The following is a 57671-nucleotide window of genomic DNA, read 5'->3' on the forward strand; positions in this document are numbered from 1 at the left end:
CCGCACCCATGCCGGGAAGCTGGCCTCGGGGACGAACCCGGTCGACATCATCCCGAAGATCAGGATCGGGAGCGTGAGGGCCTGACTGAGCGCCTCCGGGTTCTTGGTGAGGCTGCCGAGCGCGTCGGCGCCCAGGGTGAGCACCACGCCGACGGTCAACGCGAATCCGCAGAACGCGAGCGCCTGCAACCAGCCGCCGGTGAACCGGAACCCGATCACATAGCCGTAGCCGACGGTCGCGATCAGCGAGACCACCGAGCGCACCAGACCCGCGCAGATGCGCGACATCAGCGGAACCAGTGAACCGATCGGCATGGTCTGTAGCCGGGTACTCAGCCCGGTGAGCGCTTCGAAGGCCGCGAGCTGCGCGTTCGACATCATCGTCATGGCCATCGTCTGCAGTACCACGATCGGCATCACGTACTGCGCGTAGTCGATGCCCTGGACCTTCATCACGTACCGCAACGGCAGATAGAAGGCCACGGTGACCACGAGCGGGGTGAGCACCGCGACGATCAGCTCGCCCTTGGTGGCCATGGTGTGCACGATGCGCCCGGTCAGCGCGCGCCACTGCGCGAAACTGCTCGGACGCACCGCGGGAAGCTCGGCGAACAGGCTGTTCGCCGCGGGGGTGGACACGCTCACTAGTGGCCGCCCGCGTGGCCGGTGATCGATAGGAACACGTCGTCGAGCGAGGGCCTGCGCAGCGCGATGTCAGCCAGGTCGATGCCGGCGGTGTCGAGCCTGCGCAGCGCCTCGGCGAGAGTGGCGGCGCCGTCGGGCGCGGGAATCGACACCTTGTCGGCGCCGTCGGTCTCGGCGGCGACAGCGGCCGGGACCAGGTCGCCGAGTGCCTTGACGGTCTGCGGGACGCGGCTCGGATCGAGCGGAACGATCTCGCAGAAGCTGCCGCCGGTCTTGGCCTTGAGCTCGTCGGCGGTGCCCTCGGCGATGACGGTGCCCTTGTCGATGACAATGATGTTGTCGCTGAGCACGTCGGCCTCTTCGAGGTACTGCGTGGTCAGCAGCACGGTGATGCCCTGGTTCTTGAGCGCGGTCACCAGATCCCACACGCCCTGGCGGCTGCGCGGGTCGAGGCCGGTGGTCGGTTCGTCGAGGAACACCACCTCGGGCCGAACCACCAGCCCGCAGGCGATGTCGACGCGACGGCGCATGCCGCCGGAGTAATTACGCACGGCCCGCTTACCGGCACTGACCAGGTCGAACTCCTCGAGCAGCACCTCGGCGCGCTTGCGGGCGGCCGACTTGGTCAGCCCCATCAGGCGGCCGAACAGCTCGAGGTTCTCCCGGCCGGTCAGGTTCTCGTCGAGCGCGGCGTACTGGCCGGTCATCATGATCGAGCGGCGCACGCCCGCGGAATCGGTGAGCACGTCGTGCCCGGCGACGACGGCGGTGCCGGAGTCGGGTCGGAGCAGGGTCGACAACACCTTGACCATGGTGGTCTTGCCCGCGCCGTTGGGTCCCAGAATGCCCAGCACACTGGCCTTGTCGGCCTGGAAACTGATGCCCTGCAAAGCGTGCACATCGCCGAACGACTTGCGCACGTCGGACACCAGCACCGCGGGTTCACTGTCGCTCGACGCGACGCCACCTGCGGGCGAATCCACTGAGATCGAACTCGGCATCAACTCTCCACCATCGGCCGGTGCCCACGGCCTCGTAGAAGACGAGCCGAGACGCACGCGGAAAAATTCTTCCCGGTAAGTGATCCATACCGTTCGGCGCGATGTTACCGGTCCGGAGGTTTTCCCGGCCCGGTCTGCGTCGATGCGCCCGGTTTGCCGGGGCACTGCCGAGGGCTCGCTGTGCTTTTCCTCACCTGGGCAGTGCAAGGGCAGTGCGCGAACCTTGTCGGCCGGGCCGCGCGCCCATACGCTGACAGCCGGGGAAACACTCGTCTCACCGGCCCGCACGCGGGCGTGTTCGATCTTGGGGAGGTGACCATGGTCGAGTCGGCTGCTACCGCCGCCGCGCCCGCAGGTCGTTCCGATGTGCTCACGGCGTTCGATCCGCGCACCGGTGAACGGCTCGCGCAGTATCCCGTGCACGGCACCGGCGAGGTCACCCGCGCCGTACGCACCGCGCGCGCCACCCAGAACTGGTGGGGGGAACTGGAATTCAGCGAGCGCAAGCGTCTGCTCCTGGACTGGCGTCGTCAGATCGCGAGGAACGCCGGTGAACTGGTGGAACTGCTGCGCAGCGAGACCGGTAAGCCCGAGGCCGACGCCACGCTGGAAGTGATGCTGGCGGTGGAGAATCTGGACTGGGCCGCCCGCAACGCCGAGCGCACGCTGGGTCGAAAGCGCCTGTCCACCGGCTGGTTCACCCGAAATCAGCACGCCTCCGTCGGCTACCTGCCACTGGGCGTGATCGGCGTGCTCGGCGCGTGGAACAACCCGGTGTTCACGCCGATGGGTTCGATCGCCTACGCCATGGCCGCAGGCAATACCGTGGTGTTCAATCCGCACGAACTCACCACCGGCGTCGGCACCTGGCTGGCCGACAGCTGGGCTGCGGTATCGCCCGAACAACCTGTGCTGCAGGCGGTTACCGGGAATTCGCGGACCGCCACCGCTCTGTGCAAGGCCGGGGTGGACAAGATCGCCTACGCCGGGCCGGAGGCGGGCGGCCACGAGGTGATCGCATTGTGCGCCCGGACGCTCACGCCGGTGGTGGTGGAGAACAGCGGCAAGGGCAGCATGATCGTGCACGTCGACGCGGTGCTCGACGCGGCCGCGGAGGCGGCGGTGTTCGGCGCGATGGCCAACGCCGGGCAGAACTCCTCGGGTATCCAGCGCTGTTATGTCGCCGATTCGGTGTTCGACGACTTCCTGGCCAGAGTGGCCGAGCGCGCGGCGAAACTGCGTCCCGGCGCCGACAACCGCGCCTCCTACGGACCGATGATCAATGCCGCCCAGGTCGATGTGGCGCGCAGACAGGTCCGCGACGCGCTCGCCCACGGCGGCCACGCGGTGCTCGGCGGGCTCGATTCGTTCCGCGATCCGTATGTGGAGCCGATCGTGCTGGCCGAGGTGCCGGAGGAGAGCATCGCGATCACCGGCGAGGGGATCGGCCCGGTCCTCGTGGTGAATCGGGTCGCCGACCTGGCCGACGCGGTCACCCGGGTGAACGCGGCGGGCAACGGCATCGCCGTCACCATTTTCACCCTCGATATCCCCAGTGCCGAACTCGTCGCCGAACAGCTGAAAGTCGGTGTGGTAACGGTGAATTCGTCGACCGCGTTCACCGGAATTCCGGCCCTGCCGTTCGGCGGTGTCGGCGAGTACGGGCAGGGACACAGCCATGGTCAGCAGGGTCTGTACGAGTACAGCCGCACGATGTCGATCGCGCGCAGGCGCTACCGGGCGCCGGTCCGACTATCGACCTTCGACCGTCGACCAGGGCACCTGCAGGCGGCGAAAGCCCTGTTCCGCCTACGCCACGGCCGCGGCTGACCGGCTAGTTCTCGTCCGCCGAGCCGCTGCCGAGCAGCACCGCTCCGGTCAGCGCGGCGAGGCGGGCGAGCTGTTCGGGACGCGAGTCGAAGCGCAGCAGCCGACCGACATCGATGATCTGGCCGACGGCGGCGTGCACACGGAAGCGGGCTTCGATCGGGTCGCCGTCGAGCAGGTTGGCCCATTCCAGGATGTTCTGCCGCTGGATGGCGCGCAGCCGGTGCTGCTCGGCCTGCGGGAGGTTGCTGAACTCCGCGTAGTAGACCGGCGCGATCTCCGGGGTCGCGAAGGTGAGGCGCGCGTGCTGGTCGGCGATGCGACGGGCGGCATCGGCCCGGGTCTCGCTCTCGGCCAGCGCCTCGCCGATCGCGACCGCGAGCCGGTCGGCGGTGCGATGGAAGGCCGCCGCGAGCAGGTCGGCCTTGCTGTCGAAGTGGCGGTACACGCTGGAGGCGTTGATGCCGACAGCGGCGCCGATCTCCTCGATGCCGGATTCGTGATATCCGTTGCGACCGAAGATGCGGATCGCCTCGGTGAGCAGCTGTTCACGTTTCGAGGTGACCGGCAGACCACGCGGCTGCCTGTCCGGCTCGGCCGCCGCCGGGGTCGGCGGCAGCTCGGCGCGCACGATCGCCCAGGCCATCTCGAGTTGCACCGCGAGCATGCGACCGTGCGAGAGGGTGGTGCGATGGGCGGCGATGCTGGCCAGCGAACTCAGCGCGCCGACCGCGAGCAGGACGGCGTCCTCAGCGCTCGCGTCGGGACGGACCTCACGGATCCGCGCGGCGACGTTCGCCTCGAGTTCGCGATAGAACGCGCGAATGCGCAGCCGGTCGTCGGGTTCGAGATAGCGGCGTTCCCAGCGGTAGAGCCCGGCTTCGCGGCGGATGTCGATATTGCGTTCGGCGACGGCGGTGAGCAGTGCGTCGAGCCTGGCCTCCGGGCTCAGCGACGGGTCGTCGGCCGCGGCGGCGACATCGCGCAAACCCCGAGCGCCTTCCTCGGCCGCGGCGACGAGCAGTGCGTATTTGTTGGCGAAGTGGCGATACAGCGCGGGTCCGGAGATGCCGACCTCGGCGGCGATCTCGTCCACCCCGACCGGGTAGTAGCCGCGCGCGCTGAACGCACGGGCGGCGGCCCGCATGATCTGCATCTTGCGGTCCTTCGGCCTGCGGCGCACGACGCGGGTGGGTGCGGTCGTCGGCTCGCCGGCCTGTTCGGCCTCACTGCGATCGGCGACCATGCACTCACTTTCCGTTACGCGAACCAGGTTGGACCAGTCAACCTAAGTTAACCACAATTCGCAAACGTCGAGGGCAGGTCGGGAAAATGGAACCGCCCCGGTAGCGGCGTACTCGCTATCGGGACGGTTCGGGAGGAATTCGGCTATAGACCGAGACCGCGGGCCAGGGTCGGCCACGACAACTTCAGCTCGTCCTGCCAGTAGCCCCAGGAGTGGGTGCCGTTGGGGCGGAAGTTGAAGGTCGCCGGGATGCCGAGCTCGTTGAGCCGGTTGGCCAGGTTGTGCGTGCAGTAGTTGGTGCCCGCCTCGATCACGCCGCCGATGACGATCTGGTTGGCCAGACCGTAGGCGCCGGGCAGCGCGTACGGACCGTTGAGGGTGTCGTACGGGCCGGGCAGGCCGTTGCCGGTGGAGATGTAGAGATCGAGCCCGCGCAAACCCTCGGCGTTCACGTACGGGTCGTTCTTGACCCATTCCTCCGAGCCCTGCGGGCCCCACATGTTCATGGTGTCGCCGCCGCCCCAGGTCTCGACCGTGACCTTCACGAACTCCGACCCGACCGCGTCGGAGGTCTGCGCGCAACCGCTGTAGGCCGCGACCGCCTTGTACAGGCCGGGCTTGGCGATCGGCAGTGCGAGCACGGTGGTGCCGGAGGTGGACAGACCCGCGATGGCGTTCACGCCGTTGGTGCCGAGCGCGCCGTCGACCAGCGGAGGCAGTTCCTCGGTGAAGAAGGTCTTCCACTTGTTGCGGCCTACGACCGGGTCGTCGTGGATCCAGTCGGTGTAGTAGCTCCAGGCCCCACCGATCGGCTGGATGACGTTGACGTTCTTGTCGCTGAGGAATTGGAGCGCGTCGGTTTTGGCCACCCACGATGCCGAATCCTCGCCGCCGCCGGCACCGTTGAGCAGGTACAGGGTGGGGCGCGGGACCGAGGCGTCGGCGGGGCGCTGCACGTCGACGATGATGTTCTGATCCATGGCCGCGGAGTACACGTGCAGTCGCAGACTGCGCGAGTCCTTCACTTCGGCCTTGACGATCTTGGAGCCGTCCTCGGAGACCGGGTTGGCGAGCAGGCTCTTGGAATCGATGATGGGGTCAGCGGATGCCGTGCTCGTGCCGATGCCGGACATCAGTCCCGCCGCCACTGCCGTTGCCGCGATCATCGCCGCGGCCCGGGAGCCACGACGCCGGGTGTGCCGACGCATCAATTTCGCACCTTCGCTTCGTCTCGAAATCCGATTCGGGTCCGTGCTCCCAACAACAGCGCGGTCACATCATGCCTCACCGGCACCACGAATGCCATCGCGCCCCCGGATGTTGTGTCACCGCGCCCCGGCCGCGCGGTCGCCCGCGTCGAGCAGTTCGGCCAGTCGCGGCCCGATCTCGGCCAGTGCCTGCGGCGAGGTCATCTGATCATGCACCACCGCGACCGGCCGATCACGCACCGCGCCGTCGACATACGGGGCCCAATTGGCCGCCGCCGCCTCATGTCCGAGCGCGCTGAAGTACTCGAGCCTGCCGCGGAACACCGCGGGCCGGTGTTCGGCGATCAACTCGGCCGAGCGCACCGCGCTGCGATAGATCCGGCGCACCCGTTCGGGGGTGAGGACGGCCATGTTGGCCGGGATGATCGCGTGCAGCGCGGCCAGCGCGTCCTCGCTGAGTTCGCGCACCCCCGCGGCGGGTAGCGCCGCGCTGATGTCGACGCCGAGTTCGGCGAGCGCGTCCCTGACCGCGGTATGGAAATCGGGGACATCGATATCGGGATGCGAATCCAGCATCGCCAACAGCGACACCTGCTCCCCCGCTGCCTGGAGCTCGGTGGCGACGGCGTGGGCGAGCACGCCGCCGAGCGACCAGCCCATCAGCCGGTACGGGCCGTGTGGCTGCTGGGTTCTGATCTCGGCGGCGTAGCGGCGTGCCATCTCGGCGAGCGTGCCGGGCAGGTAGCCCGCCTCGCTGAGCGCGGGCGACTGGAGGCCGAAGATCGGCCGTCGCGCCGGAATGTATTGCGCCAGACCGGCGTAGCACCAGGACAGCCCGTACATCGGATGGATGCAGAACAGCGCCCCGCCCGCCTCGGTGCCGTGCGGCACCCGGTTGCGGATGGTCAGCAGAACGCCCAGGGCGTCGTCGGATTCCAGGTCGGAGGCGAGGTCGTGGTCGCCGGCCGCGGACTGGGTGGCATCGATCCGCTCGGCCAGCGCGGCGACCGTGGCATCGGTGAAGAACCACTGCACTCGCACCTCGGCGCCGACTCTGGTGCGCAGGCGGCTGATCGCCTTGGTGGCGACCAGCGAGTTGCCGCCCAGTTCGAAGAAGTCGTCGTCGAGGCCGACCTTGCCCGCGCCGAGCACCTCGGCGTAGACCTCGGCGACGGCGCGCTGCAACGGCGTGGTCGGCGGACGGTAGGCGCGGGTGGTGAAGGCAGGGACGGGCAGCGCGTTGCGGTCGAGCTTGCCGCTGGCGTTGAGCGGCAGGGACTGCATGATCACCACGGTCGCCGGCACCATGTAGGACGGCAGCGCCGCCCTGGCATGGGCGAGCAGCGCCACCTGATCGAAAACGTCAGCGGTGGAGCCGGTTTCGATCGAATAGCCCTCCGGCCGAGTCGACGGGCGGGCCGGCGCGACCGGCGTCTCGGTCGGCACGATGTAGCCGACCAGGCGGTCTCCGGTCGGGCCGTGGACGAGCGCGACAGCGGCATGGCGGACGCTGTGATGATCGCGCAGGACCGCTTCGACCTCACCGAGCTCGATGCGCTGACCGCGCAGCTTCACCTGGAAGTCGCTGCGGCCCAGATACTCCAGGGTCTCGTCGGTGGTCCAGCGAACGACGTCGCCGGTGCGATAGAGCCTGCCGCCGCCGGGGTGGGCGACGAACCGTTCGGCGGTGAGGGTGGGCGCGCCGAGGTAGCCGCGGGCCAGCTGCACACCTTCCAGGTACAGCTCCCCCGCGGTGCCGGGCGGAACGGGTCGCAGTTGTCGATCCAGCACGTGCACGCGGGTATTGGCGACCGGTATGCCGATCGGAATACTCACGGCGGAACCGGCTTCGACCTGTGCCGCTGTCACCACGGTGGCTTCGGCGGGCCCGTACCAGTTGACCAGCGCCGCCGCGGGCAGCACCTGCGCGAATCGGCGGGCGGTCGCCGACGACAGCGCCTCACCCGCCGCGAAGACCCTTCGCAGCGAGCCGAACTCGCCCGGGTCGCGATCGGCGAGGAAGGCGTCGAGCATCGACGGAACGAAATGCACGGTGGTGACCGCGTGTTCGGTGATCACCTCGGCCAGGTAGGCGGGGTCACGGTGACCGTCGGGCGCGGCGATCACCACGGTGGCGCCGGTCTGCAACGGCCACAGCAACTCCCAGGTGGAGATGTCGAAGGTGGCCGGGGTCTTGTGCAGAACCACCTCGCCGGGGCCGTGTGGGTAGGTGCGCTGGGCCCAGCGGAACTGGTTCACCAGCTGCCGGTGTGTCAGCATCACGCCCTTGGGCGTACCGGTGGATCCGGAGGTGTGGATGACGTAGGCGAGATTGTCGGCCTTCGGCAGGTCGAGATCCGCCACTTCGCCGCTGACAGTGGCGATGTCGACGACCGGGATATCGGAGGTGGTGGTGAAATCGGCGGCGGCGAGCACACAGATCGGCGCGGCCGAGGCCAGCACCCGTTCGGTCCGTTCGGCCGGATGGTCGGGGTCGACCGGCACGTACGCCGCGCCCGTCCGCAACACCGCGTAGATCGCGGTCACCAGGTCGATTCCACGCCGCATGGCGACCGCGACGAGCGTCTCGGGCGCCGCGCCTCGCGCGCGAAGGGCGGCGGCGAGTCCGCGCGCCCGTTCGTCGAATTGCGCGTAGGTGTAGGTGGTTTCACCGTCGATCAGGGCAATGGCCTGTGGCGTCCGCCCGACCTGCGCGTCGAACAGCGACAGCAGCGTCGCCTCGTCGAGCAGTTCGGGCGCGTCGGTGGCGTTGACCGCCGCCAGGGTCGCGCGCTCCTCGGCCAGCAACACATCGATCTCGGCGATCCTGGCCTGTGGATCGGCGACGAATCTGGCCAGTAGCATCGAGAAGCGTTGCGCCAGTGCGTTGGCGGTGTCCTCGCCGAAGACGTCGCGCAGGTACTTCACCGATACTCGGAGCTGCTCGTCGGCGACCACCTGCACGGTGAGCGGGTAGTGGGTGCCGTTGGCGGCGTCCATCCCGGTGACGGCTGCCGATCCGGACGCGGCCTGTGCCAGCCCTTCGCGGTCGACCGGGAACGACTCGAACACGACGAGCGAATCGAACAGCGCGTCGATGCCCGCGATCTCCTGGATCTCTCCCAGCCCGAGGTAGTGATGATCGAGCAGGGCGGCCTGCCCGTCCTGCAGCTCGCGCAGCAACTCGGCGACGGTATCGCCGGGACGCAACCGCACGCGGACCGGAATGGCGTTGAGGAACAGCCCGACCATGTGTTCCACACCGTCGAGCTCGGCGGGCCTGCCGGAGACGGTGGCGCCGAACACCACGTCGTCGCGATCCACCAGCCGGGCGATGAGCAGACCCCATGCCGCCTGGACCACGGTGTTCACCGTGACGCCGAGGCTCGCGGCGAGCCGGCTCAGCGCGGCGGTGTCGGCCGGTGCGAGCGCGAAACCGGTTTCGCCTGTGCCCGTGGCGATCTCGCGACCCTGATCGACCGGCGCGAGCGGCGTGGGCTCGGCCAAGCCGGTGAGCGCGGTGCGCCACGCCGTCCTGGCGGCTTCGAGATCCTGGCCGACGAGCCAGGCCAGGTAGTCGCGATAGGGCGCGACCTTGGGCAGGTGCCTGCTCCGGCCGCCGACCACGTACGCGGTGAGCAGTTCCTGCAGCAGCAGCGGGGTCGACCAGCCGTCGATCAGGATGTGGTGGCTGGTGACGAGCAGATGCGCGGTCTCGGCGGTGCGCACCAGGGTGAACCGCAGCAGCGGCGCGGTGGCCATGTCGAAGTGCGCGACCAGATCGGCGGCACGAATGCGCTGGTAGGCGGCATCGGACACCGCGTCGACGACCCGCCACGGCACGTCGATGTCGTCGAGCACCACCTGCAGCGGGGTGCCCGCGGCGTCGGAGGCGAAGGCCACGCGCAGGTTGTCGTGGCGGTCGAGCACGGTCTGTGCCGCCTGGTGCAGTCGCTCGGCGTCCACGGACAGATCGAGGTCGAGGACGAACTGGGTGATGTAGGGGTCCACCGAGTTCTCCGCGAGCAGCGCGTGGAACAGCATGCCCGACTGCAGCGGCGTCACCGGCCACACGTCGCTGAGTTGCGGATAGCGACGGACCAGCCGGGTCAGTTCGGTCTGGCCGAGGCGAACGAGTGGAAAGTCCGACGGCGTGAATCCGCCCGCGCCGGGGCGCAATCCGTGTTCGGCGAGACCGCCGAGCGCGCGGATCCAGTGTTCGGCGAAGGTCTTGACCGCGTCCGCGGTGAGGACGGCGGTGGCGTAGTCGAATCGGGCGACCAGGCCGTCATCGGTCACGTCGACCGTGAGGACGAGGGCGAGGTCGTCGGCGGCCACATCGGTGTGCACGCGCGCCGGGCGCAGGTCGCGCATGCGGACAGCGAACCGGCCGCGATCCAGCGTGCGGACGCTGTCGGCGGAGTCGGCGTCGAGGTAGCGCAGCAGCCCGAAACCGGCGCCGTGGGCGGGGACCGCGCGGCGCAGTTCCTTGATCTGGGCCAGGGCCGTTCCCGCGGCGGGTCCGCCGACGAGCGCGTCGGCGACGTCGATGCCGTCCAGGCGCAGCGCCAGCGGGTAGTCGGTGGTGAACCCGCCGACGACGTTGTCGACGTCGGGCCCGCCGAGCAGGCGCTGGTCGGCGCGCAGCCGTACCACGGTGCCGATCGCCCGTGCCACGGCGGTCTCCGCCCCCGTGTGCAGGGCCAGCGCGGCGGCGGTGAGCAGCACCTCGTCGAGGGTGGCGCGGTAGGCATCGGCGACGGTGCGCACCGCGGTGGTGCCTTCGCCGGTGATGCTCAGCGAGACCCGGTTGCGCAGGTGCAGGTCGGTGGATTCGTCTGCCCTGGAACGGATCGCGCGATGCCAGTACGCGCGTTCGGCCCGCGCGGCGGCGGTGGACGGGTACGCGGCGAGGTGGCGTACCAGCTCGCCGAGCCCGGCATCGGGCGCGGCGGGCGCGGCGTGGCGACCGCGGCTCCATGCCGTGGTCAGCTGGTCGACGACCGCGCGCCACGAGTTCTCGTCGAGGACAAGGGCATTCGCGACGACGATCAGGGTGGTCGCACTGCCCGCGTCGCCGGTGAGGACGAAGTGGATATTGCGTCCCTCGTCCGGATCGAGCGCCGCGGCTGCCGCGGCCACGATGTCGTCGACGGGCAGCGAGGACTCGCCGTCTTCGCTGTCGAGCCTGCGGAAGGCGTCGCCGATGCGCTCGTCGGGCGGCGGGATGCGCAGCACCGGGGTGTCGCCGGTGCGGTCGAGCAGCGCCCACAGCATCGGATGCTGGCTCATCACCGCGGCCACGGTGGCGGCCACAGCGTCGTCGGGGCAGTCCGCGGGCACCTCGAGCAGCACCGCACGGGGTTCGACCGCGGCCTCGCCCGCTTCGGTGAGCTGGGCGGCGGTAGCGGTGAGCGGGAGCGTGGCCGACGCAACGCTCGGCATGGCGGCGACTTCGGCGCGTTCGGCGAGCGCGGCGACGGTGCGCGCGTCGAACAGGTCGCGCGGTCGTAGGATCACGCCGGCGGTGGTGGCCCGCGACACCACCTGGATGGCGGTGATGCTGTCCCCGCCGAGGGCGAAGAAGTCGTCGTCGAGGCCGACCCGCTCGTGCGCGAGGACATCGGCGATGACCCGGGCGATGGTCTTCTCCACGCTGGTGCGGGGCGGGCGATACTCGCCGCGAACGGCGATCGGGTCCGGCAGCGCGCGCCGGTCCAGCTTGCCGACGGGGGTCAGCGGGATCTCGTCGAGGACGACGATCGCGGCGGGCACCATGTAGTCGGGCAGCACCCGCGCGGCGAGCGCGGTGAGTTCGGCGGTATCGAGTCGGCTGCCCTGCTCGGCCAGGACATAGGACACCAGCATCGTCGAGCCGGCGCCGTTGTCGCGGCCGAGGGTGGCGACCCAGGAGACTCCGGGCGCGTCGGCCAGCACGGCGTCGATCTCGCCGAGCTCGATGCGCAGACCACGGATCTTGACCTGGAAGTCGTTGCGGCCGACGAACTCCAGCACCTCACCGCGTCGGCGAACCAGGTCACCGGTGCGGTAGAGGCGCGCGCCGGTCGCGCTGTGCGCGGACGGCGATTCGGCGCCGTCTTCGACAGCGAAGGGGTCGGCGATGAAGCGCGCGGCGGTGAGGGCGGGACGCTGGTGGTAGCCGCGGGCGAGTTGGATGCCACCGAGATAGAGCTCGCCGGTGACGCCCTCGGGGACCGGGCGAAGGCGCTCGTCGAGGATCAGTGCGCGGACGCCGCGGATCGGGCCGCCCATGTGGACGGGCTCGTCCGGCTGCAACGCGTCACTGATGGCGGTCATGACGGTGGTCTCGGTGGGACCGTAGCCGTTGTGGAAGCGCCGCTGCGGCAGCGTGTTCCAGCGTGCGGCCAGGTCGGCGGGTACGTGCTCACCGCCGACGATGAGGGCGCGCAGCCCGGGGATGCCGTCGGGGTCGAGGGTGGCCAGGACCGACGGGGTCAGGAAGGTGTGGGTGACGCCCTCGGTACGGATCAATTCGGCCAGCTCGGTGCCGCCGACGGATCCGGCGGGCGCGACCACCAGGGTGCCCCCGCCGCCGAGGGCGAGCAGCAGCTCCAGCATCGACGCGTCGAACGACGGGGAAGCGAAAGCCAGTGCGCGCGTCGATGAGTCGAGGCGATAGCGCTGCTTCTGCTCGGCACAGAAGTTGGCGAGCCCGGCATGGGTCACGACGACGCCCTTGGGCAGCCCGGTCGAGCCGGAGGTGTAGATCATGTACGCGGCGTTGCCGGTGCGCGGCGGGGCGAGCAGTTCGATCTCACGCAGGGTGACGGTGGCGTAGCCGCCGATCTCGGCGGCGAAGGCCCGATCGTCGAGCACGACCCAGCCGCCTTCACCGTCCAGCGCGGGCAATTCGGCGACTTCGGCGGCGAGGGTGATGCCGAAGACGGCGCCGGAGTCGGTGACCATGTGGCTGATCCGCTCGGCCGGGTAGCCCGGGTCGACCGGCACGATCACCGCGCCGGTGCGCGCGATCGCCCAGACCGCGAGCACCGATTCGACCGAGCGTCGGATTGCCACGGCGACAGCGACTTCCGGCCCGGCGCCGCGGGCGATCAGGCCGCGCGCCAGCTGGTTGGCGGCGGCATCGAGTGCGGTGTAGGTGAATCCGCGCCCGCCGCCGCGCAGGGCGATGCCGGTCGGATCGGCGCGCACCGCGTCGTCCATCAACTGCGCGAGGGTGCGTTCCGGCTCGGCGGCCGGGCCCGCGAACGTGATGCTCGCGCGGAATTCGGCGGGGTCGAGCAGGTCGATGTCACCGACGGCCAGCTCGGGCTCGGCGGCGACAGCGGTGAGCAGACGGACGAAGCGCTCGCCGAAACCGCGCACTGTCTCGTCATCGAACAGGTCTGTCGCGTAGGCGAATTCGGCGTGCATGCCGCCGTTGTCCTGCTGCTCGCGCACGGTGAGCAGCAGGTCGAACTTGGCCTCGGCGGTGCGCGCGTCCAGAGCGCCCACCGTGATTCCCGGCAGCTCGAAGGCGACCGGAGCGAGGTTCTCGAACGACAGCGCCACCTGGAACAGCGGATGCCTGCCCGCCGACCGCGCGGGTTGGATCGCGTCGACCACCCGCTCGAACGGGACGTCGGCATGGGCGAAGGCGCGCAGATCGGTGTCGCGGGTCCGCGTCAGCAGCGCGGTGAACGGATCGCTCTCGGTGATCCGGCTGCGCAGCACCAGGGTGTTGACGAACATGCCGACCAGATCGTCGAGCTCACGGGCGCCGCGGCCCGCGATCGGGGTCCCGATGGCGACGTCGTCGGTGCCGGACAGGCGGGCGAGCAGCACCGCGAGTGCGGCCTGCACGACCATGAACACCGTCACGCCCTGCGCGCGGGCCAGCCCGGCGAGCTCGGCGTGCAGTGCGGCGTCGATCTCGAAGGAGCTGGTGGCGCCCGCGAAGGACTGCACCGCCGGACGCGCACGATCGGCGGGGAGCGCGATCTCCTCGGGCAGACCGGCGAGCTCCTGCTGCCAGTAGGCCAGCTGGGCGGCGGCTACGGAGGCGGGGTCGGCTTCGTCGCCGAGCGAATCTCGCTGCCACACCGCGTAATCGGCGTATTGCAGCGGCAGCGGCGACCACGCGGGCTGTGAGCCGGCCGTGCGCGCGGTGTAGGCGAGGACGAGGTCGCGGGTGAGCGGACCCATGGAGAAACCGTCGGCGCTGATGTGGTGGGCGACGAACACCAGGACGTGGTCGTCGGCGCCCAGCCGCAGCAGCCGCAACCGGACGGGCGGTTCGGCCGTGACGTCGAACCCGGTGGCGACGATGTCGCGCACCGCGGCGACGAGGTCGGCCGTGGCGACCTCGACGGGCGTCAGGTCGACGCGCATCCCATCGGGGGCGAGCACATCCTGGAACGGCATATCCGCGCGAACTTCCGCGGAACCCGACTCGTTCGAGCCCGTGAGCTCGCCCGAGGCGGAAGAGCTCGCGCGCGACACCGGGTAACGGGTTCGCAGGACCTCGTGCCGGGCGAACAGGTCGGCCACGGCCAGGCGCAGAGCGGACAGATCGAGGTCGCCGGTGAGGCGGATCGCGGCCGGGATGTTGTAGACGGTCGCGTCGGGATCGAGCCGGTTGAGCAGCCACATGCGCTGCTGTGCCAGCGACAACGGCACCCGTCGCGGACGCGGTCCGGCGAGTAGCCGCGGTGCGGCGGCCTCGTCCGAGCGGTGCACGCGCAGCGCGAGATCGGCCACCGTCGGCGCTTCGAACAGCAACCGAACGCCGACCGTACGATCGAGCGCCGTCCCGATCCGGGCCGCCGCCCTGGTGGCGAGCAGCGAGTTGCCGCCGAGGGCGAAGAAGTCGTCGTCGGCGCCCACGGAGGCGACGCCGAGTATCTCGCCGTAGACCTGCGCGACCACCTGTTCGGTGGGGGTGGCCGGGGCGCGGAAGGCGGCGGCCTCGAAGACCGGCGCGGGCAATGCCTTTCGATCCAGCTTGCCGTTGACGGTGTAGGGCAACTCGTCGAGGACCACGAAGGCGTCGGGCACAAGGTAGGTCGGCAGCTTGTCGCCCAGCGCGGACTTCAACTGCGCGACATCGAGATCCGCGCCGACCACGTAGGCCACGAGCCGATCACCGAAATGGGCATCGGAACGAGCGAGGACCGCGGCCCGAGCCACCCCGGCCAGCCCGAGCAGCACGGCTTCCACCTCGCCTGGCTCCACCCGGAAGCCGCGAATCTTCACCTGGAAGTCACTGCGGCCCAGGTAGATCAGCCCACCGCCGGACAGCCCGGTCGTGCGCGGGGTGCGCGCGACCAGGTCGCCGGTGCGGTACATCCGGGCGCCGGGTTCGAAGGGATCGGCGACGAAGCGATCGGCAGTCTGGGCCGCCCTGCGCAGGTAACCGCGCGCCAACTGGATGCCGCCGAGATACAGCTCTCCCCTGATGCCGGGGGCGACCGGCCGCAGACGCTCGTCGAGCACGTAGACGCGGCTGTTCCATTCGGGGGTGCCGATCGGCACGGTCAGCACGTCGGCGGCGGTGACCCGGTGGTCGGTGATCGAGACGGCGGCCTCGGTGGGACCGTACAGATTGTCGATCCTGGTGTCGGGCAGCACCGTCAGCAGGCGCTGCGCGAGCGCCGCGGGCAGGGCTTCGCCGATCGCGAGGATTCGGGTCAAGGGCACGATATTGCGCTGGTCGTGCGCGGCGGACTCCCAGTATCCCGACAGCGCGTCGAGCAGCGAGGGCACCGCCGTCAGGGTGGTGACCCCGGCATCGGTGATCAGGGCGTCCAGGTAGGCGGGGTCGCGGTGGCCGTCGGGGGCGGCGATCACCAGTCGGCCACCGCAGACGGCGGCGGACCAGAACTCCCAGACCGACAGGTCGAACGTGGCGGGAGTCTTCAGCAGGAACACATCGGCGGCATCGGTACCGAATTCACCGCGTAGCCACTGCAATTGGTTGATCACCGCGGCGTGCGGCACCGCCACGCCCTTGGGGCGGCCGGTGGAACCGGAGGTGAAGATGACGTAGGCGGTGTTGTCCGGGTGCAGCGGCGCACGACGGTCGGCGTCGGTGATCGGACCGGGGTCGGCGGCGGCGATCACCGGGTGGTCGACTCGCACCAGCGGCGCGGCGTCGGTCCGGAAACCGTTGGTGAGCACGCAGATCGGGGCCGCCGTGTGCAGGATGTAGTCGGTGCGATCGGCGGGCTGATCGGGGTCGATCGGCACGTAGGCCCCGCCCGACCTGGTCACCGCGTACATGGCGACCACAAGATCGATCGACCGTGGCAGCGCGAGCGCGACCAGCGATTCCGGCCCGACCCCGATCGAGATCAGGTGCCGCGCCAGCCTGTTCACCCGTGCGTCGAATTCGGCGTAGGTGAGTTCCAGACGCCCCTCCGGCAGATCGGCGACGAGCGCGACCGCCGCGGGACGCGCCACCGACGGCAGATCGGCGAGCGTTGCGCCGGGGACAGCGAGATCGGCTGCGCCACTGACAATTTCGGCCGAGATTTCCTCGGAAGTGCGCAGTTCGACCGTGCCGACCCGCACGCCGGGCTCGCGCACCACCGCGTCGAGCAGCAGCGTCAGCCGGTCGGCGAAGGCCGCCACGGTCGCGGCGTCGAAGAGATCGGTGGCGTAGGTGAAGAACCCCTCGATGCCGGTGGGTGAGCCGTCGGCGTCGTATCCGTCGCCGACGATCAGATGCAGATCGAATTGCGACACAGCCAGTTCCGCCGATACCGGCGCGATCCGCAGGCCGGGCAGTTCCAGGGTGGCGCGGTCCACGTTCTGGAAGGAAAGACCCACCTGGAACAGCGGATGGCGGGCGGTGGAGCGCGGCGGATCGAGGACCTCGACGAGGCGCTCGAACGGCACATCGGCGGCGGCGAACGCGGCCAGGTCGCTCGCACGCTGAGCGGCGAGCAACTCGGCGAAGGTGGCGCCACCGTCATAACGGGTGCGCAGCACGACGGTGTTGACGAACATGCCGATCAGATCGTCGAGTTCGCGCTCACCGCGCCCGGCCACGGGTGTACCCACCGCCACGTCCGCGGCGCCGGACAGCCGGGCCAGCAACACGGCGAAAGCGGTATGCAACACCATGAACACGGTGGCGCCGTGCTCGCGCGCGAGCCGCGCGAGCGCGATGTGGGTCGCGGCGTCGATGCGCACCGGCACGCGCCCACCCGTCAGGGAGGCGACGGCGGGACGTGGGTAGTCGGTGGGCAGTTCGAGCACATCCGGCAGATCGGCGAGTTCGGAGCGCCAGAACGCGAGCTGGCGGGCGGCCACCGAGTCCGTCTCGTCCTCGGCGCCGAGGCGGTCCACCTGCCACAGCGCGTAGTCGGCGTACTGCACCGGCAGCGCCGCCCATTCCGGCGCGTGTCCGGCCGCCCGTGCGAGGTAGGCGGTGGTCACATCGCGCACCAGCGGCGCCATCGAGGAGGCGTCGGCGGCGATGTGGTGCACCACCACGGCGAGCACGTATTCCGTTGGCGCGTCCGGCTCGAGCCCGGTGACATCGAGCAGCTGGACGCGCAGCGGCACCTCGGTCGTCACGTCGAACGCGGTCGACGCGAGCGCCGTGACCTGCTCGATCAGCCGGGTCATCAGCTCCGACGGCTCGACCGTCTCGGGCTGGTCCGAGTCCGCGGGTCGGCTCGGGCCGACCCTACGCACCACGACGTCGAGGTCGACATCCTCGACCGGCAGAATCCGCTGGATCGGACCGGTGGCGGTGTCGGGGTAGATCGTGCGCAGCACCTCGTGGCGGGCCAGGACGTCGCGCAGGGCGATCGTGAGCGCGGCGACATCGAGGGCACCGGTCAGCCGGAGCGCGAAAGGCAGGTTGTAGGCGGCGGCTCCGTCGTCGACGCCCTGGTCGAAGCGGTTGAGGAACCACATGCGGCGCTGGGCGGGCGAAAGCGGCAGCTCGTCGGGGCGGGGCAGGGTACCGAGGCCACTGGTCGGCTCGGGGACCGCGGCGGGATCGAGCATCGCGGCGAGTCCGGCGACGGTGGGAGTTTCGAAGAGGGCGCGCACGGCGACCCGCCCACCGGTCGCGGCGCCGAGCCGGGCGACCAGCCGGGTGGCGACCAGGGAGTTGCCACCGAGTGCGAAGAAGTCGTCGTCGGCGCCGATGTCGGTGCGGCCGAGCACTTCACCGAACAGCCCGGCGACGAGCCGCTCCTGCGTGGTGCTCGGCGCGCGGAACGCCCGGGTGGTGAAACTCGGCGCGGGCAGTGCCTTGCGATCGAGCTTGCCGCTGGGGTTGAGCGGCAGTTCGTCGAGCACGGTGATCGAGGCGGGCACCATGTAGACCGGCAGGGTCTTCGCGGCAACGGCCTGCAACCGGTCCGGCTCGGCGGCCTGACCGGGAACCGGCACCACATAGGCGACCAGCTGGTCACCGAGCTCGGTCGCCGCGACCAATGCCACTGCCTGGCTGACGGATTCGTGCGCCAGCAGGGCCGTCTCGATCTCCCCGAGTTCGATCCGCTGGCCGCGGAACTTCACCTGGAAATCGATCCGCCCCAGGTAGTCCAGTCGGTGCGGGGCGTTCGCGGTGGGCCGACGCCACACCACCAGGTCGCCGGTGCGGTACATGCGCGCGCCCGTCGAGGCGGCCTCCGATGCCGAGGCGAAGGGGTCGGCGATGAATCGATCGGCGGTGAGACCGGGTCGCGCGACATAGCCGCGCGCCAGCTGATCGCCGGCGAGATAGAGCTCTCCCGCGATACCGGGCGGTACCGGCCGCAGTCGCTCGTCGAGGACGTACACCCGAGAGTTCCACTGCGGCAGACCGATCGGCACCGAACGCTCACCCGGACGGGCGGGCCAGTAGGTCACCGAGACAGCGGCCTCGGTCGGGCCGTACAGATTGTGCAGCCGGGCGGAGGTGACCGCGGCCATGGCATCGACGGTCTCGGCGGGCAGCGCCTCGCCGATGACGAAGATCTCGCGCAGCGACTCCAGGTCGGCATGGCCTTCGGTCGTCGAGCTCGGGTCGACAGCCGCCTGGGCGGCGAACATCGTGAGCATCGACGGGACGAAGTCGGTGACGGTGACCTTGTGCTTGCCGATCAGGTCGATCAGATAGGCGGGGTCGCGGTGGCCGTCCGGGGTGGTGAGCACCAGTTTCGCGCCGACCCGCAGCGGCATGAAATAGCCCCACAGCGACACGTCGAACGTGGTCGCCGTCTTCTGCAGGTACACATCTCCCAGTGCCAGCGGGTACTTCGCCAGCATCCACACCAGCTGGTTGTGGATGGCGGCGTGCGAGATGGCGACGCCCTTGGGCTTGCCCGTGGAACCCGAGGTGAAGATGACGTAGGCCGGGTGGTCGGGGTGCAGCGGTGCGCGCAATTCCGACGCGAGGACCGGATCACCGGGCAGGCCGGAGACATCGAGCTCGTCGAGCAGCAGCAGCGAGGTGCCGGGCGCGACAGCGACGGCGTCGGCGCGGGTGCTCAGCACGCAGGCCGGGCGGGCGGTGTCGAGAATGTAGGCGATGCGCTCGGCCGGATGGTCGGGATCCAGCGGCACGTAGGCGCCACCGGCGGTGAGCACCGCGTACATCCCGATCACCAGGTCGGGCGAGCGCCGCAGAGCCAGGCCGACCAGGCTCTCGGGACCGACGCCCTGCTCGATCAGCAGCCGGGCGAGGGCATTCACGCGCTCGTCGAACTGCCGGTAGGTCAGCTCGGTGTCCGCGTACACCAGCGCGGTGGCGTCCGGATGTGTCTGCACCGCACGGCGATACGCGTCGAGCATCGATTCCGGTGGTACCGGATGACGGGTGTCGTTCCAGCTCACCAGGCTCAGCTCGCGCTCGGCCTCGGTGAGCAGGTCGACCTCGGCGATCGCGAGATCGGCGTCGGTCGCGACCGCGTCGAGCAGGCGGGTGAACCGGGCCGCCAGGATCTCGATGGTGTCGGCGTCGAACAGATCGGTGGCGTAGTTGAACGACGCGGCCATCGGTTCGGTCGGATCGGCGCCGGGCACGATCGTGAGCTGTAGATCGAAACGCGCTACCGCACCGCCGAATTCGACAGGGGTGGCGTCGAGGCCGGGCAGGCGCAGGTTCGGCAGGTCCAGGTTCTGGAAGAACAGGGCAACCTGGAACAGCGGGTGATGGGCCTGCGAGCGCACCGGATCGAGCAGTTCGACCAGGCGCTCGAACGGTAGGTCGGCATGGGCGAACGCGGCGAGATCGGCGCGCTTGGTCGCGCGCAGCAACTCGGCGAAGCTGGTGCTCGGGTCGAGGTGCGTGCGCAGGACCAGCGTGTTGACGAACATGCCGATCAGGTCGTCGAGTTCCCTGGCGCCGCGCCCGGCCACCGGGGTACCGATGGCGATGTCGTCGGTGTGCGCGACCCGACCGAGCAGCACCGCGAAAGCCGCGTGCACGACCATGAATTCGGAGGTGCCGCTGCGCTGGGCGAGCTCGGCGAGCGCCGTGTGGACCGCCGCCGGGATCTGGAAGCCGAATTCGGCGCCACGACCGGTGAATACGGGCGGTCGAGGACGATCGGTGGGCAGGTCGAGCCGGTCGGGCAGCCCCGCGAGCGTGGTCCGCCAGTGCGAGATCTGCGCGGCGGCAACCGAATCCGGGTCGCCCTCGGCACCGAGGAGTTCGCGATGCCACAGCGTGTAGTCCACGTACTGCACCGGCAGCGGCTGCCACCGGGGTCGCGAGCGGTTGCGCCGGGCGAGGTAGGCGCCGAGCAGGTCACGCAGCAGCGGAGCCACCGAGGCGCCGTCGGCGGTGATGTGGTGCAGGGCGATGGCGAGCACGTGCTCGTTCGGCCCGAGCTCGGCCAGCGCCACCCGGAACGGCACACCGGCGGCCACATCGAACCCGGTACCGGCGAATTCGGCCAGCCACAGCGGCAATTCGTCCTCGGCGAGCGAGTCGATCAGCACATCGGGGACGGCTTGGGCCATCGGCAGGACGACCTGGTGACCGACGCCGTCGACCACCGCGCCGTCGCCACCGCGCTCGTACTCGTCGGCCTGATGGACCGGGTACAGCGTGCGCAGGGATTCGTGGCGAGCCACCAGGTCCGACAGCGCCGCGTGCAGTGCGCGCGCGTCGAACGGTCCGGACAGGCGCAGCGCGAACGGGATCGTCTCGGCCGTCGAATTCGGATCGAACTGGTTGAGGAACCACATCCGCTGTTGCGCGGCGGAGAGCGGGATCAGGCCGGGGCGTTCGCGAGGCGCCAGCGGCGCATGGCCGCCCGCGCCCTTCAGCGGCTCCAGCAGCGCGGCGAGCCCGGCGACAGTGGGACTCTCGAAGACGTGGCCCGCGGGCACCCGCGCCGACAGCTCCGCCCCGAGGCGCGCGGCGGCCCGGGTGGCGAGCAGCGAATTGCCGCCGAGGGCGAAGAAGTCGTCGTCGGCGCCCAGCGGGTTCGCCGGCGCGAGCAGCTCGGTGAAGACGTAGGCCACCAGCTCTTCCATCGCACCGGAGGGCGCCCGGAACTCCTCGGCGCGCAGGGTGGGCGCGGGCAGCGCGGCCCGATCGAGTTTGCCGACCGGAGTCAGCGGAATGGTGTCGAGCACAGTCAGCGCGGTCGGCACCATGTGCGCGGGCAACCCGGTCCTGGCGTGCTCGAACAGCTGGTCGGTGTCGATGCGCGCGCCGGGCGCGGCATGCACGTAGGCGGCGAGAATCGTGGTGCCGTTGTCGAGTTCATGACCGACGGTCACCGCGAAGTCGACGGTGTCGTGCGCGGTGAGCGCGGTGTCGATCTCGCCCAGCTCGATCCGGAACCCGCGCACCTTCACCTGGAAGTCGTTGCGGCCGACGAATTCGACGGCACCGTCCACCCGCCTGCGCACCAGGTCACCGGTGCGGTACATCCGCCCATCGCCCCCGGCGAAGGGATCGACGACGAAGCGCGACGCCGTCAGCCCCGGCTGACGGTGATAGCCGCGCGCCAACCCGGCCCCGGCGATGTAGAGCTCACCGATCATCCCGTCGGGCACCCGGACCAGCCGCTCATCGAGCACGTACTCGGTCACACCGCGCAGCGGCGCCCCGATGTTCATCGTGTCGCCGACCACCAGCGGCGCGCTGATATTGGTCACGATGGTGGTCTCGGTCGGTCCGTAACAGTCGTGGAACCGGCGCGAATCCGTGGCCCAGCGCCGGATCAGGTCCGGCGGGCACGCCTCGCCACCGGTGGTGACCACGGCCAGCGCGTCGAGCCCGGCCGGATCCAGCGATGCCAGCGCGGCGGTGGTGATGAACATGTGCGTGACGGCTTCTCGGCGCAGCACATCGGCCAGCTCCGCACCGCCGAGAATGCCCGCGGGCACGAGCACCATGGCAGCGCCGGCACCCACCGCCATCAGGAGTTCGAGCACGGCCGCGTCGAACGAGGGCGACGCGAAATGCAGCGTGCGCGAGTTCGGCTCGATCGCGTAGTGCGCGCGCTGCTCGGCGCAGTATCCGGCCAGCCCGGCATGGGTCACCACCACGCCCTTGGGCAGGCCCGTCGAACCGGAGGTGTACACCACGTAGGCGGGGTGCTGCAGCCGCAGCGGACGCACCCGGTCGGCGAAGGTCACCGGATCGCCGGACTGGTCATCGGTGGCGCGCCGGACGCGGTCGTCGTCGAGACACAGCCACTCGAGCGTGCCGGGCAGCCGGTCCATCGCCGTGCCCACCGCGACCCCGAGCACCGCCGCGGAGTCGCCGAGCATGTGACTCACCCGGGCGGGCGGATAGTTCGGGTCGACCGGCAGGAACGCGGCGCCGGTCTTGGTCACCGCCCACATCGCCAGCACCGATTCCGGGGACCGCGGAATGCCGACGGCCACCACGTCCTCGGGACCGACACCGCGCGCGATCAGCAACCGCGCCAGCCGGTTGGAACGCTCGTCGAGCTCGGCATAGGTCCAGCGCACCGGCGCGGACACCCCGTCGTCCCACGACAGCGCGAGACCACCGGGGTTGGATTCCACCGCCACCGACAGCAGCTGCGGCAGTGACTTCCCGCGCTGCCGGGCACGGGCGCCGGTCGCCCGGTTCGCTCGGGTCACGACAGTGCCGTCCGATCGACGGAGTCGACTTGCCGTTGCCCGGTCATGCACACCTCATACCGATATCGACGCGCACTGTCACTCATCCGCGCCGCGCGCGGACGGGCCAGTGTTCGTTCCACCTATCCATCCATCCCGACCACCGCGCGCCGCTCGTGCGGCTGCCCGGCGTTGCCGATCATCTCACTGAGCGCGACAATCGTCGCACCAGTCCCGTCGCCTGGCTCGGCAACGGCCACCGCGGACTCGGTGAACACATGACTCACCTCGTCCGCGCCCCCCTGGTCTACCCCCATCACCAGCGTCGCGCCCGCGATCGCGGCCGCGACGATCTCGAGCACACCGGCCACCGAATCCGGTCGGCCCGCCGCTCGTGTGCGTGATTCGAAATTGAGTCCGGTGCGCTCGGCGACCCGCTCGGCCGCGGTCGCCAACTCGTCGAAGCTCAGCGTGCGGCCACCGCCGACGAACGCCACGTCGTCGCCGCGCAGGGCGCGGGTGCGGTGCGCGTAGCCGATCGGGCGCGGTGATTCCGCCGCCAGCTCGGCGCGCAGCGCGGGGTCGGCCAGGTCGTACCAGTCGAGGCCGTCGGGGGCGTCGAAGATGTCGATGGTCAGGCCGAGCTTGACCTCGAGGTTACTGCCGGGCAGGCCCGCGTCCATCGTCATCAGCGGCACCACGGCGGCGCCCGCCTTGAGCACCGCCCAGGTCGCGATCGCCGCGTCCACCCCGCGGTCGAGCCGGACCGCGACCCCCGTGCCGGGTCCGGCGCCTCGGGCGATCAGCGAACGCGCCAATTGCGAGGAGCGGGCATCGAATTCGGCGTAGGCGATCGCGGTGTGGCCGACTTCGAGCGCGGGTGCGTCGGGGTCTTCCTCCACGGCCGAGGCCAGTTCCTGCGCCAGCGCCGCGCCGTTGGCCGACGGTGCCGGGGCATAGGCCGCGGCGGTCAGTTCGCGTTCGCGTTCTCGGGCGTCACGCAGATCGATATCGCCGACGCGCACCGTGGGATCGGCGGCGACCGCGGTGACGATCTCGGCGAGCCCGCGCGCGAACGCCGCGACGGTGTGCTCCTCGAAAAGGTCGGTGGCGTAGGTGAACACCACGCCGATCTCATCGGGTTCGCCGGTCGCGGACAGGCGCGGTTCGATATTGACCTGCAGGTCGAACTTGGCAGGCCGGGCCGCGAGATCCATCGCCTCGATGGTGAGCCCGGGTAGGCGCAGCACGGGGCTCTCGTTGTTGTGGAAGGAGAGCACCACCTGGAACAGCGGGTTGTGCGACACGGTGCCGGTCGGGGCCACCTCCTCGACCACGCGCTCGAACGGCAGGTCGGCGTTGGCGAAGGCGGCCAAGCCCACTTCGCGTGCGGTGCTGACCAATTCGTCGAAGCCGTGGCGCGGGTCGACCTGGGTGCGCAGGGTCAGGGTGTTGACGAACATGCCGACCAGGTCGTCGAGCTCGGGTTCACCCCGTCCGGCGATCGGGGTGCCGATCGCGATATCGGTGCTGCCGGAGATCCGGGCGAGCAACACGGCCAGTGCCGCGTGCACGACCATGAACAGCGACGCGTTGTGCCTGCGGGCGATCTCGCCGAGGCGCGCGTGCACGTCGGCGGTCAGGGTGGTGCTCACATCGGCGCCGCGCAACGAGGCATGCGAGGGTCGCGGATGGTCGTGTGGCAACTCGACCGTCCCGGCCTGACCCGCCAGGGTGTGCCGCCAGAACTCCAGTTGCCTTGCGGCGGTAGAACTCTCGTCCGATTCCGAGCCGAGCACCTCGCGCTGCCACAGCGCGTAGTCGGCGTACTGCACGGGCAACGGCGACCACGCGGGCGAGCGTCCTTCGACGCGTGCCCGATAGGCGATCACGAGGTCGCGGGCCAGCGGGGCCAGCGAGGCGCCGTCGGCGATGATGTGCTGCACCACCACGGCGAGCACATACTCCTCCTCCGCCAGCGGGTCGTCGGCGGGCGAGGTGAACAGCCCGGCGCGCAGGGGAACTCGCTCGGCGACATCGAAACCGCCTGCGAGCAGACGCATCACCCGCTCACGCGGATCGTCGCACTCCTCGAGCGCGAGACCGGTCGGCAGCACCGCGCTGACCGGCAGGATCTCCTGGTACGGAACGGCATCGGCGTCATCGGCGGGGAAGCGGGTGCGCAACGCCTCGTGCCGTTCGAGCACATCGGCGACGGCGTAGCGCAGCGCGGAGGTGTCGAGCGCGCCGCGCAACCGCAGAACCAGCGGGATGTTGTAGGCGGGCGAATCGGGATCGATGCGGTTGAGCAACCACATCCGCTGCTGCGCGGGCGAGAGCGGAACGACGCCGCGATCCTGCGCCGGGATCAGCGGCGGACGCGGCGCGGCCACCGAACCGGGGCGTACGCGAGCGGCGAGCGAGCCGACGGTCGGCGCCTCGAACAGGTCGCGCACCACCAGGTCGGTACTCAGGGCCTGGTCGATGCGGGCGATGGCCCTGGTGGCCAGCAACGAGTTGCCGCCGCGGTCGAAGAAGTTGTCGTCCAAGCCGATCTCCGGCACACCGAGCAGCGTCGCGAACACCTCGGCGACGCTGAGTTCGATCGGCGTGGTCGGTGCGCGGAAGGTGGTGGCGGCGGTGAACTCCGGCGCGGGCAGTGCGGCGCGGTCGAGTTTGCCGTTGGTGGTCATCGGCAGGCCGGGCACCACCACGACGGCGTCGGGAACCATGTATCCGGTGAGGAATTCGGCGACAGCAGCTCGCACGCGCACCGGATCGAGGGCCACGCCGGAAGCGGATTCGTCGAATCCGGCACCGTTGTCACCGCGTCCGAAGCGCGCGCCTACCGGCGCCTTCACGCCGTCGGGCTCGACAGCGTCGGTCGCCGGAACGACATAGGCGATCAGCCGGTCGCCCGCGTGCTCGTCGACACGCACGATGACCGCGCACTGCCCGACACCGGGCACCCGGAGCAGTGCGGCCTCGATCTCGCCCGGTTCGATGCGGAAACCACGCAGCTGCACCTGCTGGTCGCCGCGCCCGCCGTACTCGAGGGTGGGCGCGCCGCGGAAGCCGATCCAGCGGCCGAGGTCACCGGAGCGGTAGCGGCGAGCGCCGGGTTCACCGAACGGGTCGGCGACGAAGCGGGTCGCCGTGAGGCCCGGCTTACCGAGGTAGCCGCGCGAGAGCTGGTTGCCCGCGATGTAGAGCTCACCCGCCACGCCGAACGGCACCGGGCGCAGCCGGTCGTCGAGGACGACCACCGACAGTCCGGGCAGGGCGCGGCCGATGAGGCTGCCCGGCAGGTCGACGCCCGCTCCCCCGATGTGGTCGACATCCGTTGTCGCCCGGTCGGCGACGATGTCGGCCGTGTTCGAGGTCAGCACCTGGTGCGAGACATGCACGGTGGTCTCGGTGATGCCGTACATGTTGACGAGTTCCGGTGCGCCCGGCCCGTTTCCGTAGCGGTCGTACCAGCGGTTGAGCTTGCGCGGATCCAGCGCCTCACCGCCGAACACCACGTACCGCAGCGGCAGCGGGGTCGCGCCCGCGGCTTGCGCGGCCCGGTCGGCTTCGTCGAGCTGGGCGAAGGCGGTGGGGGTTTGGCTCAGCACCGTCACCTGTTCGCGGGCCAGCAGTTCGCGGAATTCGATCGGTGAACGGGAGGTCAGGTGGTCGACGACGACGACCGACGACCCGCCGGCCAGCGCGCACCACAGTTCCCAGATGGAGAAGTCGAAGGCGAAGGAGTGGAACACCGTCCACACGTCGTCCTCGTCGAAGGCGAACAGCAGCTGGGTGTTGGCGAACAGCTCGAGCACATTGCGGTGGGTCACCCCGACGCCCTTGGGCAGACCGGTGGAACCCGAGGTGTAGATGACGTACGCGAGGTGATCCGGACGCAGCGGGGCGCGGCGTTCACCGGGATGCAGCGGGGCCTCGGGGTAGCCGGACTGCTCGTCGAGCAGCACCACAGGCAGGTCGACGAGTGCGGTCAGCAGGTCGCGCTCGGCCGAAGTCGCCAGCAGCACAGCGGGTTTCGCGTCGTCGACGATGTAGGCCAGCCGCTGCGCCGGGTATCCGGAGTCGATCGGCAGGTAGCCCGCACCCGACAGCAGCACCGCGAGCAGCGCCACCGGCAGTTCCTCGGTGCGCGGGACTGCCACGGCCACCAGGGTTTCCGGGCCCGCGCCCTGCGCGATGAGCGTGCGGGCCAGCGCCGATGCCCGGCCGAGCAGGTCGGCGAACGTGATGGACCGCTGCCCCGCCCTGATCGCGATCGCCTCGGGACGCTGATGCGCCTGGGCGGTGATCAAGTCGGTGAGCGTCACCTCGGGCACCGCGATGCCTTGCGAATAGCCTTCGCGCAGCACGAGTTCGCGCTCACCAGGGGCGAGTACGTCGATATCGCCGACCGGCTTCGCGGGGTCGGCCACCACCGCGGCGAGTACCCGCGTCCAACGGTCGGCGAAGTCGGCGACGGTGGCGCGGTCGAAAAGGTCGGTGGCGTAGACGAAGGTCGCCGCCATGCCCTGCGGCGCTCCGTCGACGCCGATCTGTTCGGCGAGCTCCACCTGTAGGTCGAACTTCGCCAGCGGCACCATGAAGTCGGCGGCGGAGACCGCGAGACCGGGCAGCGCGAGGTCGGCGCGGGCCAGGTTCTGGAAGGTGAGCATCACCTGGAACAGCGGGTGCCGAGCCGTCGAACGCACCGGCTCCAGCAGGTCGACGAGCCGCTCGAACGGCACGTCGGCGTGCCCGAAGGCGGCGAGATCGCGGGCTCTGACCTCGGCGAGCAGCGCGGCGAAACTCGTCGCCGGATTCACCTCGGTGCGCAGGACCAGCGTGTTGACGAACATGCCGATCAGCTCGTCGAGCGCCTGCTCACCACGACCGGCCACCGGGGTGCCGATCGCGATGTCGCGGGTGCCGGAGAGCCGGGCCAGCAGCATCGCCAGCGCGGTGTGCACAACCATGAACAGCGTGGCGTTGTGCTCGCGAGCCAGCGCGGACAGACCGGCGTGCACCGAGGCAGGCACCTGCACGCTCAGCGAACCGCCCGCCCTGCTCGACACGGCGGGACGCGGCCGGTCGGTGGGCAGCTCGAGCTGTTCGGGCAGGCCGGACAGGGTGTCGCGCCAGAAGGCCACCTGCGCGGCGAGCAACGAACTCGGGTCCTGTTCGGCGCCGAGCAGCTCGCGCTGCCACAGCGTGTAGTCGACGTACTGCACCGGCAGCGGAGGCCACTGCGGCGCGCCGCCACCCCGACGTTCGGCATAGGCGGTGAGCAGATCCCTGGTCAGCGGCGCGAAGGAGAAGCCGTCGGCGGCGATGTGGTGCACCACGCACACGATGACGTGCTCACTGTCGGAGATCGCGAGTACCCGCACCCGCACCGGCGGCGCGGCGGTGACGTCGAAACCGGTCAGCGCGGCGGCGCCGATCGCCTCGGTGAGATCGTCTTCGGCCACCTCGACGACGTCGAACTCCGGCATCGCGGCGGGGTCGCCCGCGGCCAGTACCAGCTGATGGCCTTCACCGTCGAGGACCGTGCCGTGTCCATCGCCGCCGATTCCTTCCGACACCGGGTACACCGTGCGAAGGACTTCGTGGCGCGCGACCATGTCGGCGAGCGCGGCGCGCAGGGCGGGCAGGTCGAGGCGTCCGGAGAGACGGACCGCGACCGGGATGTTGTCCACGGCCGAGGCGGGGTCGAAGCGATTGAGGAACCACATTCGCTGCTGGGCGTAGGACAGCGGGATCAGCGCGGGGCGCGGACGCGGCGTCAGCGGGAGCGCGTGCGCCGAAACGCGTTGCTGCTCGGCCCGATTGGCCAGTCCGGCGACGGTCGGCGCCTCGAACACCGCCTGCACCGGGACCCGCACGTCCAGCGCGGCGCCGATGCGGGCCACCGCCTGCGCGGCCAGCAGCGAGTCGCCACCCAGTTCGAAGAAGTCGTCGTCGGCGCCGACCCGACCCGCACCCTCACGCAGCAACAACGCGGCGAATACGTCGGCGACCACCTGTTCGGCCGGTGTGGCGGGCGCGCGGAAGCCGCGCGCGGCGAACACCGGCGTCGGCAGCGCGGCGCGGTCGAGCTTGCCGACCGGGGTCAGCGGCAGCTCGTCGAGGACCATGATCACCGACGGAATCATGTACGCGGGCAACGATTCCGCGAGGAATTCCGCCAGTTCCCCGGTGTCGACCGTGGCGCCGGCGCCCGGCAGCACATAGGCGACCAGCGCGGTCGCGCCCGAGGGCATCGTCTTGCCCAGCGTCACCGCGTAGTCGAGGTCGGGGTGCGCGGTGAGCGCGTTGTCGATCTCGCCGAGCTCGATCCGGAAACCGCGCACCTTCACCTGGAAGTCGGTGCGGCCGAGGTATTCCAGCGTGCCGTCGTGTTCGAGCCTGCGCACCAGGTCACCGGTGCGATACAGCCTGCCCGGCCCGAACGGCGAGGCGACGAAGCGTTCCGCGGTGAGTCCCGGCCTGCCCAGATACCCCTGCGCGAGGGCGGGACCGGACAGGTACAGCTCGCCGACGACTCCGGCGGGCACCGGCCGCAGCCGGGCGTCGAGCACGTACAAACCCATGCCGGGCACCGCGCTACCGATGGTGATCGGCGCGTGCGCCCGCAGCGCGGAGGTGCTGGTGGCGAGGATGGTCGCCTCGGTCGGGCCGTAGCCGTTGTAGAACGCGCGCCCACCGGTTGCCCAGCGACCGACCAGTTCCGGGCCGAACCGGTCGCCCGCGACGATCACGCTGGTCAGGTCCGGCAGCCCGGCCGGGTCGACGGACTCGAGCGCGCCGGGGGTGATCAGCAGATGGGTGATGCGTTCGCGGCGCAGCAGGTCCGACAGCTCGAAACCACCGAAGACCCGCGGCGGCGAGATCACCAGCGTCGCACCGACACTGAACGGCAGCAGCAGCTCGAGCACCGAGACGTCAAAGTTCGGCGAGCAAACATGCAGCACGCGCGAATCCGCTTCCACGCCGAAGTGTTCGCGCTCGGCGGCGACCAGCGTGGCCAGGCCCGTGTGGGTGACCACGACACCCTTGGGTTTGCCGGTGGAACCGGAGGTGTAGATGACGTAGGCGGGATGGCGCTCGTCGATCGGGCGCACCCGGTCGGCGTAGCTCACCGCATGCGCGGGGCGCGCGGCGATGCGTTCGGCGACCACCGGGTCGTCGAGTTCGATCCAGTACGCGGTGGTGCCGAGGCACGCGCGATGGGCCGCGGTGGTCAGGCCGATGCTCGCGCCGGAGTCGGCGACGATGTGGGCGATCCGGTCGGCCGGGTAGGCCGGATCGACCGGCACGTACGCGGCGCCGGTCTTCGCGATCGCCCACACGGCGAGCACGGATTCGATCGAGCGGGCGATGGCGATCGCGACAACGTCGCCGGCGCCCATGCCACGGTCGATGAGTTCGCGCGCCAGGCGCGTGGATCGCTCGTCGAGCTCACGATAAGTGAGGTGATGTTCCGCGCCGGGCATCCCGGTGGGGTTGTAGCGCAGCGCGATCGAATCGGCCGCGGATTCGACGGCGGCCGTCAGCAGTTGACCGAACAACGGTGCGCCGATTGCACGTCGGCGACCAGCACGGCCCGTGCGGCGGGGGGTTTCCACAGACCAATACACCTCTCGCGTCCGGCGGCCGAGTCGGACACAGCATAGCCACACGTGCATAGCCGCTGCCGACCGTCGCCGAGGTGTGCGCCACGACACACCTACTCTATCGTAACGGAATCGTAATACCCGCAGGGTCCGTTACGGGCGCGTACCGGCCGATCCGGTTATACCCGCGACGACCTGCGCGATTGCCGGACCGAACGTGGCTACCGCCACAGTGGAGAGCATCTCCTGGTGGGCGGCTTCGACCGGGTGATCAGCAATGATCCCGCTGACGAACGGGCGCCATCGCGAGGCTCCGTCCCCCAGCTTTTCGGGGGTCCGCAGAGCGGTGAAATAGGTCAGATCACCTTCGTACCGGCCGTGTTCGAGCTCGGTGAGAAGCGTCACCGAGTGCAGCGCGCCCCGGTACATGCCGACGAACTGCGCGCGCGAGATCGGCGTGTCGCCGGCGAGTGTTGTGTGCAGCGATTCGAGTGCCTCGTCACCGAGTTCGATCAGTCTGTCGGGCAGTCGCTGCTCGGGTATGCCGAGTTCAGTGAGCACGTGCCGCAATTCGGTGTCGAAATCGGCGAGCGCCGCACCGGGGAGGCTGTCGAGCATCGTCAACGACGCCACGGTCTCGCCCTCGGCCTGCAATCGAGTCGCGACAGCCTGCGCCAGCACACCACCGAGGGACCATCCGAGCAGCTGGTAGGGGCCGTGTGGCTGGACGCCGCGGATCTCGGCCACGTAGCGGTCGACGAGTTCGGCGGCTGAGGCGGGCCGGAATCCCGGATCGCTCAGCGCGGGCGACTGGATGCCGACCACGGGCTGATCGTCGGGCAGATGCGGCACCAGGCTCGCGTAAGCCCATGCCAGGCCGGAGACCGGGTGCACACAGATCAGCGGCGGGCGGGTACCTCGGCGAGCGATCGGGAGCACGACCGCGAGTGCGGCTGCGAGCTCGGCCGCGGCCGGGCCTTCGCTGATCACGGCGGCGAGACCGGCGACGGTCGGGTCGGCGAAGAACGCCGCGACGGTGAGTTCCGCGCCGGTGTGTTCGCGCAGCTGGTGCACGACGCGGGTGGCCAGCAGCGAGTTGCCGCCGAGGGCGAAGAAGTCGTCGTCGAGGCCGGGCTCGTGCGCGCCGAGCACCTCGGTGAAGGCGGCGGCCACCGCGATCTCGTGCTCGGTCGCGGGCGCGCGGTAGCGGCGGGGTTCGAGCACCGGCTCCGGGAGTGCGGCCCGGTCGAGCTTGCCGTTCGCGTTCAGCGGGAGGCGGTCGAGCACGACGAAGGCCGACGGCACCATGTACGAGGGGAGCACCTGCGCCACCTCGGCTTTGACCTGCCCGGCGGTGAGCGTCGCGCCGGGCGCGGGGACGACATAGGCGACCAGCCGGTCACCGAGCCGCGAATCGGTCGCGGCGATGACGGCGGCCTTGGCGATCCGCGGCGCCGCGAGCAGGGCGGCTTCGATCTCGCCGAGTTCGATCCGGAACCCCCGGATCTTGACCTGGAAATCGGTGCGTCCGCGGTACTCGAGCTCGCCGTCGGCGGTCCAGGCGACGAGATCACCGGTGCGATACATACGAGCGCCGCCGGGTGCTCGGCCCCCGGTGGTCGCGGGGTCGGCTCCGCCCCGCGTCGTGCCCGACCCCGCGTCGGCTGACGTGCCGAAGGGATCGGCGACGAACCGGTCGGCGGTGAGGTCGGGACGGGCGTGGTACCCGCGGGCCAGTTGCGCGCCCGCCAGGTACAGCTCCCCCGCGACGCCGACCGGGACCGGGCGCAGACGCGCGTCGAGGACGTAAACGCGACTGTTGTGAACCGGTCGACCGATCGCGACGGTGGTGCGATCGGCGGTGCCGACGCGGTGATCGGTGATGGCGACCGCGGCCTCGGTGGGACCGTAGAGGTTGTGCAGTGCCGCCGAGTTCGTCGCGAGAAAACGCTGGGCCGTCGCGGCGGGCAGGGCCTCGCCGATGGCGAGCACGCGGCGCAGCGAACGCGGGAGGACACCGGCGGATTCGGTGAGCAGCGCGTCGAGCATCGAGGGCACCACGTGCAGGGTCGTCACCGACTGCGCGGCGAGTACGCGGAGCAGGGAGGCGGGGTCGCGATGGCCGTCGGGGGTGGTGATCACCAGGCGGCCACCACACATCGCGGCCGAGAAGAATTCCCAGACCGACAGGTCGAAGGTGGCGGCGGTCTTCAACAGCACCGAGTCGTCCGGGCCGAGGCCGAAAGCAGCCTTCTTCCACAGCAATTGGTTGACGATCGCGCCGTGCGAGACCGCAACGCCCTTCGGCTTTCCGGTCGAGCCGGAGGTGAAGATGAGGTAGGCCGTGTTCGCCGGGCGAAGCGTCCCGACGCGCTCGCGCGGCTCGAGGCGAGCGGGCGACACCGCCGAGAGGTCGAGGCTGTCGATAGCGATCACCGTCATCGCACCGGGCGCGAATCCAGCATGCGTGGTGGTCAATACACAGACAGGCGAAGCGGTTTCGAGGATATGCGCGAGGCGGTCGGCGGGCTGGTCCGGGTCCAGCGGAACATAGGCGGCGCCGGTCTGGGTGACCGCGTACATGGCGACCACCAGATCGACCGAGCGCCGAATCGCCAGTGCCACGCGGTCCTCCACACCGACACCCTGCGTAATCAGGTATCGCGCAAGCTGATTGACGCGGAAGGCGAAATCTCGGTAGGTGAGTTCGGCCCCATCGGCGTCGACGAGCGCGACGCCGATGGGGTGCGCGGACGCGGCATCGTCGAACAGGGAGGCGAGCGTGGCGGACCGGCGGGGATGGTCGGTCGCGTTCCAGTCGTGCAGGATTCGCGCGCGCTCGCCGTCGGAGAGTAGTTCGAGTTCGTCGACAGGACGATCGGGCGCGGTGGCGATCGCGGTGAGCACTCGCGCGAAACGATCCGCGTAGGTCCGCGCGGTCGACCTGTCGAAAAGATCGGTGGCATAGGTGAAGACACCGCTGATCCCCTGCGCGACACCGTCGCTGTCGTAGGCATCGGCCACGATGGCGTGCAGGTCGAACTGGGACACCGCCAGATCGACGTCCACACCCTCGACCGCGGTCTCCCCGAGTTCGAGACCGGTGCGGCTGAGATTCTGGAAGGACAGCCCGACCTGGAACAGCGGATGGCGGGCGGTGGAGCGGGCGGGATTGATCGCCTCGACCAGGCGCTCGAACGGCAGATCCGCGTTCGCGAACACCTGTAGGTCGGTATCGCGTTGGCGGGCGAGGAGTTCGGTGAACGACTCGCCGGGGGTGAGGGTGGTGCGAAAGACCAGTGTGTTGACGAACATCCCGATCAGGTCGTCGAGCGCGGCCTCGCCACGGCCCGCGATGGGCGTACCGACCGCTAGATCGTCGGTACCCGCCAGTCTCGCCAGGGTCACCGCGAGGGCGGTGTGCACAACCATGAACAGCGTGGCACCCTGGTTGCGCGCCAGAGCCAGTAGGGCACGGTGGGTTTCGGCGTCGATCTCGATCGGGACGCGACCGCCGGCGAAGGACTGCACGGCGGGACGCGGCCGGTCGGTGGGTAGGTCGAGCTGGTCGGGCAACCCGGCCAGCGCCGCACGCCAATAGGCGAGCTGGGCCGAGGCCAGCGAGTCGGGATCGGCCTCACTGCCGAGCAAGTCCCGCTGCCACAGCGCGTAATCGGCGTACTGCACGGCCAATGGCGCCCACTCCGGCGGGCCGCCCGCCGAACGCGCCGCGTAGGCGAGCATCAGATCCCTGGTCAGCGGGGCCAACGAGGAGCCGTCACCGGCGATGTGGTGCACGACTACGGCGAGCACCGATTCGTCGGCGGTGTCGGCCTCATCGACCGGCACAGCAGCGTCGAGCTCGAACAACGCGACCCGCAACGGCACCTGGGCGCGCACATCGAACCCGGACGAACCGAACTCGCGCATCGCGGCGGTGAGTTGATCGGGTGCGATGGCGCGCACCTCGAGCCGGGGCGTCGCCTCGGTCTCGGCCAGGATCCGCTGGATCGGGCCGTCATCGGTCTCGGGATAGATCGTGCGCAGGGTTTCGTGGCGGGCGACGAGGTCGGCGACGGCGGCGCGCAGCGCCTCGACGTCGATGGCGCCGCGCAGCCGCACCGCCATCGGGATGTTGTAGGCGACCGATTCCGGGTCGAACTGATTGAGGAACCACATCCGCCGCTGGGCCAGCGACAGCGGAATCCGCGCGGGCCGCTCCCCCGCCGTCAGCGCGGGACGTGCACCCACACCGGCGGATTCGGCGAGCCGCCGAGCCAGCGATTCCACCGTCGACGCCTCGAACAGCAGCCGGACCGCGAACTCGGTGTCCAGGGCCGCGCCGAGGCGGGCAGCGACCTGGGTGGCCATCAGTGAATTGCCGCCGAGGGCGAAGAAGTCGTCGTCGAGGCCGAGCTGGGCGTCGCCGAGGCCCAGCACCTCAGCGAAGGTGCCCGCCACGATCTGCTCGACCGCGGTTGCGGGAGCGCGGAATTCGGCGTGTTCGAGGATCGGCGTGGGCAGCGCCGCGCGATCGAGCTTGCCCACCGGAGTGAGCGGGATGGCGTCGAGTTCCATCAGCAGGGTGGGCACCATGTGCGCGGGCAGGCTGCGCTCGGCGGAGGCGGTGAGCGCGGCGGTGTCGACCCTCGCACCCGGCGCGGCGTGCACGTAGGACACCAGAATGATTGCGCCGCTGTCGAGTTCGTGTCCGATGGTGGCGGCGAAGTCGAGGCTCTCGTGCGCCGAGAGCACCGCGTCGATCTCGCCGAGCTCGATGCGGAAACCGCGGATCTTGACCTGGAAGTCGTTGCGGCCCAAATAGTCCAGCGCGCCGTCGGTGGTCCAGCGAACCAGGTCACCGGTGCGATAGAGACGAGAACCGGCCGGGTCGAACGGATTCGCGACATAGCGCGCGGCCGTGAGATCGGGGCGGGCGTGGTAGCCGCGGGTCAGCTGGGCGCCGGTGATGTAGAGCTCGCCGGTGACGCCGGGTGGAACGGGACCGAGCCGGTCGTCGAGGACGTATTCGGCGACCCCGCTGATCGGGGCGCCGATGGTCATCCGGTCACCCGGTTTCAGCGGCACGCTGATGTTGGTGACGATGGTCGTCTCGGTGGGCCCGTACACATTGTGAAATTGCCGCAGGGTGCCATCGGCGAGCGCAATCGCCCAGCGCCGCAGCAGATCCGGTGACACCGCCTCGCCACCGACCGCCACCACCCGCAAGTCGTCGAGCCCGACCGGGTCGATCGAGGCCAGCGCGGCCGGAGTGATGAACGCGTGACTCACCCGCTCCCGCCGTAACAACCCGGCCAGATCGTCGCCGCCGTACACACTCGGGTCGACGATCACCATCGTCGCGCCCGCGCCGATCGCCAGCAGCAACTCGAGCAGCGAGGCGTCGAAGGAGGGCGAAGCGAAATGCAGAGTGCGCGAAGTGGATTTCACACCGTAGTGCCGACGCTGTTCCGCGCTGAACCCCGCGAGTCCGGCGTGGGTCACCGCGACGCCCTTGGGCAGGCCGGTGGAGCCGGAGGTGTAGATGAGGTAGGCGAGATCCTCGGCCAGTACCGGACGCACCCGGTCGCCCGCGGTGATCGCCGCGCCGGAGAGATCGTCGAAAAGATGATCGGGCTCGGTCGGCACCGCGTCGAGTTCGAGCCATTCCACCTGCGCGGGAAGTCCGTCGGCGACGGCTGCGACGGTCAGACCGAAGACCGCGCCGGAGTCGGTGACCATGTGCGCCACCCGGTCCGGCGGGTAGTTCGGGTCGACGGGAACGAAGCCCGCACCGGTCTTGGCGACAGCCCAGACGGCGAGCACCGATTCGACCGAACGTGGGATTCCGATGGCGACCAGGTCGCCCGCGCCGATACCGCGGCCGATCAGGTAGCGGGCGATGCGGTTCGACCACTCGTCGAGTTCGGCGTAGGTGAGGCTGCCGAGGGTGCGGGTGGCGTCGGCGAGGACCACCGCGAGGCCGTCGGGGTTGGTCTCCACGGCAGTCGCCAGCAGCTGCGCCAACGCGGTGACGCGCGGGCGGCGGGTACGAACCGGTCGCGTTCTCGCCGCTCGTGTCATAGCCGTTCCACCTCACCCATCACCGAAAAACGTTGTCCCACAACAACTAACGACAGGAACATACCCTCCTGCCCCGAACGGCTACTCGGCTCATGCCACCGAGGCGCGCGAGTCCCCCAGCACGAGCACCGTCTCGGCCGACCCCGGATTGTCCGGCATGGCGTCAGCGGCGATCATCGCCTGCAGGTCGGCGAGTCCGGTGGTATCGAGCGCCTCGATACCGGCCCGATCGCCGAACAGGTGGGTCACCCACTCCTGTGCCAGCAGCGTCCCCGTCACCACGGCGGCGTGCCCGTTCTCGACGCACGGCGCCAAGACCATCGACGCGCCCGCCACACCGGCGGCCACCGGCTCGACGAGGGCCGTGAAGCTGTCCACGGCGCTGTGGCCGAAGGTCCTGGCCTCGAAGGTGAGGTCGGCGTCGGCGCGCACCCGCGCACCCGCCGTCGCGAGTTCGTCGTAGCTGCGGGTGCCGTCGGCGCCCACGAAGGCCGGGTCGCCGCCGCGCAACGCCCGGGTCCGGTCGGCGTAGGTGACCGGGCGAGCGGACTGGGTGGACAGTTCGGTCTCGATCGCCGGGTCGTCGAGCGAGATCCAGTCGACGCCACGGGGTTCACCGACCGTGATGGTCAGCTTCGCCGCGGGTTCTGCGGGCGACTCGGTACCGGTCACCGGGACCACCGCCGCGCCTGCCTTGAGGATCGCCCAGACCGCGACGGCCCAGTCGACCCCACGCGCGAGATCGACGGCCACACCGTCTCCCGGCCCGAAGCCACGGCCGATCAGCAGCCGGGCCAGGCGCGCGGAGCGCGCGTCGAGCTGTTCGTAGGTCAGCGCGTCGTCGCCCCAGACGAGCGCGGGGCCATCGGGGTCGTCCTCGGCGGCGGCGGTGAAGGCCTGCGCGAGAGTGGTGCCGCCTGATGGGACGCTCGGCGCGGGCGCCTCGGCCGCACCGGCGAGCAGCCGGGCGCGCTCGGACTCGTCGAGGATGTCGATATCGCCGATACAGATCTGCGGATCGGCGGCGACAGCGGTGAGGACGCGGGCGAAGCGGGCACCGATGCCGCGCACGGTGTCCTCGTCGAACAGGTCGGTGGCGTAGTTGAACAGCGTCACCAGCTCATCGGGCTCACCGGCGGCGGTGAAGCGCGGTTCGACATCGACCTGCAGGTCGAACTTCGCCGCGACCGCGGTGTCCAGCGCGCTCACGGTGAGACCGGGCAGTTCCAGCGCGGCCGCCTCGTTGTTGCCGAAGGTGAGCGCCACCTGGAACAGCGGGCTCTGCGCGCTGCCCCGACCCGGTGCGACGACCTCGGCGACCCGCTCGAACGGCAGGTCGGCATGGGCGAACGCGCCGAGGTCGGTCTCGCGCGCCACATCGACGGCCTCGTCGAAGGAGCCGGCCGGATCGAGGGTGGTGCGCAGGGTCAGGGTGTTGACGAACATCCCGACCAGTTCGTCGAGCGCCCGCTCACCGCGCCCGGCGACAGCGGTGCCGATGGCGATGTCATTGGTGGCGGACAGCCGACCGAGCAGCACGGCCAGTGCCGCGTGCACGACCATGAACAGCGACGACTTGTGCTCGCGCGCAAGATGATTCAGCGCGGCGTGTACCTCGGCGGGCAGGCGGAGCTCCGAGGTGGCACCGCGCAGGGTCGGGGCCGTCGGCCGTGGGCGGTCCTGCGGCAGCTCCAGCAGCGGTGGCACGTCGGCCAACTGCTCGCGCCAGTAGTCGAGTTGCGCCCCGGCCAGGGATCGCGGCTGATCGTCATCTCCGACGACCGCCCGCTGCCACAGCGCGAAGTCCGCGTACTGCACTTCCAGCGGCGTCCACGCCGGGCTCTGGTTCGCGGTCCTGGCCACGTAGGCGGTCATCAGATCGCGAGCCAGCGGCGCCAAGGACGCGCCGTCGGCCGAGATGTGGTGCACCACGACAACAAGCAGCCAGTCGGCCGAAGTCCCATCGGTGAGCAACCGCGCGCGCAGCGGAACCTCGCGCGTCACATCGAAGCCCGCACCGACCAATTCGGCCGCACGGGTCGAGATATCGGATGTCGTCTCGACCCGAAGCCCGCCGGGCAGCGCTTCGGCCACGGAGAGAATCCGCTGAACGGGCAAACCAGCGGCCACCACGCCGCCCGCGCCATCGGCCTGTCCGGAACCGGACTCGCCGCCGTCGAACCCGTCTGCCTCGTCGACCACGGGGAAGAAGGTGCGCAGCGACTCGTGCCGGTCGAGCACATCGGTGACCGCCGCCTCGAGCGCGGCCACGTCGAGCTCGCCGGTGAGCCGGATCGCGAAGGGGATGTTGTAGGAGCCCGACGTCGGGTCGACCTGATTCACCACCCACATGCGCTGCTGCGCCAGCGACAGCGGAATGTGTTGTGGCCGTTGCGCGGCGACCAGCGGCGGGCGGGCGCCCACACCGCCCGCGCCACCGATGCGCGCGGCCAGGGCCGATACGGTGGGCGTCTCGAACAGGTCGCGAATGGCCAGGTCGGCGTCGAGCGCCTCGTTGATGCGGGCGATCGCGCGGGTGGCGAGCAGCGAGTTGCCGCCGAGGGCGAAGTAGTCGTCCTCGGCGCCGACGCGGGCCATGCCGAGCAGTTCGGCGAAGACCCCGGCCACGATCTCCTCGGCGGGGGTCGTGGGGGCGCGGAACTCGCCCGCGGTGAACGCCGGGGCGGGCAGTGCCGCGCGGTCGAGCTTGCCGCTCGGGTTCAGCGGGAAGCTGTCCAGCACCGTCACAACGGTCGGGACCATGTAGGTGGGCAGCGAGTCGGCGACAGCCGTCCGCAGCGCGGTGGGGTCGGGCTGCTCGCCCGGTCGGGCCACCACATACGCCACCAGGTGCTGGCCGGACACAGTGTCGAGCACCAGGGCAACCGCCTGGCTGATCGTGTCCTGCGCGAGCAGGGCGGTCTCGATCTCACCGAGCTCGATGCGCTGGCCACGGAATTTCACCTGGAAGTCGGTGCGGCCCAGGTATTCCAGCGCGGGCTCAGCCGAAGATCTGCCCCAGCGGACGAGGTCACCGGAGCGGTACATCCGCGCGCCGGGCTCGAACGGATTGGCGACGAACCGATCCGCGGTCAGACCGGGACGGGCGGTATAGCCGCGCGCGAGCTGGTCACCGGCGAGGTACAGCTCGCCGACCACGCCGGCCGGCACCGCGCGCAGGCGCGAATCCAGCACGTAGACACGGGTATTCCACTCCGGCACACCCATCGGCACCGAACCGCGATCGGCATCGCTCGCGGGCCAGCGCGTCACGGTGACGGCAGCCTCGGTGGGTCCGTACAGGTTGTGCACCCGGGCGGTGGACACGCGGGCAACGTCGGCCACGGTCTCGGTGGGCAGCGCCTCACCGGCGGCGAACACCGCCCGCAGGCTCGGCAGCGAACCGGCGGTGGTGTGCGCGGCGAAGACCGAGAGCATCGACGGCACGAAGTCGGTGAGCGTCACACCCTGCGCCGCGATCGTCTCGGCGAGATAGCGCGGGTCACGATGTCCGTCGTGGGTCGACACGACCAGCTTCGCGCCGGTCCGCAACGGCAGGAAATAGCCCCACAGCGACACGTCGAACGTGGCGGGCGTCTTCTGCAGGTACACATCCGACGGGCCGATCCCGTACTCGGCGCCCATGTAGGCCATCTGGTTGACGATCGCCGCGTGCGACACCGCCACGCCCTTCGGCCGCCCGGTGGAACCGGAGGTGAACAGGACATAGGCCGGGTTCTCGGGCCGAACCGGCCGGGCCAACTCGACAGGTGCGTCCGAGAACTGCTCGAGCGCAACGGAATCCACCAGGATCACCGGCACACCCGTCGGCACCTCGATCGCATCCGCGATGGTGCTCAACACCGCGGCGGGCGCGGCGGTATCGAGAATGTGCGCGATGCGATCGGCCGGATGATCCGGATCGATCGGCACATAGGCCCCGCCCGCGGCCACGATCGCGTACATGCCGACCACCAGGTCGAGCGAGCGCCGAATCGCGAGCCCGACCAGGGATTCGGGACCGACACCGTGGGTGATCAGCAGCCGGGCGAGCCGGTTGACCCGCGCGTCGAACTCCCGATAGGTCAGCTCCGCGCCCTCATAGGCGAGCGCCACCGCGTCGGGGTGCTCGGCCACGGCGCGCCGATAGCCGTCGAGCAGCAGTTCAGGGGCGAGTTCGTGGCGAGTGTCGTTCCACTGCACCAGGATCCGGTCCAGCTCGGCGGGATCCAGCAGCTCGATCGCACCGAGCGGCGCGGTGGGCGCGGCGACGATCGCGGCCAGCAATCGCTGGAACCGGTCGGCGAACCCGGCCACGGTCTCGGCGTCGAACAGGTCGGTGGCGTAGGTGAGCCCGACCGCGATGCCGTGCGGAGCGCCGTGGCGATCGGTGTCCTCCACCATCTCCCATTGCAGGTCGAACTTGGCGAACGGAATGGTCATCTCGACGCCCGCGACGGTCAGACCGGGTAGCTCGAGTTCCGTGCGTGCCATGTTCTGGAAGGCGAGCATCACCTGGAACAGCGGATGCCGGGCGGTCGAACGCGCCGGGTCGAGCAGCTCGACCAATCGCTCGAACGGCACGTCGGTGTGCCCGAAGGCCGCGACGTCGACCGCACGGGTCGAGGCGAGCAACTCTTCGAAGCTGCCTGCCGCGTCGACCTCGGTGCGCAGCACCAGCGTGTTGACGAACATGCCGATCACATCGTCGAGCGCGGCGTCGCCGCGACCCGCCACGGGGGTGCCGATCGCGATGTCGGTGCTGCCTGACAGCCGGGCCAGCAGCGCCGCCAGCGCGGCGTGTACCACCATGAACAGCGTCGAATTGTGTTCGCGGGCAAGCTGATCAAGCCCGGCGTGTACCTCGGCCGGAATACGGAAGTCCAGGCTCGCGCCACGGTAGGAGGCGGTGGCGGGCCGCGGTCGATCGGTGGGTAGCTCGAGCTGGTCGGGCACCCCGGCGAGCTGGGTGCGCCAGAAGTCGATCTGCGCGGCGAGGATCGACTCCGGGTCGTCCTCGGTCCCGAGCACCGCGCGCTGCCAGAGTGTGAAATCGGCGTACTGGACAGCCAATTCGGGCCAGCCCGGGGCGTTGCCCGCACTGCGCCCGACGTAGGCGGTCATCAGATCGCGGGTGAGCGGTCCCATCGACACACCGTCTCCGGCGATGTGGTGCATCACGCACACCAGCACGTGTTCGGTCGCGCTCAGGCGCAGCAGGCGCAGCCGCAGCGGCGGGGCGACGGTGACATCGAAGCCCGCGCCCACGGTCTCGGTGACCAGGGCGGCGACGGCGTCCGCGCCGGCGTCGTCGACCGTGAGGGTGGGCACGGCGCGCGGGTCCGACAGCGGCAGCACCAACTGCGTGCCGACCCCGTCGACCGGCGGATACATCGTGCGCAGCACCTCGTGGCGGGCCACCAGGTCGGTGACCGCGACACGCAACGCGTCGACATCGAGGGCACCCGACAGGCGCACCGCGATCGGCATGTTGTTCACGGCGCTGGCCGGGTCGAACTGGTTGAGGAACCACATCCGCTGCTGGGCGAACGACAGCGGGATCGAATCGGGCCGCTGCTGCGCCACCAGTTTCAGCCCGGTTCCGGAGCCGATGCGCTGTTCGACGCGCTCGGCCACCCCGGCGACCGTGCTCGCCTCGAACAGCACCTGTACCGCGATCCTGGTGTCGAGCGCGGCACCGATGCGCGTAGCGGCCTGCGCGGCCAGCAGCGAGTTGCCGCCGAGCTCGAAGAAGTCGTCGTCGGCGCCGACCCGGATCTGTTCCGGCGCACCGGCGGTGAGCAACTCGGCGAAGACATCGGCCACCACCTGCTGCACCGCGGTGGCGGGCGCACGGAACTCGCGCACCACGAACGCGGGTTCCGGCAACGCCTTTCGATCCAGCTTGCCGACGGGCGTCAGCGGAATCCGGTCCAGCACCATGATCGCGGCCGGAATCATGTAGCCGGGCAACGACTCCGCGAGGAACGCGTCGAGCGCGGCCACCTCCACCGTGGCGCCCGAGCGGGGCAGCACATACGAAACCAGTGCTGTCGCACCGGAGGGCAGGGTTTTGCCGAGGGTCGCCGCGAAGTCGATGTCGGGGTGCGCGGTGAGGGCGTTGTCGATCTCGCCGAGCTCGATCCGGAAGCCACGGATCTTCACCTGGAAGTCGGAGCGCCCCATGTACTCGATGACGCCGTCACCGGATTCGCTGCGCCGCACCAGGTCTCCGGTGCGGTACAGACGCGCGTTCGCGTCACCGGCTTCGGCGCCGAAGGGGCTGGCCACGAACCGTTCCGCAGTGAGCGCGGGACGGTTCAGATACCCCTGCGCCAGCGCGGGACCCGACAGATACAGCTCGCCGATCACGCCGGCGGGCACGGGCCGCAGCCGCGAATCCAGCACGAACGCACCGACACCGGCGATCGCGGCGCCGATCGTCACCAGCGCGGCCGGGTCCATCGGCGCGGTGCTGGTGGCCAGGATGGTGGCCTCGGTGGGGCCGTAGCCGTTGTAGAACTCCCGCTCGCCGACCGCCCAGCGGCCGACCAGTTCCGGACCGAACTTGTCACCGGCGACCACCACGACCCGCAGATCGTCCAGGTCCGCCGGATCGACCGATTCCAGCGCGCCCGGTGTGATGAGCATGTGCGAAACCTGTTCGCGGCGAAGCAGATCCGCGAGCTCGAAACCACCGAACACGCCGGGCGGCGCGATCACCAGGGTCGCGCCCGCGGTGAAGGTGAGCAGCAGTTCGAGCACCGACACGTCGAAGTTCGGCGAACAGACGTGCAGCACACGCGAGTCGGCGGCGACCCGATAGTGCGCGCGCTCGGCGGCGACCAGACCGGCCAGACCGGTGTGGGTCACCACGACGCCCTTGGGCTTGCCGGTGGAGCCCGAGGTGTAGATGACGTAGGCCGGGTGCCGCTCGTCGAGGGCGCGGATCCGGTCGGTGTAGGAGATCGGGTGCGCGGGCTCGGCCGCGATCTGTGCGGCCGTCTCGGCGTCGTCGAGCTCGAGCCAGGTCAGCGCCGTCCCGAGCACCTCGCGATGCGCGGTGGTGGTGAGCCCGAGTACCGCGCCGGAGTCGGACACGATGTGCGCGATGCGGTCGGCCGGATAGTTCGGGTCGACCGGCACGTAGGCGGCGCCGGTCTTGGCGATCGCCCACACCGCGAGCACGGAGTCGATCGACCGGGCGATGCCGATCGCGACAACGTCGCCGGGGCCGATACCACGGGCGATGAGCGCGCGGGCCAGCCGCGAGGACCGCTGATCGAACTCGGAATAGGTGAGCTGACGCTGGTCCGCCGGGTCACCCGTCGGGTTGAACCGCACCGCGACCTGATCGGCGGCCGACTCGACGGCACCCGTCAGCAACTGCCCGAATGTCGGACTGCTCGACCGGCGACGGCGATTACCGCGGGCAGAACGACGGGCAGTTTCCATTCGAGTTCATTCACCTCTCATCGCGTCCGCACATGCGGATGCCCCGCACCATGCAGATCGAGCCATCATATAGACCAACCGCATAGCGGCCGAGTCAGCGTGCCCCCATGACTCGGGGCCTAGAGGACTATCGACCCGGCCGACGTACGTGTTGCCCCCAGCAACAGCAAAGTGACGGGGTTCATATGAACCACCGTCACTCGCACTACGGAGAAATCTCCGCGTTCATCCCGCTCAGTGCGCGGAAGGACCCCACTCCAGCGGCACGCCCTTGGAGGCGAGGTAGGGAATCGGGTCCATCTTGGCGCCGCCCTGATCCCAGATCTCGAGGTGCAGATGCGGGCCGGTGGACTGGCCGCGGTTGCCGACGGTCGCGATGACCTGGCCCGCGTTGACCCGCTGGCCTTCGTTGACCAGCATCTCGTTGACGTGGCCGTAGACACCGGTGGTGCCGTCGTCGTGCAGCACGCGCACCCACAGACCGAAGCCGGACGCCGGGCCCGCCTCGATGACGGTGCCGCTGGACACGGACTTGATCGGGGCGCCGATCGAGTCGGCGAAGTCGATGCCGTAGTGCATGGCGCCCCAGCGCGAGCCGAAGCCGGAGCTGATCGGGCCCGCGACCGGGCGGGTGGCCTGCGGCGGCGCGACCTGATGCTGGATGCCCTGGAGGATGTCCTCGACCTGCGACAGCGGGCCGGAGATCTCGGGGGGCAGGTTGCCGATGCCGAAGGGCGCGGCGACCGGGGCGGCGATGGGCGCGGCGACCGCGGTCACCGGCGCGGGGGTCTCGACGTGCGCGGCGACCTGCTGCGCGGCGACGAGGTCGACATCCTGGCGCGCCGACTGGGGCGCGACCGATTCCTCGACGCTGTCGTCGTGGGTCGGCAGCAGCGGTGCGGCGAAGGCGAGGGCCGGGGCGATCTGGGCCGTGACGCCGACCAACGCGCCGGCGGCGACAGCGGCGCTGGCGGCGACCCGAACCCGATCGGTACGCGAGGACTCGGCGCGGTGCCTGCTCCTGCTCGGGCTCCGGCCATCCGCCGCGTGCGCAAGCAGAGCCTGCACGGAGATGGATTCGGGACCCACACGGTGCTGCGACAAGATCTCGTCCTAGCGTGCGACAACAAAGGAAAACGAAACCGGTCTGCGACCGGCTCGGAGACCACCTGGGCGTTCTCCGGTGCCGAACTTATGTGTAACGGTTCGGCATCCGTTGTGACGCGAACTCTACCCGGCCGTGACCATTCCGCAACCATCTGTCACGAAATCGCAGGTAGATGACGTGCCGCACAGTAACGATCACCGTGTTCGGCGCATCACACGCCCTGTCACCGGGCCTGAACACGCCCCTGACCGAGCAGACTCGACCCATGGTGATCGAGACCCTGACTGTCCCCATCGTCGCCGCGCCCATGGCGGGCGGGCCGTCCACACCCGAGTTGGTGGCCGCCGTCGCGGCCGCGGGCGGGTTCGGCCAGCTCGCCGCCGGATACCTCGGCACCGAGGCGGTGGCAGCGCAGATCGAGGCGACACGGGCCGCCACCACGGCGCCGTTCGGCGTGAACCTGTTCGCGCCGGGCGCGGTGGCCGATCCGGCCGTCTACGCCACCTACCTCGCCCGCCTCGGCGCCGAATTCCCGCTCGGCACCCCCGAGCACGACACCGACGGATGGGCCGACAAGCTGGATCTGCTCGTCGCCGATCCGGTCGCGGTGGTCTCGACGACCTTCGGCTGCCCCACCGCGGTGGAGGTGGACCGGCTGCACGCGGTCGACTCGGAGGTGTGGGTCACCGTCACCTCCCCCGCCGAGGCGCTGATCGCCGTCGAGGCGGGCGCCGATGTGCTGATCGCCCAGGGCGCCGAGGCGGGCGGGCACCGCGGGAGCTTCCTCGATGACCCCGCCGACGATCCGATCGACCCGCCCGGCCTACTGACGCTGATCCAGCTGCTCACCGCCGTCACCTCCCGCCCGCTCGTCGCGGCGGGCGGGATCGCCACCGGCGCCGGCGTGGCCGGGGTGCTCGCCGCCGGTGCGTCGGCGGCGCAGATCGGCACCGCGCTACTGCGCTGTCCGGAAGCGGGCACCAACGCCGTGCATCGGGGCGCGATCGGCACGCCGGAGCCGACGATGCTTACGCGGGCGTTCACCGGTCGTCGCGCCCGTGGGATCCGCAACGGTTTCCTCGTCGAACACACCGCCGACGCACCGGCCGCCTATCCCGAAATCCATTACGCCACTGCGCCATTGCGAGCCGCGGCGCGCGCGAGTGGCAACATCGACGAAGTGAATCTGTGGGCGGGGCAAGCGCATTCACTGAGCACCGGGCAACCGGCGAGCGAACTGGTCGCCGACCTGGCCGTCGACGCGAAAAGCGCACTCCGAAAAGCACTTTCGTCACGAATTCAGGGTTATTGACAACGAATTTCGTTTACACTCGGACCTGGCATCGGATCCCGCCGACCACCCCCCCAAGCAGGAGGAGAGCGCCATGTCCCTCGATGTTCCCGCCGCATTACTAGAACGCGCCGAACAGGGCGATATCGACGACGCCGAATTCGTCGAATGTGTCCGTACCTCACTGCCTTACGCCTGGGAGGTGGTGAGCCGGGTAGCCGAAGACCTGCGCGACGGCACCGACGAATACGCCGACAACCGGATCCCGCCGCCGGACGAGGTGGCTCGCGGACAGCTGCTGCGCGCGCTGGCCTCCGACGCCATCCGCGGCGGCCTGGAACGGCACTTCGGTGTGAAGCTGGCCTTCCAGAACTGCCATCGGGTCGCCGCCTTCCCACTGTCGGCAGTCGGCGGCGAAACCTACACCCGCTACATCAGCCCCCGCGCCCAACTCCTGAACCAGAGCCCCGAACTGCGCAACTGCTGATATTTTTGCGGCTGGCGCCGCGGTCGCGGCCCTTCGGGCCCCGATTCTTCCCTCCCGGCGGGCACTCCTTCGTCGCACCCTCTGGTCAGTCCAGAATCGGGCGGGCCGCGAAAATGCAGCACGCAAAACTAACGGCGGGCGTGGAAGTGCTTCCACGCCCGCCGTTTTGCTGTCCTACACCGTGACTACGTCGAGTTCACCCTCGGCGTACTGGGCGCGCAGGCGCTTCTTGTCGAACTTGCCGACGCTGGTCTTGGGCACCTCGGCGATGAAGGTCCAACGCTCGGGCAGCTGCCACTTGGCGAACTTGTCGGCCAGGTAGTCGCGCAGCTCGGTTGCCTCGGCCGCTTTGCCCTCGGTGAGCACGATGGCCACCAGCGGGCGCTCGTCCCACTTCTCGTCGGGCACGCCGATGACCGCGGCCTCCGCGACGGCCGGGTGGCCCATCACCGCGTTCTCCAGATCCACCGAGGAGATCCACTCGCCGCCGGACTTGATGACGTCCTTGGAGCGGTCGACCAGGGTGAGGTAGCCGTTGGCGCTGATCTTGCCGACATCGCCGGTACGCAGCCAGCCGTCATCGAATTTGTCCGGGTCGATCTCCGCTCCGGTAGGCGAGTAGTAGGAACCGGTGATCCACGCGCCGCGGACCTCGAGCTCGCCGAGCGACTCACCGTCGTTCGGGACGACCTTGCCGTCGTCGCCGACCAGCCTGGCCTCGACATTGGCCGGGAAACGACCCTGGGTGTAGCGGTAGTCCCAGGCATCGTCGGCGCTGACATCGGCGGGCGGGTGCGCGACGCTGCCCAGCGGGGAGGTCTCGGTCATGCCCCACGCGTGCAGGATGCGCACGCCGTGCTTCTCCTCGAACGCGCGCATCATCGCGGGCGGCACCGCCGAACCACCGACCACGGCGGTGCGCAGGTGCGAGATGTCCTGCGGCGCGGCGGCCAGCGCGGCCAGCACGCCACCCCAGATGGTGGGCACCGCGGCGGCGAAGGTCGGCTGCTGCGCGGCCATCATCTCCAGCAGCGGCCCCGGCTGCAGGAACCGATCCGGCATCAAAACGTTGGCGCCCGACATGAGTGCCGCGTACGGCAAGCCCCACGCGTTGGCGTGGAACAGCGGCACGATCGCCAGCACGTAGTCCGAGCCCTGGAAACCCATGCCGTTGGGCGAATTCACCTGCATCGCGTGCAGCCAGTTGGAGCGGTGCGAGTAGACGACGCCCTTCGGGTCGCCGGTGGTGCCGGAGGTGTAACACATCGCGGCGGCGGACCGTTCGTCGACGACGGGGAAGTCGAAGTCGGCGGACTGGGCGTCGAGCAGCTCGCGGTAGGAGTGCACGGTGACGCCCTCGGGCGCGGTGAGCGTGGCGGGATCGCCGTTGACGACGATCACGTGCCGCACGGTCTTCAGGTTCGGCAGGTACTGCGCGAACAGCGGCACCAGCGTGCCGTCGACGAGCACGACCTGGTCCTCGGCGTGGTTGGCGACGAAGACCAGCTGCTCGGGAAACAGCCGGATGTTGAGCGCGTGCAGCACCGAACCCATCGCGGGCACCGCGATGTAAGCGACCATGTGCTCGTTGTTGTTCCACATGAAGGTGCCGACGCGGTCGCCCTCTTCGATGCCGAGACCACGCAGCGCGTTGGCCAGCCGGGCCGAATCCGCGCCGAGCTCGCGGTAGGTCATGGTGCGAACACCGTCACCGGTCCATGTGGACACGGTCGAATCGCCCTGGAAAGTTGCGGCATAGTTGAGCAGTTTGGCCAGCGAGAGCTGGTCGTCCTGCATGGTGCTCAGCATCGGTGCTCCTTCAGTCCCTGCCATGGCATGAGCCACGTCACAACGGATGCTACCGAAAGGTAGGGGGCTCGCAATCGTTTCCCCCGACAACATTCGCGCAGGTCGGCTGATGCTCGAGTACCAGGCGACCACGAACGCGCCGGCTGACCATCGGTACCTCTATGGGTCCGAGGGCCGGCGCGTTCGACAGTGCGCATCGCGTCGACGACCAGTCCGCGGACGTGCTCGCGGGTTCCCTCTCGCCATGGCCAGTGATGTGAACGACGGATACTGTGACGAGCATGGCCGTTGACCGGATGCTGCCCACCGACGAGGCGCGCGAACTGATCGAACTGACCCGCGATATCGCCGACAAGGTGCTGGAGCCGCGCGTCGCCGAGAGCGAGAAGACCGGCGTCTTCCCCGAGGGCGTGTTCCCCGCGCTCGGCGCGGCCGGGTTGCTCAGCCTGCCGTACCCAGAGGAATTCGGCGGTGGCGAGCAGCCCTACGAGGTGTATCTGCAGGTGCTCGAGGAGATCGCGAGCCGCTGGGCCGCCATCGCCGTCGCCGTGAGCGTGCACGGCCTGTCGTGCCATCCGCTGTTCACCTACGGCACCGACGACCAGAAGCGGCAGTGGCTCGAAACCATGCTGTCCGGCGAAACCATCGGCGCCTACAGCCTTTCCGAGGCACACGCCGGTTCCGACGCGGCGGCCCTGCGGTGCCGCGCCACCCCCGTCGACGGCGGCTACACCCTCAACGGCACCAAAGCCTGGATCACCAACGGCGGCCGCGCCGACTTCTACACCCTGTTCGCCCGCACCGGCGAGGGTTCGCGCGGCATCTCCTGTTTCCTGGTCCCCGCCGACACCGAGGGCCTGAGCTTCGGCAAGCCCGAGGAGAAGATGGGCCTGCGCGCCGTCCCGACCACCACCGCCGCCTACGACGCCGCGTTCCTGCCCGCCGAACGCCGTATCGGCGAAGAGGGACAAGGGCTTTCGATCGCGTTCAGCGCGCTCGACGCGGGCCGCCTCGGCATCGCCGCCGTCGCCACCGGCGTCGCCCAGCGCGCGCTCGACGAGGCGGTCGCCTACGCCAAGGAACGAGAAGCCTTCGGCCGCAGAATCATCGACCACCAGGGCCTCGGTTTCGTCCTCGCCGACATGGCCGCCGCAGTCGACACCGCCCGCGCCACCTACCTCGACGCCGCTCGCCGCCGCGACGCCGGCCTGCCGTACTCACGCCAGGCGTCGGTCGCCAAACTGGTCGCCACCGACGCCGCCATGAAGGTGACCACCGACGCGGTCCAGGTCTTCGGCGGCTTCGGCTACACCCAGGACTTCCCCGTAGAGCGCTACATGCGCGAAGCGAAGGTCATGCAGATCTTCGAGGGAACGAACCAGATCCAGCGCCTGGTCATCGCCCGCCACCTCGCCGACAGCTAACAGGCAACGCGCTGATCAATACCGATCGGCATGTTTGGGCAACTGATCAGTAAACTGAATGGCATCTCGACACCTCGACGAAATGAGGCGCGCGATGCTGTGGTGGTTGATCGTGATCGTGATCGTGTGCGTCGGCGCGCTGCTGTACCTGCGCGCCGAACAGAACAAGCGCAACGCGCGCGAGCTCGAGGAAGCGCGGGCCGACGCGCGGGCGAGCACCGAGCGACTCGGCGGGCAGGTCTACCAGCTGACCCCGAGCAACGAAGCCGCACGTCAGGCCCTGGCCGACGCGTCCGAGCGGTACAACGCCGCAGGCAGCCAGATCGACCGCGCCGGCTCCCCCGCCCAAGCCCTGCTGGCCAAGCAGTCCGCCCTCGAGGGCCTCTACTACATTCGCGCCGCCCGCACCGCGATGGATATGGACCCAGGCCCCCCGATCCCGGCCATCGACGGCCAGGACATCGCGGGCCAGGTCGACGAGCGACGCACCATCGCCCACAACGGCCGCGCGATCACCGCCTCCCCCGCCCCCTCCGCCGCCACCCCCAACTACTTCCCCGGCGGTCGCGTGGCAGGCCGCCCCGTCCCCGCCGGTTGGTATTCCGAGCCGTGGTGGAAACCCGCGCTGATCGCCGGAGCCTGGGGTGCCGGCTCGGTCCTGCTGTTCACGACGATGTTCGCCGGCATGAGCGGGGTCGCCTACGACGCCCAGTCCTTCGAAGACGGCACCGGCGAAGCGGCCCTCGATCCCGGCACCGACCAGGGCGGGTTCGACACCGGCGGCGATTTCGGCGACAGCGGGGGTTACGACACCGGCGGAGGCTTCGACAGCGGTGGAGGTTTCGACGCCGGCGGCGGCGATTTCGGCGGCTTCTGACCCCACCCAACGGGTCCATGCCACAGCCCGCACCCCCACGCTATACTCAGCTCGGCCGACCACATCGGCCACGCCTTCGTAGCTCAGGGGATAGAGCAACCCTCTCCTAAAGGGTAGGTCGCAGGTTCGAATCCTGCCGAGGGCACCAACCAATCCGAGGCTCAGCCCGATGACCTAAAGCGCAGGTCGCACGCCCGAATCCTGCCGAGGGCACCACAGTTCGCCCGGCGCGAAGAGGGATGACGATGCCGAATCGGTCAGCGGATTTCCCTCGATTGCCCGAGCGTATGACATGGGCCGAGTTGAGCGCCCTACCCCCTGACCAGGCAGAACGAATCGAATTGGTCAAAGGACATCCGGTCTGGGTTCGTACCGATCCACCAGAGCACCAACGTTTCGCCACTCGTTTGCGAAACGCACTGGAGAACGCCGCGCGGAGCAGCATGAAGGCCCGCCCAGGCGAATGCTGGCAGGTGGACACCGAAACCAATGTCTTCCTGAGCCGTGCCAAAGACGACTTCCTGACCCCGGATTTCATGGTCTACCAATGCCCCGACGAACCATGGACCTCGATCTTCGCCGAGGACGTCGTCATCGTCGGCGAAGTGCTCTCGCCGTCCAACCACATCGGTCAAATGCTGACAAAACAAGCGCGCTACGCCGAAGCGGGGATAAGCGAGTACTGGGAGGTGCTACTCGACCGAGAAGGCCGACGCATCGACACCATCTTGACCTACGTCCTGGCGACACCCACCGACCTACCAGCGGGCGTCACACCCCTGCGGCCACGCCAATACGCCCTGGTCAGCGAGTGGTCGCCAACTGTCCATCCCGAAGTAGAGCTGAACCACCCATTCCCTCTCACACTCAGCTGGGCCGACCTCGAATACTGAGCAACTCACCCATTCTGTGGGTCACAGTTCGGCTCCTACCGCGGATTCGCCTGCGCCACATTTGCAAAGGTCAGAACGTAGGCATCGCCTCGAAGTCACTCCGTAATACGTGCCCACGCGTCTCGCACCGTGGACATCGCGGTCTCGGCGCTGACCACCAATCGAGTCTGGCCTGCCAGTTGCGCGATCCAGTCGTCCTCGTCCGGCGCTCGATCGAACAACTGCGGGGCGGGCAGCCGGTTGGTCGGGCCGTACCTGCGGTACAACGCTCCCGCAGCCTCATCGATCGCGCCGATTCCGTTCAGCGCCCACAGGTCCCATAGGTCGTGTGCTGCGCGCCGGTCATGCCATGTCGCGGTCTTCCCCGCGACAAAAGCAGGCAGCGTGGGCACGAGAAGCTCGGCCGGTGGCACATCGGTATAGCGCTGCTCGAGGTCGCGGAGTTCGGTCGGCCACACCGGTCTGCCGCGTGCCGACAGCAACTAGATTTTGACCGAGGCACCGGACGCCGAGCGGAGGTGAGAGATCAGATGGTCGCGTTGCACCTGCTCCGGTGATACGCCGAATTGAACTGCGACACTGTCGCGTTCGTCGCTTCTCATACCCCTATCCAGCTCTCCGCGCGCCGAAGCGCCGCACCCAGTCGTTGATCAGTCGCGAGTTGCGCGAGTAGCACCGGATCGCTGCGACGGTAGAGCGCCTCGATCGCCGGCTGAACCTCCACCTCAGCATTGCCCAACTCCGGCCGCCGAGCCAGATCGAGCACCGTCTGCTCCGGCGTCGTGACGAGCGCCGGACCCAGGGGCGTTTCGATGCGCTCGGCGTCGAGCGCATCGGTATCGCGGCGAACAAACCGGACTCGCGCCGGGCGATCAGTCAGTGCGATCGGCCGATGCTGGCGTGGAACGGCGACAATCGCGGTCGCCAGCGCGCGCGGCACGACTCCCAGTACGCGAGCAGCGCTGATTCCCATGACAACGGCCTGATCCGGCCCATAAATCGCGGTCGCGATACCTGCTGCGACGGCCTCCAAGTCGGGCAGCCATGGCCGACCGACATGGTCCGGCGCGACGATCACGTAATAGCCGTGAGCAACGCGATGCAGTACGCCTCGATCGACGAGCCGCGCGATTTCGGGGCGCGGTTGCGTGTAAATCTCGGCCAAGTCCTGCGGCCGAAGGGTTCGAAGGGGTGCCCGCCAGAGTTCACCTGGCAGCATGGTGCTGCGCTGCTCAGCCATCACACCTCCCGGCAAGAGTATGCATTTAGTTGGCTATTACCCAACTAAATGCATACTACTGGACTCCATAGACGGCGGAGTCGGGCTATTTCTCACAGAGTGCGTGGTCTACCAGCTCGTTGACCGTGCGCAGTTGCGCGAATCCTTTGCTCCGCGTGACATCCTCGCCGACAGCGAGGGTCGCGGACAGGGAGACCACGACGCTTCGAGTTCCGTCATCGGTCACGCCGACGTTGGTGAGGAATCCCGTCTGGCCGCCGTTGTGCATCCAATAGGTGCCGCCGCAGGACAGCGGTACCGCGAAGAGGCCGAGGCCGTAACTCGCGGCGGGCCAGACTGATTCGGTGACGCCGTCGACCGGCACTGTGGTGCGCATCTGGGCCAGCTCTGCTGGTCGGAGGAGTTTTCCGCCGAGGAGACTTCGGTAGAAGGTGCCGATGTCGGCGGTGGTGGAGAGGTAGCCGACGGAAGCGTCGATGTCCACCAGTTCGGTGACGTCGATCAGTGGACCGTCGACTTCGAATTGCTGGTAGCCGTTCGCGTGCGGTTCGGGCAGCGTCGGGGCGTTGCCGGGCCAGCGGGTGTCACGCAGTCCGAGGGGTTCGAGGATCCGTGCGGAGATCTCGTCGTGCCAGGGGCGGTTTTCCACCTGCTCGATGATCAGGCCGAGCAGGACATAGCCGACATTCGAGTACGCCCAGCCTGTACCCGGTGTGAAATCGGGTGGGTGCCGCATCGCGGCAGCCACCGTCTCGCGCGGATCGCGCACCTGATAGCGAAGCCGGTAGTAGTCCTCGGCGGTCGCCATATCGGGCGGGCTTTCGTGAATACCGCTGGTGTGCTGTAGGAGTTGCCGGATGGTGATCGTCGACCCGTCATTACCGTTGTCGTGCACCATATCCGGCAGCCATCGCTGAACGGTGTCGTCGAGTGAGAGGCGACCTTCGCCGACCAACTGCAGGACCACGGTGGCGACCAATGTCTTGGTCAGGCTTCCTATCCGGAAATAACCGTCGGCCGAAACACTGTCGAGGGCAACAGCATCCGAATGACCTGCTACCGCCGTCCGATTCGCCCCGCCACCGACCACCCTGGCCTGCACTCCCATCGTTCCCAGCGCCGCGATCGCATCGACGTCACGTTGCAGAGTGTCCACGCCCGATTCGGCTTCACATCCGCTGACCGCCGAAGCCAGCGCGAGCACCACAGCCACGATCGCGCACCGCATCGTTTCCTTTCGCACACCGGAAACCTATCGATGCCACACACCCCGCGACATCCCGCTGAGGTAGGGCGACGACTCACCCCGCGGTACCGGCTCGGCGTTGGTCGCCCGAGTCGAACACAGGGATCTGGCCATCGTGTCAGAGCTCCGGGTACTTCCATCGGCCCACCGCAGCCGGTCTGATCGTGAGAACGTGGAACTACGCACGAAAAGGAAGACACATGAATGTTCGAATTCGCTGCTTCGGCCTCGCGGTGCTGCTCGGCGCCGTTCCTGTCGTGCTGACCGCACCGAACGCGACTGCGGCGGTGACCGGAGTGAGCGTGGAACAGCCGGCCGATGGCCTGCGAACCGGCTGCTCGTACACCGTCACAGTCGGGGTCGACGCACCGGTTTCCGAAGCCGGGGAGGTGACGATCGGTATCAGTGGCGGTTCGGTGCCGGGGAACGGCAAGCAGCTCGGGGTCGCCGTGTATCACCCGGAGAACGGCACCGCGACTTTCGAGTGGATACCCGAGTACACCGGTCGTCAGAACCTGGTCGCCCAGCAGTTCAAGCCGGGGCAATACACCTCGACGGACTACATCACGGTCGAGGTCGGTGGGCGTGGTCTGAATACCGGCAGTTCCTGCTTGCCGCTCCCCTAGCGTCGCTGGGTCTCGCTCAGCGCATCACGTCGTCGACCAGTTCGGCGACGCCGTTGGAAGAGGTCGCCGCGCTCCTATCCGGCTGCCGTGGGTATCACCTGCATCAGTGTGAAATCCATAGGCAGCGTGTAGCTTTCCCTCAGTTCCAGGTCGGCTGTGGCGAACAGCTCGACATAGTGCGCAAGGGTGCGTTCCCGGCCGCCCACGTTGCAGAGCATGTGCACGTCCCAGGCCGGAGCCAGCGAGGGCGCATTGCCCTCGGGCAGTAGCCGTTCGACCACGTAGAGCTGGCCGTGCGGAGGCATGGCGGCGGCACAGGTGGCCAGGATCTGGAGACAGCGGTCGTCGTCCCAGTCGTGCAGGACGCGCGACAGCAGATAGCGGTCGCCGCCCGCCGGGACCGCCTGGGTGAAATCGCCCGGCACCAAATCGCAGCGGTCCAGGCAACCCGACCGCTCCAGCGCGGTGCGCGCGGTCACCAGGGTCGACGCACGCTCGAACAGCACTCCGCGCAGCCGTGGTTCGGCGGCCAGCACGCGAGCCAGCAGCGCGCCGTTGCCGCCCGCCACGTCGACCACGGTCCGCACTCCGGTGAGATCGATCAGGTCGGCCACCTGCTCGAAGACATTGGCGCTCGCGGCCATCGCGGCGTCGAACAACTCCGCGAGGTGCGGAGCCGCGGTGAAGTAGTCGAAGTGGTGACTACCGAAGTGGTGATCGAAGCCCGGCCGTCCGGTGCGCACCGCGTGGTCGAGATGCGCGAAGGACTGGTAGAACGCGCCGCCGTAGAGCAGCGCTAGCGGCTGCAGCGAGTGTTCGGTGTTCGCCGCGAGCAACGCGCCGCCCGCGGTGAGCTCGTAGCCCGCCCCGCTCGGGCGCACGATCGCCAGGTCGGTGAGATAGCGCAGCAGCCGGTGCAGGCTGTCGCTGTCGGCGCCGACATCGGCCGCCAGCTGCGCGACCGAACCGCCGGGGGCCGCCGCGAGCCGGTCAGCCACGCCGAGGGTAGCGGTGGCCGCGAGCGCCTGGGTGGCCCACGCGCCGGTCAGCAATCGCAGCAGGCCGGTGCGCGGATCGTCGGCCGCCTCCCAATGTGCCGAAAGAACTTGCGCGTGTTCACCTTTGAGGTGCAACTCCAGCCGCCGATATGGGCAGCCCGGTGCGTCGGTGCGGAAGTAGAGCACCGTGAGATTCTCGTGGCCGTTGTAACCGCCTCCGTCACAGCACATTTCGGCGCGTTGGGTCAACAGGGCGCACAGCCCAGCGATGTCGACCTCGTCGTCGGTGGTCACGGCCAAGCCGAGATGTTGCTCGTGATCGACGACGCGCTCGGCCTCGGCGAGCTCGGCGATGTCGGACTCCGAGGTCGGCAGTACTGCGAAAAGTTCGATATCGCACTGCTTTCCGTCCGCGCTACACACCGGAGCACGCACGATCCGCACGTCCAATCGATGCGCGGGCCGCCGATGTCGCTGGGCGAGCCGGTGCCGGACCACCACGCTCGGCGTCGCCGCTCCAGCGGCGAGACCGCGCTCACGCAAGGCCGCCGAGAGCTCGGCCAGCTCCCCGGGGAAGATCAGCGCCGCCGTATGCGAGAACTGGCAGCGTTGCGCCACCGCGTCGCGCTCACCGGCGGTGAGCGTGGGCAACACGGCGGCCAGCACACTGGCGGTGTCGTGTGCGCGCACGAAATCCACCGCCGCGTCGATGCGGGCGAGATCGGTGGCGATCATCCGATCCGGTACCGCCATTGAGCGAATCACGCTTGTTCCCTTCCAGATTCAGAGGCCGACGTAGCTTTCCGCGAAATGGTGCCGATGGTGGGCCGAGGTGGTGAGGCTGTGCAGCCGGGCCCGGCGCAGCACACGCTGGTACTCGGCTTCCGGATCGTTCGGTGCGGGCGGATGCAGGAGCTCGATCATCCAGTGCGAGAACTCCTGGGCCTGCCGGATCAGCGGCAGACAGCGCTGCGAGTAATGTCGCAGCTCGGTCTCGTCCCCGGTGTGTACGGCGGCCCCGAGCGCGGGCGCGAGGATGCCCGCTTCCACGATCGCGAGATTCGCGCCCTTGGCCGCGGACGGGCTGATCGAGGTGGCGGCGTCCCCCACCAGGAACAGGCGGCCGTACTGGATCGGGTCCAGGATCTCCGAGCGCAGCCGGACCAGGCTGCGCTCGATGATCGGCCCGCGCGGCGGTGCGCCGTAGCGCTCGGCCTGCAAACGCTCGTCCAGTTCGTGCCAGATCCGCTGCTCGTCCCAGTCCCGCACATCGATGCCGGGGTCGCACTGCAGGTAGTAGCGGGTGATGTCGGGGCTACGCGGCATCTGCCCGGCGAATCCGGCGGCGTGCACACCATAGATGACGCTGTCCGAGGTCGACGGCGCGCGGGCGAGCAGGGCCAGCCAGGTGATCGCGTGGTCGCGCACCGCGGGTGCGACCGGCAGGGCCGTCCGGGCGATGCCGCGAGCGCCGTCGCAGCCCGCGATATAGCGGGCCGAGCATCGCTGTTCGCGGCCGTCGGCGGCGCGCAGCCGCGCCCACGGTCGCG

Annotated in this window: 22 protein-coding genes and 1 tRNA gene (2 of these 23 only partly in view); 8 read left to right on the plus strand and 15 right to left on the minus strand. The window is 69.6% G+C overall.

Annotated elements, in window-relative coordinates; all coding sequences use genetic code 11:
- Together NA12_RS09160 and NA12_RS09165 are read right to left on the minus strand one after the other, a co-directional pair.
- Nucleotides 1-645: the 5' portion of an ABC transporter permease gene (locus tag NA12_RS09160; protein WP_067448328.1), read on the minus strand. It extends 165 nt beyond the left edge of the window; only the first 645 of its 810 coding nucleotides appear in the window; it begins with the start codon at nucleotides 643-645; the stop codon falls past the left edge of the window.
- On the minus strand, nucleotides 645-1646 hold the full coding sequence (locus NA12_RS09165) for a daunorubicin/doxorubicin resistance ABC transporter ATP-binding protein DrrA (protein WP_067448330.1): 1002 nt from the start codon (nucleotides 1644-1646) through the stop codon (nucleotides 645-647). Before NA12_RS09165 ends, NA12_RS09160 begins: the two co-directional genes overlap by 1 nt.
- Nucleotides 1647-1964: 318 nt before the next feature.
- On the opposite strand from NA12_RS09165, the gene NA12_RS09170 reads away from it, so the two are divergent.
- Entirely contained in the window at nucleotides 1965-3476 is a 1512-nt protein-coding gene (locus NA12_RS09170) for an aldehyde dehydrogenase family protein (protein WP_067448438.1), read from the plus strand.
- Between the two features lie 4 nt (nucleotides 3477-3480).
- On the opposite strand, the gene NA12_RS09175 is transcribed toward NA12_RS09170, so the two are convergent.
- From NA12_RS09175 to NA12_RS09205, 7 genes are all read right to left on the minus strand, one after another.
- Nucleotides 3481-4719, minus strand: a complete 1239-nt coding sequence (locus NA12_RS09175) for a TetR/AcrR family transcriptional regulator (protein ID WP_067448332.1) — start codon at nucleotides 4717-4719, stop codon at nucleotides 3481-3483.
- 143 nt (nucleotides 4720-4862) lie between these two features.
- On the minus strand, nucleotides 4863-5885 hold the full coding sequence (locus NA12_RS09180; RefSeq protein ID WP_067448334.1) for an alpha/beta hydrolase: 1023 nt from the start codon (nucleotides 5883-5885) through the stop codon (nucleotides 4863-4865).
- 159 nt (nucleotides 5886-6044) lie between these two features.
- The gene (locus NA12_RS09185) at nucleotides 6045-22985 is read right to left on the minus strand and encodes a non-ribosomal peptide synthetase (RefSeq protein WP_067448336.1); all 16941 of its coding nucleotides are present in this window, start codon (nucleotides 22983-22985) and stop codon (nucleotides 6045-6047) included.
- 122 nt (nucleotides 22986-23107) lie between these two features.
- Entirely contained in the window at nucleotides 23108-30595 is a 7488-nt protein-coding gene (locus NA12_RS09190; RefSeq protein ID WP_243655040.1) for a non-ribosomal peptide synthetase, read from the minus strand.
- Between the two features lie 141 nt (nucleotides 30596-30736).
- Nucleotides 30737-36667 carry a non-ribosomal peptide synthetase gene (locus NA12_RS09195; RefSeq protein WP_067448340.1) on the minus strand — a complete coding sequence of 1977 codons (5931 nt, stop codon included), beginning with the start codon at nucleotides 36665-36667 and terminating at the stop codon, nucleotides 30737-30739.
- A gap of 90 nt (nucleotides 36668-36757) precedes the next feature.
- Nucleotides 36758-44122 (minus strand): non-ribosomal peptide synthetase, encoded by a 7365-nt coding sequence (locus tag NA12_RS09200; RefSeq protein ID WP_067448342.1) that lies wholly within the window; start codon nucleotides 44120-44122, stop codon nucleotides 36758-36760.
- 234 nt (nucleotides 44123-44356) lie between these two features.
- Nucleotides 44357-45226 (minus strand): M23 family metallopeptidase, encoded by an 870-nt coding sequence (locus NA12_RS09205; RefSeq protein WP_243655039.1) that lies wholly within the window; start codon nucleotides 45224-45226, stop codon nucleotides 44357-44359.
- Nucleotides 45227-45495: 269 nt separating this feature from the next.
- Between NA12_RS09205 and NA12_RS09210 the strand changes: the two genes are divergently transcribed.
- A complete protein-coding gene (locus tag NA12_RS09210) occupies nucleotides 45496-46542 on the plus strand; it encodes a nitronate monooxygenase (RefSeq protein WP_084472555.1) in 1047 nt (348 codons plus the stop codon).
- 73 nt (nucleotides 46543-46615) lie between these two features.
- The gene (locus tag NA12_RS09215) at nucleotides 46616-47008 is read left to right on the plus strand and encodes an SCO5389 family protein (RefSeq protein WP_067448344.1); all 393 of its coding nucleotides are present in this window, start codon (nucleotides 46616-46618) and stop codon (nucleotides 47006-47008) included.
- Nucleotides 47009-47182: 174 nt separating this feature from the next.
- Here the strand turns inward: NA12_RS09215 and NA12_RS09220 are convergent, their stop codons facing one another.
- On the minus strand, nucleotides 47183-48817 hold the full coding sequence (locus NA12_RS09220; protein WP_067448346.1) for a long-chain fatty acid--CoA ligase: 1635 nt from the start codon (nucleotides 48815-48817) through the stop codon (nucleotides 47183-47185).
- Nucleotides 48818-49098: 281 nt separating this feature from the next.
- Between NA12_RS09220 and NA12_RS09225 the strand changes: the two genes are divergently transcribed.
- The 4 genes from NA12_RS09225 (at nucleotide 49099) to NA12_RS09240 (ending at nucleotide 52011) form a co-directional block, all read left to right on the plus strand.
- Nucleotides 49099-50241, plus strand: a complete 1143-nt coding sequence (locus tag NA12_RS09225; protein WP_067448347.1) for an acyl-CoA dehydrogenase family protein — start codon at nucleotides 49099-49101, stop codon at nucleotides 50239-50241.
- 94 nt (nucleotides 50242-50335) lie between these two features.
- The gene (locus NA12_RS09230) at nucleotides 50336-51118 is read left to right on the plus strand and encodes a hypothetical protein (RefSeq protein ID WP_067448444.1); all 783 of its coding nucleotides are present in this window, start codon (nucleotides 50336-50338) and stop codon (nucleotides 51116-51118) included.
- A 72-nt stretch (nucleotides 51119-51190) separates the two neighbouring features.
- Nucleotides 51191-51266: transfer RNA gene (locus NA12_RS09235), tRNA-Arg, on the plus strand.
- A 139-nt stretch (nucleotides 51267-51405) separates the two neighbouring features.
- Nucleotides 51406-52011 (plus strand): Uma2 family endonuclease, encoded by a 606-nt coding sequence (locus NA12_RS09240; RefSeq protein WP_067448348.1) that lies wholly within the window; start codon nucleotides 51406-51408, stop codon nucleotides 52009-52011.
- Between the two features lie 95 nt (nucleotides 52012-52106).
- Here NA12_RS09240 and NA12_RS09245 read toward each other — a convergent pair whose 3' ends face one another.
- The 3 genes from NA12_RS09245 to NA12_RS09255 all read right to left on the minus strand — a co-directional run bounded on the left by NA12_RS09245 (nucleotide 52107) and on the right by NA12_RS09255 (nucleotide 54494).
- Nucleotides 52107-52493 carry a nucleotidyl transferase AbiEii/AbiGii toxin family protein gene (locus NA12_RS09245; protein ID WP_307188342.1) on the minus strand — a complete coding sequence of 129 codons (387 nt, stop codon included), beginning with the start codon at nucleotides 52491-52493 and terminating at the stop codon, nucleotides 52107-52109.
- A 116-nt stretch (nucleotides 52494-52609) separates the two neighbouring features.
- Nucleotides 52610-53251 (minus strand): type IV toxin-antitoxin system AbiEi family antitoxin domain-containing protein, encoded by a 642-nt coding sequence (locus NA12_RS09250; RefSeq protein ID WP_067448350.1) that lies wholly within the window; start codon nucleotides 53249-53251, stop codon nucleotides 52610-52612.
- 85 nt (nucleotides 53252-53336) lie between these two features.
- On the minus strand, nucleotides 53337-54494 hold the full coding sequence (locus NA12_RS09255) for a serine hydrolase domain-containing protein (protein ID WP_207905652.1): 1158 nt from the start codon (nucleotides 54492-54494) through the stop codon (nucleotides 53337-53339).
- Nucleotides 54495-54697: 203 nt separating this feature from the next.
- Here NA12_RS09255 and NA12_RS09260 point away from each other — a divergent pair, with 203 nt between their 5' ends.
- Nucleotides 54698-55123, plus strand: a complete 426-nt coding sequence (locus NA12_RS09260; RefSeq protein WP_067448354.1) for a hypothetical protein — start codon at nucleotides 54698-54700, stop codon at nucleotides 55121-55123.
- Nucleotides 55124-55197: 74 nt separating this feature from the next.
- Here NA12_RS09260 and NA12_RS09265 read toward each other — a convergent pair whose 3' ends face one another.
- Both NA12_RS09265 and NA12_RS09270 read right to left on the minus strand, forming a co-directional pair.
- Nucleotides 55198-56886 carry a methyltransferase gene (locus NA12_RS09265; RefSeq protein ID WP_207905651.1) on the minus strand — a complete coding sequence of 563 codons (1689 nt, stop codon included), beginning with the start codon at nucleotides 56884-56886 and terminating at the stop codon, nucleotides 55198-55200.
- An 18-nt stretch (nucleotides 56887-56904) separates the two neighbouring features.
- Nucleotides 56905-57671: the 3' portion of a 4-hydroxybenzoate 3-monooxygenase gene (locus NA12_RS09270; RefSeq protein ID WP_243655038.1), read on the minus strand. Its footprint extends 424 nt past the window's final position; 767 of the gene's 1191 nt are visible here — the last part of the coding sequence; its start codon lies beyond the right edge, outside the window; the stop codon is at nucleotides 56905-56907.

This window comes from Nocardia alba NBRC 108234 (genome assembly GCF_001612665.1).
Lineage (GTDB): Bacteria > Actinomycetota > Actinomycetes > Mycobacteriales > Mycobacteriaceae > Nocardia > Nocardia alba.

What these genes read in the sequence shown, in the direction of transcription:
- NA12_RS09165 (WP_067448330.1), bottom strand. Translation starts at nt 1,646, where the DNA reads ATGCCGAGTTCGATCTCAGTGGATTCGCCCGCAGGTGGCGTCGCGTCG.
- NA12_RS09170 (WP_067448438.1), top strand. Translation starts at nt 1,965, where the DNA reads ATGGTCGAGTCGGCTGCTACCGCCGCCGCGCCCGCAGGTCGTTCCGAT.
- NA12_RS09175 (WP_067448332.1), bottom strand. Translation starts at nt 4,719, where the DNA reads ATGGTCGCCGATCGCAGTGAGGCCGAACAGGCCGGCGAGCCGACGACC.
- NA12_RS09180 (WP_067448334.1), bottom strand. Translation starts at nt 5,885, where the DNA reads ATGATCGCGGCAACGGCAGTGGCGGCGGGACTGATGTCCGGCATCGGC.
- NA12_RS09195 (WP_067448340.1), bottom strand. Translation starts at nt 36,667, where the DNA reads ATGACACGAGCGGCGAGAACGCGACCGGTTCGTACCCGCCGCCCGCGC.
- NA12_RS09200 (WP_067448342.1), bottom strand. Translation starts at nt 44,122, where the DNA reads ATGGAAACTGCCCGTCGTTCTGCCCGCGGTAATCGCCGTCGCCGGTCG.
- NA12_RS09210 (WP_084472555.1), top strand. Translation starts at nt 45,496, where the DNA reads ATGGTGATCGAGACCCTGACTGTCCCCATCGTCGCCGCGCCCATGGCG.
- NA12_RS09215 (WP_067448344.1), top strand. Translation starts at nt 46,616, where the DNA reads ATGTCCCTCGATGTTCCCGCCGCATTACTAGAACGCGCCGAACAGGGC.
- NA12_RS09220 (WP_067448346.1), bottom strand. Translation starts at nt 48,817, where the DNA reads ATGCTGAGCACCATGCAGGACGACCAGCTCTCGCTGGCCAAACTGCTC.
- NA12_RS09225 (WP_067448347.1), top strand. Translation starts at nt 49,099, where the DNA reads ATGGCCGTTGACCGGATGCTGCCCACCGACGAGGCGCGCGAACTGATC.
- NA12_RS09230 (WP_067448444.1), top strand. Translation starts at nt 50,336, where the DNA reads ATGCTGTGGTGGTTGATCGTGATCGTGATCGTGTGCGTCGGCGCGCTG.
- NA12_RS09240 (WP_067448348.1), top strand. Translation starts at nt 51,406, where the DNA reads ATGACATGGGCCGAGTTGAGCGCCCTACCCCCTGACCAGGCAGAACGA.
- NA12_RS09250 (WP_067448350.1), bottom strand. Translation starts at nt 53,251, where the DNA reads ATGGCTGAGCAGCGCAGCACCATGCTGCCAGGTGAACTCTGGCGGGCA.
- NA12_RS09260 (WP_067448354.1), top strand. Translation starts at nt 54,698, where the DNA reads ATGAATGTTCGAATTCGCTGCTTCGGCCTCGCGGTGCTGCTCGGCGCC.